This is a genomic window from Streptomyces sp. NPDC001135, assembly GCF_053598395.1.
Genome location: NZ_JBSFKD010000045.1, coordinates 1 through 57671 on the forward strand (window position 1 = coordinate 1; position 57671 = coordinate 57671).

Sequence of the window (57671 nt, forward strand, 5' to 3'; positions counted from 1 at the left end):
AGGCGGGCAAGCGGGTCGCCGAGCTGACACGCGCGCGTGTCGGTGACGAATGGCGGTACGAGGCACCACCCCGTCCCGGTCCCGCACGACCACACGCACCACCTCCATGAAACCCACGTCGACAACGACGTGTTAGCCGCTCGGAGGAGCAGCCGTGGCCGCCCATCCTGTTGACGAGAAACTCCCCGCCCTCAAAATGGCGACCAGCGGCCTGCAGCACGTGGCCGCCATGTACGCGGGAGTCGTCGCCCCGCCCCTGATCGTCGGCGCGGCCGCAGGCCTGTCCGGCGCCGACCTCACCTTCCTCACCGGAGCCTGTCTGTTCACCGCCGGGCTCGCCACCTTCCTGCAGACCCTCGGCTTCTGGAAGATCGGCGCCCGGCTGCCGTTCGTCAACGGCGTCACCTTCGCCGGCGTCGCCCCCATGACGGCGATCGTCGCCTCCGCCAAGGACACGTCCGACGCGCTGCCGGTCATCTTCGGCGCGGTCGTCGTCGCCGGCCTCCTCGGCTTCCTCGCCGCCCCCTTCTTCAGCAAGGCGATCCGCTTCTTCCCGCCCGTCGTCACCGGCTCGGTCATCACCCTGATCGGAGTCTCCCTGCTCCCCGTCGCGTTCGGCTGGGCCCAGGGCCCCGACCCCAGGGCGAGCGACTACGGTTCGACGACCTACCTCACCATCGCCGGCATCACCCTGGCCGTCGTCCTCGTCCTGCGCCGCTTCACCCGCGGTTTCGTCAAGCAGATCGCGGTCCTGCTCGGCCTGATCCTCGGCACGCTCATCGCGATACCCTTCGGCGTCACGGACTTCGGCCCCGTCGCCCACGCGGACGTCGTCGGCTTCCCGACCCCGTTCCACTTCGGCACCCCGCAGTTCCACATCGCGGCGATCCTGTCGATGTGCGTGGTCATGGTCGTCTCCATGACGGAGTCCACCGCCGACATGCTGGCGCTCGGCGAAGTCGTCGACCGCCCCGCCGACGAGAGGACCATCGCCGCCGGACTGCGGGCCGACACCCTCGGCTCCGCCCTGAGCCCCCTGTTCAACGGCTTCATGTGCAGCGCCTTCGCCCAGAACATCGGCCTCGTCGCGATGACGAGGATCCGCAGCCGCTACGTCGTCGCCGTGGGCGGCGGCTTCCTGGTCCTGATGGGCCTGTGCCCGATGGCCGCCTCCCTCATCGCGGTCGTCCCCCGCCCGGTCCTCGGCGGCGCCGGCATCGTCCTGTTCGGCTCGGTCGCCGCGAGCGGCATCCAGACCCTGGTCCGGGCCGGACTGGAGAAGGACAACAACATCCTGATCGTCGCCGTCTCCCTGGCGGTCGGCATCATCCCCATCACCGCACCGGGCTTCTACCACGCCTTCCCGGAGACGGCGAAGATCGTCCTGGACTCCGGTATCTCCACCGGCTGCGTCACCGCCGTCCTGCTCAACCTCGTGTTCAACCACATCGGCAAGGGCCGCGACGCCCAGGACGTCACCCATCCCATGGAGTCCGGGGAGGAGTTGGCACCGGCACACTGAACCGGCGGCGCAGGCAGGGCCGGGGGCACCCTGCCGGTGCTGACGGTCGTGGCCGTCGTGGCCCGGCCGACGGCCGGGCTCGCCGCGGCCCGCGACGCCGGGTGGCGGCGGAGCTGCTCGACGCGCAGGACCGCTGGGCCTACAGACCGAACAGGGCGAGGTCCGTCGTCAGTTCCCTGAACACCTCCCGCGGGTCCGGGACCAGCTTGCGCCGGTCGAGGTCGAGCAGGCCGCCCACCCCGCTGACCTCGGCCGCCAGCGTGCCGTCGGTCTTGCGTATCTCCTGCGCGATCCGGAACGTCCTGCCGCCGCCCCACGCGAACTCACAGGTCACGTCGACCTCGTCACCGGCGAGCAGTTCGCGCCGGAATCGGAGGGTCGTCTCCAGCGCCACCGGACCCACACCCCGCCCCACGAGCCGTGCCTGGCTGATGCCGGCCGCCTGCAGGAGCGACCAGCGGGCGTGCTCCGCGTAGTTGAGGTACACGGACTGGTTGAGGTGTCCTTGGGTGTCGGTCTCGTAGCCGCGGACGGTCACGCGCACGGAAAACGGTTCGCTCACGGGTTCCCCTTCTCGTGTACGACACACTGATCCGCCGATCCTCGCACGCCGCTCACACCCGGCGCGGCGAGGCGAGCAGATACCGCACCCGCGTTCGCGGTTCGGTGTACTCCCCGGCCTGCCAGCCCGCGCGTGCCAGCGTGGCCGTGCAGGCCGCGAGGGTCTCCGCGTCCGGCGCGTACACGGCGACCGCCTCCGGCTGCGGGGTCGCGCGGACCCGGTAGCCGTCCGTGTCCCCGTCCGCGGGACGGTGCCCTGCCGCCTCCAGAGCGAGCGCCGCCGCCCGCACCAGATGCGCGCGCTCCCAGCCGCACGGCCGGTCCACCGCGCCGTCGGGGTTGGTCATACGGCGCAGCTCCAGCAGCCCCTGCCAGGCGCTGTGCACCTCACGCCGACGCGCAGGACCGTCCGCGGGCGGCTCCTGCTCGCCACCGACCCGCGCCGCGAACACGCCCGCGGCCGGCGCGGGTTCCTGCGCCGCCTCGGGCACCGCCTCCCGTATCCGATGGCCCGCGGGGGTCAGGAAGTGCTCGTGCGGCGGCCGCGGATGCCGGAACGCCAGCCCCCGTGCGACCAGCGCCGCGAGTTGCACCTGCGTACCGCGCAGCCGCCCGGTCACCGGATCGGCGGCCTCGATCAGACGTCGCTGCGCGGCGGTCGGCGGTCGCGTCACGGCGCGCTCCTTCCGGTCCCGTCCCTGTTCCCGGCCGCCCGGCGGACGGCCCCTCGCGCAGCGTACGTCCCCGGTCCGACACCGCCCGGGGCCGCGGCACCGGCCCCCCGCTCCCGCTACTGCCCGGGCCGGATGTTCCACCCCGCCACCACCGGCCGCCCGTGCTCCGTGCCCAGGCGGCACAGTGCCCCCGTCGCGAGTTGGAACAGGGCCCCGCGCCCGGGCGAGAGGCCGAGGCGGCGGGCGGTCAGGACACGCAGGAAGTGGCCGTGGGCGATCAGGACGACGGCGCCGTCGGTGTCGGCGAGGGCGGCGTCGGCCCTGGCGAGCACCCGGTCGGCGCGCTCGCCGACCTGCTCCGGGGTCTCGCCGGGATGCTGCGGCGGCCCGGGCGCGACCCCGTCCGTGAACAGGAACCAGCCCGGCCGGCTCCGCTGGATGTCCACGGTGGTCACGCCCTCGTAGCCGCCGTAGTCCCACTCGCGCAGGTCGGCGTCGACCCGGGCGTCCGGGATCCCGATGAGCTCGGCGGTCTCCCGGGCCCGCTGCAGGGGGCTGACGAACGCGGCCCCGATCCGGTGCGAGCCGATCAGCGGCGCCAGCCGCCGCGCCTCCTGCCGCCCGTGCTCGGTGAGGGGCACGTCGGTCCAGCCGGTGTGGCGTCCGGACCGCGACCACTCGGTCTCACCGTGCCGGACGAGAAAGAGGTCACCCACGTCAGCGCCCTTCCCGCTCGCCTGTCAGCACGGTGTCACGGGAGCCGGCCGCCCGCAGGACGGACTCGGCCAGACGGCCGTTCTCCGGGGCGGCGCCCACCCCGGAGGGGAAGGAGAACCGGCGCCGGGTGTAGGCGTACGCGATGCCGTGCGCCGGGTCGGCGAAGCCCAGCGAGCCGGTCGCACCGCTGTGCCCGAAGGTGCCGGCGCCGAGGAACGGGTACAGCGCGGGGGTGTGCTCGAAGCCGCGCGCGAAGTGGTCCTCGCTGCCCACGACCAGGTCAGGGCCGCCCGGGGTGCGCAGCTCGCCGAACAGGGCCGCGGTCGCGGGCGTGAGCAGCGGCGACCTGCCGTCCACGGTGCTGATGGCGGCCGCGTACATCCCGGCGACCCCGCGCGCGTTGCCCACGCCGCCCGAGGACGTCGGCCCGAGCGCCTTCACCCGGGGGTGGTTGCCGAAGGCCACCAGGTCGGTCGGCGCCGGCCCGTGCGCGTTGAAGGCGATGCCCCGGATGCTGTCCGCAGCCGCCGCCCGCTCCTTCAGCAGCGCGGCCTCCTCCGGCGTCGGCACCAGCGGCTGCACGTCCACCCAGCGCTTCTCGGCCGCCGCGGGCAGCCCCAGGTAGTAGTCGAGTCCGTACGGCGCCCGGATCCGCTCCTCGTACAGCTCCTGGATGGACCGGCCGGTCACCCGGCGCACCACCTCGCCGGTGAGGGCGCCGATGACGAAGGCGTGGTAGCCCCAGGCGGTGCCCGGCTCCCACAGCGGCTTGCGCTGCGCCAGCCGGGCCGCGGTGATCCGGTCGTCGGCCAACTCCTCGATGGTGAAGGCCTGTTCCGCATCGCCGACGAGTCCGGCGCGGTGCTCCAGCAGTTCGCCCAGGGTCAGCCGGTCCTTGCCGTGTGCGCCGAACTCCGGCCAGTACGCGGCGACGTCCCGGTCGAGGTCGAGCACCCCGTCCTGCACCAGGAGCGCGACGACGAGGTGCGCGGCTCCCTTGGCGATGGAGTACAGGGTCGTCAGCGAGTCCCCGTCGATGCCGTCGCCGCCCCACAGGTCCACCACGCGCCGCCCGTGCCGGTACACCACGAGCTGTGCGCCCGGATCGTCCCGTTCCCCGGCGAGCACCGCCGCGAACTCCTCGCGGACACCCTCGAATCCCTCCGCCACCGTGCCGTGCACATCGATCGGCATGCGTCGTTCCCCCTGTTCGGTGATCACCAACGGGGATCGTCAACGACCCGTGGCCGCCGGGCATTCCCGGTGGCTCAGGTACCCGGCAGGACCAGGGTGTTCTCGGTGCCCAGGGCCTTGGCGCCGCTGTCGGCGTACAGCGTGGTCTCGCCGTCGGACCAGCGCACGACCAGGTCGTTGCCCGTGTGGTCGGAGGTGAGGTCGCCGGTGGTCATGACCTGGGCGTGCGGCCAGGTGCCGTTCGGGCCGCGCAGCCGGGACCGGGTGCCGAGCCCGCCGGCCGAGACACCGGTGTAGCTGTCGAGCGAGCCGTCGGACCAGCGCACGAGCAGGTCCGCGCCGGCCGTGCCCCGGAAGGCGCCGCCGCTCAGCAGTGCGGCCTTGGTCCAGGTGCCGTTCGCCGCGAGGAGCTGCTTGCCGGTGCCGAAGGACCCGGCGCGGACCCCGGTGTAGAGGACCAGACCGCCGTCCGAGCGGCGCGCCAGCACGTCGGTCGCGCCCGTGGCCCCGTGGAACTGCCCGGCGGTGAGCTGTACGACGTTCTGCCAGGCGGACTTGGGCTTCGCCATCTGCACCTCGCGGCCCACTCCGGAGGGGCCGAGGTCCGGGTACAGGGTGACCTCGCCGTCCGACCAGCGCACCAGCAGGCCCGGCCGGCCGCCGGTGAAGGTACCGCCGGTGATGTTCCGGGCGTGGGTCCAGGTGGAGTTGGCCTTCAGCAGCCGCGTCTCGGCACCGAACGCGCCGTTGCCGTCCCCGGGGTACAGGGTGACCCCGCCGTCGGACCAGACGACGAGCAGGTCGCCGAGGTGGTCGCCGGTGTAGTCCGCCGAGGCCATCAGCGTGGCCTTCTGCCAGTGGGCCGCGCCGCCCGGCAGCTGGAGCCCCTGGTAGGCGGGCAGGCCGGCGGGCGGATCCTGGTTCGCGACCGCGTCGGCGAGCAGGTTCGCGGCGTCGGCGCCGAACGCCGGGGCGTAGCTGATGTAGTCGACGTTCGCGTCGTTGCCGCCGCCGTTGTAGCCGCCGAGGTTGCCGATGACGTGGCCGGTGCCCGCGTCGTCCTGGTAGTCGGTGATCCACGGGCTGCCGGACACGCCGCCGTAGTAGCCGCCGCAGGTCATCGACATCTGCCGGTAGCCGGGGAGTTGCCGCGTCGGTACGGTGCACTTGACGGCGCGCCCGGCGCTGTTGTGCCCGTAGGAGGGGTAGCCGACGACGGTCACGTTCTTGTGGGTGTAGCCGTTCGCCCGGGTGAAGGTCAGCCCGCCGCCGACCGCGTCCTGCAGGCTCTGGCCGCGCTGGTTGGCCGAGACCCTGGCGAACGCGGTGTCCAGGTCCGAGGCGGGTTTCTTGGTGGTCGTGGACCCCTTGTCGGGCACGTACCGGGGGTCGGTGAAGACCCGCTGGATGTGGAAGATGCCGTACGGCTGCCGGTCGGGGCTCGCGCCCTTCACGAACCTGGGGACGAAGACGTAGTCGCCCTTCATGCTCAGCGCGCAGTGGGCGGCGGTGAGCACGATGTTCCGTGCCGCGGTGTCGATCACACTGCCCGTGCAGTGCCAGGTGGTGCCGCCCGGCCCGTCGGACCCGAAGAACGTCCCGACGACACGGGTCCCCTGGAAGAGGGTGCCCTGCGGCCGGCCCGTCGCCGCGGCCCCCGGCCCGGGCCTGTCCGGCTGTACCCGGTCCGCGTCCAGCGGCGCCGCGTCCGCCATCCGCTGCGCGGTCCAGAAGCGGGCGGCCTGCCGCGCCTCCTGCCCGGCGGGGGGCGCCGGCGACGCGGCGGCCTGGGCGGCCTGCGCGGGCGCGACCCCGCCCCCGAGGGCCGCGCCGCACACCATGGCGACGGTCGTCCGGCGTATGCGCGTCGAGGACGGTCTTCTGGATGAGAACAACGCTGCTCCCCCTGGTCTGCTGCGGGTCTGCTGGAACCCGACCCGGGGGGAACGGCGGCGCGGCGCCGGCCGGCACGAAGCCCCCCGGTTCGTGCGGGGCGATCTTCGCACAGGCGCGCGAATGCGCGAAACGGGCTACTGCCGGTACCCGCCGAGGAACCGCCCGATCCTGCCGATCGCCGCCTCCAGGTCCTCCGCGTGCGGCAGGGTGAGGATGCGGAAGTGGTCGGGCGAGGGCCAGTTGAAGCCGGTGCCCTGGACCACCTGGATCTTCTCGCGCAGCAGCAGGTCGAGGACGAACTTCTCGTCGTCGTGGATCGGGTGCACCTTCGGGTCGATGCGCGGGAACGCGTACAGCGCGCCCTTGGGCTTCACGCAGGACACACCGGGGATCTCGTTGAGCTTCTCCCAGGCCACGTTGCGCTGCTCGTACAACCGGCCGCCGGGCAGGGTCAGTTCGCGGATCGACTGGCGGCCCCCGAGCGCGGCCTGGACGGCGTACTGGGCGGGGGCGTTGGGGCACAGGCGCATGGAGGCCAGCATGGTCAGGCCTTCCAGGTAGTCCCTCGCGTGTTGCCTGGGCCCGGTCACGACCAGCCAGCCGGAGCGGAAGCCCGCCACCCGGTACGTCTTCGACAGGCCGCAGAAGGTGAGGACGACCAGGTCGGGGGCGAGGGCGGCGGCGGAGTGGTGGACCGCGTCGTCGTACAGGATCTGGTCGTAGATCTCGTCGGCGAACACCATCAGTCCGTGCCGGCGGGCCAGGTCGAGGATGCCCTCGACGACCTCCTTCGGGTACACCGCGCCCGTCGGGTTGTTCGGGTTGATGATGACCACGGCCTTCGTCCGGTCCGTGATCTTCGCGGCCATGTCGGCCAGGTCCGGGTTCCAGTCGGCCTGTTCGTCGCACAGGTAGTGGACCGCCTTGCCGCCGGCCAGGGTGGTCGCCGCCGTCCAGAGCGGGAAGTCCGGGGCGGGGATCAGGATTTCGTCGCCGTCCTCGACGAGGGCCGTCACGGCCATGGAGACCAGCTCCGAGACGCCGTTGCCCAGGAAGACGTCGTCCACGCCGACGTCGAGGCCGAGGCTCTGGTAGCGCTGGGCGACCGCGCGGCGGGCGGAGAGGATGCCGCGGGAGTCGGTGTAGCCGTGCGCCCGCGGCAGCATCCGGATCATGTCCTGGATGATCTCCTCCGGCGCCTCGAAACCGAAGGCGGCGGGGTTGCCGGTGTTCAGGCGCAGCACGCTGTGCCCGGCCTCCTCCAGCGCGTTGGCGTGCTCGATCACCGGGCCGCGGATCTCGTAGCAGACCTCGCTGAGCTTGTTCGACTGCCGGAACTCCATGCGCCCCTCCGGAAACTCGTGTTGCTTGGTTTTACCAAGTGGGAGCTTGGAAAGTCCAATGACATGTCTAGACTGCGGGTCATGTCACCTCGCCGAAGCAACGACCAGTACTGCTCCGCGGCCCGCGCCCTCGACCTCGTCGGGGACCGCTGGACCCTGCTGATCGTCCGGGAACTGCTGGCCGGCCCCCGCCGCTACACGGACCTGCACGCGGACCTGCCAGGCGTGAGCACGGACGTACTCGCCTCCCGGCTGAAGGACATGGAGCGCGACGGCCTCACCACCCGCCGCCGGCTCCCTCCGCCGGGCGTGGCCTATGTCTACGAACTCACCGGACGCGGTCGCGGGTTGCTCCCCGTGCTGCAGGCGCTGGGCGGCTGGGGCGAGGCCGAACTGGGGGAGCGGCGGCCGACCGACGCGGTCCGCGCCCACTGGTTCGCGCTGCCGCTGCTGCGGGCCCTGGAGGGGGAGGGGACCGTGGAAGTGCGTCTGCCGGAGGGGGAGTTCCATCTGCGCGTCGGCGCGGAGGAGGGCCCGGTGTACGGCGACGGGCCGGCACCGGGCGGGGCCGACGCCCGGCTGGTGCTGGACGCGGTGACCTGCGAGGCCGTGGCGCGGGGCGAGTTGACCCTGCCGGAGGCGGTACGGGCGGGCCGGGTGACGGTGACGGGGGACGGCACCCTCGCCAAGGCGTTGCGGGAGGCGTGACCCGGTCGCTCCGCCGCGGCCCTTCGGCGGAGAACGGAAGGCCCGCCGGCGGGCGGGCCTTCGAGCACGTCGGCTCACACGTTCGGCGGCACCCGGGACGGCCGGCCCGATCCCCGGGTCAGCGCGTACCCCCCGATACCGGCGAGAGCGGCGAGCACACCGCCGATCGCGGTCCACACCCACCGGTCGGACCACCAGCCGGAGGACCAGCCGTCGCCCGAGCCGAAGCTGGACAGCACCGCCGCCCTGGAACCGTCCCCGTCCGCGGCGGACTTGACGGCGATCCCGGGAACCAGCGGCTTGCCCAGCGAGCCGTCCACCGCCGCCGCGCCGCCGACGTCCTCGGAATCGGCACGGACGTCGACGCTCACCGGCTTGCCGAGGTCGGCGGAGCCGAGGTCCACGACCGTCAGCCGGATGTAGTACGTGCCCGGCAGCGGATCGTTCGCCCACGGCTCCGACCAGGACTGCACCGTCCGCAGCACACAGGCCAGTCCGACCGAGGACGCCCCCTGCTCGGCCGTACGGGTCGCCGCGCCGTACTGGCAGGCCTGGCGGCGCCGCAGTCCGTCGTACACGTCGATCTGCCAGGTCTGCGCCCCGTGCGCCGCCGGCAGCTTCACGCTCGCCTTGACGGTGGGCCGCTGCCCGGTGTCCGCGGGGAACGACCAGTACAGGTAGTCACCCGTCGAGCCGGACGCCGTGGCCTGCTGCCCCTGCCGGACCTCCGTCGCCGTACGGAACGAGGTGCCGGCCCGGGTGGGCGCCTTGCCGTCGGCGGAGGCGCCGGGGGACGGGGAGGAGTCGGCCGCGGCCGGTCCGGCCGCGAGCCCGAGCGCCAGCAGCGCCGCACCCATCACACGTGTGATCCGCATCAGTTCGTCCTCCAGACCGAGACCCGCCAGCGCGACAGCCATCCCCACAGCAGACCCGCCAGGAAGCCGGTCAGCACCAGCGCACCCAGCAGCCACCAGCCGCGGCCGAGACCGAAGGAGGCCACGTCGTGATGGCCGGACGGCCCGTCCACGACGTCGACGGTCAGCTCCAGTGGCAGACCCGGCGTGGTCTTGACCCCCGCCGCGGCCGAGAAGGAGTTGGTGACCTGCAGGCACACCGTCTCCGCGGGCGCGTTGTCGTCGTCGCTCTCGGGCTTCGGGTAGCGCAGACCCGTCGAGATCACGTCCGTACGGCCCGTGCCGGCGGCCTCGCCGCGCACGATCTCCCGCCCCCGCACGGTCACCGCCCGCAGCAGCACCCCGTGGTCCGGGTTCACCGCCCGGTCGTCGGCCACGCTCACCGAGGCGCGCAGCTCCTTGCCGGGGTCCACCGCGACCTTGTACCAGCGCTGCTGCCCGAACTCCTCACGGTCCGTGTACAGCCCGGACTTCAGCGTCGGTGCCTTCTCGCACTGCGCGGCACCCGCGGTGGCCACCGGCGTCACCACCGGATCGGCCGCGCGGTCCACCAACTGGCCGACCCGGTCGGACAGTTCCTCCCGGTGCCGGACGTCGGTGTAGGTGCCGCCGGTCGCGTCCGCGATGCAGCTGAGCTGGTCGCGGGTCTTGGCGTCCGGCACCAGGCCCAGGGTGTCGATGGTCAGCCCGATGCCCTTGGCGGCGATCTCACGGGCCACCTCGCACGGGTCGAGGGGCTGGCAGGTGTCCTCGCCGTCGCTGATCAGGACGATACGACGGGTCCCGTCGCCCCCGTCGAGGTCGTCCGCCGCCTTCAGCAGGGCGGGCCCGATCGGCGTCCAGCCGGTCGGCTGCAGCGTGGCCACCGCCGTCTTCGCGTCGGTCCGGTTCAGCGGGCCCACCGGGTAGAGCTGCGCGGTGTCCTTGCAGCCCTCCTTGCGGTCGTTGCCGCGGTAGTTGGCGCCCAGGGTGCGTATGCCGAGCCGGACCTCCTGCGGTGTCGCGTCCAGCACCTCGTCGAACGCCTGCTTCGCCGCGGCCATCCGCGAGCCGCCGTCGATGTCCCGCGTGCGCATCGAACCGCTGACGTCCAGCACGAGTTCGACCTTCGGGGCGGCCACCTGTGTCTCGTCGGCGACGGCTCCGCCGGGGAACGCGATCCCGGCCGCCAGGGCGGCGAGGAGAGCGCAGACTCCCGCCGCCAGCCGTTGTCTTGTGATCATCGCCGGATCTTATGGAGCGGACGGGCCGGGCTCCAAAACGAGTGGCGGAGGGGGCCGGCCCGGGCCGGACCGTCCGGCTCGCCGTCTTCAGCGACGTCCGGCGTCCGAGCTCATCGGGTTCGGCAGGGCCGTCCACTGGTCGCCCGGGGTGCTCGGGGACAGCCGCATCAGGGTCAACGCCTTCGCCGGCAGCGGGCCTTCGCACAGGGCGCGCAGGTCGGCGGTGTCCGGCAGGTCCGCTACGGCGGCGGACAGGGCCGCCCCCAGCGCCGCGCGGGAACCCGCCGTACCGGCCAGCGCGCCCGCCACCAGGGAGCCGAACAGCTTGCGGCGCAGGGCCGTCTCGTCGTCGGTGATCAGACGGCCGGTGAGCGCGGGCGGGGCGATGCCGTGCCGGGTCAGGCGGGCCGGGCTGATCCGGATGTCGGCCAGGTCGCGGTAGACCAGCCGCACGGGGGTGCCGTCGGCCGCCAGGATCACCAGCAGGTTCTGGCCGTGCGCCTCCAGGGCCACGCCGAGGTCGAGCAGGCGCAGCCCCACGGTCAGGGCCAGGCGGGCGAACGCGGCCGTCCAGGCGGGCACGTCGGGCAGACCGGTGGTGGCGAGCGCGGCCACCGGCAGGACCCGTTCGCCCGGGCGCGTGTACACCTCGGGCGACTCGCGCAGCAGCGCGGCGAGGTCGGGGGAGTGGGCCGAGACCGCGCCCAGCGTGCGTGTGAGGTGCAGCAGGCCGTCGGTGCGCGCCGCCAGCTCCGCGGCGAGGGCGGACAGCGGCGCGGCGGCCCGGACCGAGTACGCGGAGATGTCCCGCACCGAGGACGTCAGCCGGGCGCTCAGCGCGGTCTTCACATGGACGCCGTCCGGCAGCGCGAGCGTGCGCAGGGACAGCAGGGGACGTCCGGGGCGCCAGGGGTCGTACGACCGCTTCAGGACATGGGCGGCCTGCCACGGGTGCACCGGCACCAGCAGCCGCCCGCCGTCGCGCAGTTCCTCCGGCCAGTCACCGCTGACCAGGCACTCGGATGCCGGCACCGGTACCATCCCCAGCTCCACCACCGGCCGGTGCTCCGGGCCGTACGCCAGCTGGTCGGCCACCGAGAAACCGGGACGGGAGCGGCAGTTGGGATGGTACGGGTGCCCGTCCGTCACCCGCTGCTCCCACTCCCAGTCCCTCCCCCGCCCTCCGGCCGGGGGGACCCCCACCGGCCACTCCTTCGGGTGATCCGCGCCGGCCCGTGACAGTGCCAACGAGGCGACGCTGTCCGCCAGTTCGGCGGCGAACGCCGGGCCGTGCGGCACCGCGAGGGCGGTCAGCAGACCGGCCGGATCCACCTGGCCCTCCCGGTCCAGACGGACACCGGTGACGTACGCGCCGGTGGCGTACGGGTCCGCGGGCGGCCCGTACAGCGTCCGGCCGTCGGCGAGCCGCAGCGCCAGGCCGTGCGCGCCGTGCACCCGGCCGGTGATCCACGGCAGCGGCTCATGGGCCAGCGCCCGCCACAGCCGGGTCAGCACGGCCGCGCGGGCGCCCGGCAGTTCCGCGGTGTACCGGGGCAGCAGCGCCGGCCGCACGGCGGCCAGCTCCTCGGCGACCCGGGCCTCGGTGGCGGGGGGACGGTGCACGGTCGGCTCCTCGGTTGCACGCTGCACGCAGGACGATTGTCAGGGACGACAGACATACTGAGCGCGACGACCCCCGACGAAACGAACGGATCGCGTGGACCTCACACCCCCCACCGACGCCGTCGGCCACCGTGCCGACGCCTACGCGGCCGCGCCCGTGCTGAACTGCCTGCTGCGCGAGGTGGCCGAGCCGGACCCCGGTGACCCGAGGGTGCACCGGTTGCCGAGCGGGCGGCTGCTGCGGGTGCGTCCCGGCCGGCGCCCCACGGACCCCGAGGTGTGCGCGGCCGGGGTCTGGCACCGCGTCGGCCACACCGAACTGGTCAAACTGGTCACCGAGGAACTGCGCAGGCACACCGGGCTGGCGGGCGGTGACCTGCCCGCCGAGATGGTCGACAGCCGGGACGCGGTCGCCGCGCTGCTCACCGCCCGCGCCCGGGCGACGCCGCCCGCCGACCCCTATCTCCTGTCCGAGCAGTCCCTGATCACCGGTCACCCCAGCCACCCCGCCCCCAAGGCCCGCGGTGGCGGCCCGGTCGCGTCCTGGCTGCCGTACGCCCCCGAGGCGCACGCCCGTTTCCCGCTGGTGCTGCTCGGGGTGCGCGAGGACCAGGTGGCCGAGGAGGGCGACACCGGCGCCCTGGACGCGCTCGGTACGGCACCGCCCGGCTACCGGCTGCTGCCGGCCCACCCCTGGCAGCTGGAGCTGGCGGGCCGGGAGCTGGCGGAGGCCTTCGCCGACGGCCGCCTGGTCCGGCTCGGCGAAACCGCCTTCCCCACCTGGCCGACGGCGGCGGTCCGCACGGTGTACGAGCCGCGGCGCGACATGTTCCTGAAGTTCAGCCTGGACGTCCGCATCACCAACGACATCCGCCGGCTGTGGCGCCACGACCTGCGCAGACTGTGCCGCACCGACAGGGCCGCCGGGCACGCCTTCGCGGCGCTGGGTCCGCCCACGGCCTGGCTGAGCGACCGTGGCTACCGCACGGCCGCCTTCGCCTTCGAGGAGCTGGCCGTCCTCGTCCGGGACGGTCTGCGCGGCCACCTGCTGCCGGGCGCCACCCCGCTGCTCGCCGCCGGCCTCGCCGAGGGCTTCGACGGCAGCCCGCTGGCCGGTGCGGCCGACCCGGCGGCATGGTGGGAGGCGTATCTGCGCCAGGTCGTCCCGCCCGCCCTCACGGCCTTCGACGAGCACGGAGTCGTCCTCGAGGCCCACCTCCAGAACACCCTCGTCGCCGTGGACGCGGCCGGCACGCCCGTCCAGGCGCTGTTCCGGGACGCCGAGGGCGCCAAGCTGCTGACGGACGTGAGCAGGGCCGCGGGCTGGGAGCGGCTGGTCTACTGCCTGGTGGTGAACCACCTCGCCGAGATCGCCGCCGCCCTCGCCGAACACCACCCCGGGCTCGACCCCTGGCCCGCCGCCCGTGGCGAACTCGCCCGGCACCGCCTGCCCGAGATCCCCGCCCTGCTGGGCGCGCCCACCCTGCCCGGCAAGACCAACCTGCTGCTGCGCTGGACCGGCGCGGACGGCGCGGACGCCCGCTACCTGCCCCTGCCGAACCCGCTGGCGGCCCGCTGACCCCGTGTGCGGCTCACCGGGCCGTGCCGAAGTCCTGGGTCCAGTAGCTGCCCGGCTGCGCGAGACCGACGCCGATCTGCTGGAACGAGCAGTTGAGGATGTTGGCCCGGTGGCCGGGGCTGGACATCCAGCCCGCCATGACCTCGTCCGGGGTGCTGTAGCCGTAGGCGACGTTCTCGCCGTAGGCGCTCCAGGAGTAGCCGGCGGCCGTGATGCGGTCGCCCGGGGCGGACCCGTCGGACCCGGTGTGCGACATGTTCTGGTGGGCCGCCATGTCCGCGCTGTGGTCCTGCGCGGCCTTGGTCAGCGCCGGGTTCAGGGTCAGGGCCTGGCAACCGACCTTGGCGCGCTCGGCGTTGACGAGCTGCACGATGCGCGCGACGACCCCGGACGCCGTGGCGGTGGCCTTGGGTGTGCTCGGCGCGGCGGGGGCGGCGGTGGCCCTGGGAGTGCTCGGCGCGGCAGGGACGGCGGCGGTGGCCTGGGGAGTGCCGGGAGTGTGCGGAGCGCTGGGGGCAGTGGTCCTCGGGGGCCTGTGGACCGTGACCTTCTTGTGGGCGCCGGGGTGAGTGGTGGCCCGGGGCGCGGGCGACGCGGTGGCCCGCGGCGTGGGTGCGTGAGGGTGGCCGTTGCGGTGGTGATGCCCATGGGCGTGGTGCCATCGCGGCTGCGGCGTGCTCGTCGCGGCGGCGTCGGACGGGTCCGTCGTGCCGTACGGCCAGTCGGTGCAGGCCAGGGCGACGGACGGCACGCCCACCGTGCCGATGGTGACGGCGGCGATGACTATCCGCCGCAACTGCTGTGTCCTGCGGTGCTTGCCCATGCGTGAACCTCACTCGGTGATCGCCGGGCGCTCATTCTCAGGACGCCTTCACAAGGAGCGCAAAGGCCTCTCCTACTACCTGGGCTAGTAGCCGCAGGGGGCCCTTGCCAGGTGAGTGAGGAGATGCCGGGTTCGCGTTCGCGATGTTTGCTCTCACCTGTCGGCCCGTCAGGAGCACCTCGCCGGGCAGTAATCCGAGAAGGCTCGGGGCGGCGGGTGCGCCGCCCTCCGGAGAGTGGCACAGGACCATGGCAAGCCGGACAAATCCCATATGTCACCGTGGCCGTCTCTACTACCGGGCATGGTTAGTAGCCGTGTGGTGTGTGACAGACCTCACCCTGGGCGCCCCCGAGGCACGCAGCGCATACGCTGAACCACGTGCTGCGCGACGTGACTGCTGTTCGATACGTGACCCCGCTGCGGTCCGGCGGCTCCGTCCCCGGAGTCGTGGAGGCCGACGACCTCGGCACGTACGTCGTGAAGTTCACCGGCGCGGCACAGGGGCACAAGGCGCTGGTCGCCGAGGTGATCGTCGGCGAACTCGCCCGTGCCCTCGGTCTGCGCTTCCCCGAGCTGGTCCTCGTCCACTTCGACCCCGCCATCGCCGCGGGCGAACCGCACCAGGAGGTGCGGGAGCTGCACGGCGCGAGCGCGGGCGTGAACCTCGGCATGGACTATCTGCCGGGCGCCCGGGACCTCACCCCTCAGATCGCGAAGTCCTTCCCCGTGGACCCGCTGGAGGCGGGCCGGATCGTCTGGCTGGACGCGCTGACCGTCAACGTGGACCGCACGGTCCACAGCTCCAACCTCATGGTCTGGCCGACGCTCGGTACCGCACCGCCGCGCCTGTGGCTCATCGACCACGGCGCCGCCCTCGTCTTCCACCACCGCTGGGACACCACCACCCCGGGCAAGAGGTACGACTTCCGCCACCACGCCCTCGGCCACTACGGCCCCGACGTCCGCGCCGCGGACGCCGAACTCGCCCCACGGGTGACCGAGGAGCTGCTGCGCGGCATCGTCGCCGAGGTCCCGGACGCCTGGCTGGCCGAGGACGCCGGCTTCGCCACGCCCGACGACGTCCGCTCCGCCTACGTCGACCACCTCCTCGCCCGGGTCCGTCTCTCGCGGGAGTGGCTGCCCACGGACTTCCCGAGCCGTGACCAGGTCGCGGCCGAGGAGGCCGCCCGCGCCGAGAGGACGCAGGCGGCCCGCCCGGACTGGCTCAAGCGCGTCCCGGACCTGCACGGCGAGCCGGCGGCGGAACAGGACTGGTCCGTGCACCTGGGATGACGGGGAGGGCGGGGACGCCGCACGTCGTACGGGTCGCGGGCTCCCAGGGCCACCGGCCGTCAAGCCCCGCAGCCGCAGCCGCAGTCCCAGCCTCAGGCAGAGGCGCCGGGGGGCCCGCAGGAACGGGGTCCGGTCATCCGCTTCGGGCGCAGCAGGTCGAACCGGACCTCCTGCCACAAGGCGCGGAGCCCGGACGGGTCGTCGGCGGCCAGGTGGTCGCCGGGCACGGCCCAGGACCTGACCGGCGTGGACTCGGCGGTCACCGCCGGCCAGCCCGGGTCGCCGGTGGCCGCGAACCCCGCCCAGGACTCGAGCATGCGGTGGGACAGGGCGCGGTCGTGGTCGTCGGGGGCACCGCCGATGAGGAACCGGGCGCCGACGGCGTCCAGATTGCCGAAGGCGAAGGGGATGTCCGCGGTGTGCCAGGGCCGGGCTTCCGCGCGCCTGCGGCCGAAGCGGGCCAGGTACGCCCGGCCGCCGGCCCTCGTGTGGTGCTCGGCCAGACGGGCGGCGAACTCGCCGAACTTCGCGTCGCTGAAGACCGCGAGATAGCGGTCGAGCACGGGGGCGCCCGGCATCGACGCGCGGTAGCCGTCGAGCAGGTGGGCCGGGAGGTGCAGGGCCTCGGCGAAGTCCGTCAGCTCCGCCTCGGTGGTGACCTCCCGTAGGGCTCCCACCGTGTGGAGGAACCAGCACTCCTCCAGCGTGTGGCACACCAGCAGGTCCACCTCGCGCGCCGCCCCGGAGGCGAGCGCGACCAGCGGGTCCGCGGTCAGCACCTCGCCGTCGACGACGGGTTGGAAGATCACCGGGTCGAAGGCGTGGATCGCCGCCACAGGGTCGGCCCCGCAGTGCGCGGCGGTCTTGTCGGAGGCGGCCACCAGACCCTCGGGCGGCACCGACAGCAGTCCCCGCGCCGTCGGGGCCACCCCGGCCTGTGCTGCGATCCGCTCGGTGACCGCCATGGCGAGACCGACCGTGAAGAAGGCGTGGGGCGCGCTGTGGGCGACGGCCCGCCGGAACAGCCCCCGTGTCCCTTCCATGGCCATCAGGCAGAGCACCGAGCCCCCTCCGGAGGAGTGCCCGGCGACGGTGACGTTCCCGGGGTCGCCGCCGAAGGCGGCGATGTTCTCCCGGACCCAGCCGAGGGCGGCGGCCTGGTCCAGCAGCCCACGGTTGTCGGGAAGGCCGGGCACATGCCCGAAGCCCTCGAAGCCCACCCGGAAGTTGCAGCTGACCACGACCAACCCGGCGCGGGCCAGGGCCGTCCCGTCGAAGTCGGGCTGGGCGGAGGAGCCGAACGTGTAGGCGCCGCCATGGATCCAGAAGAACACCGGCAGCGCGCCGCCGTCCGCGCGCTCCGGCACCCACACGTTGACCGTGAGGACGTCTTCGTCCCCGGGGTGCCACACCGGCGCTCCGGGCAGCTCCGCCGACTGCGGGGCGACAGGGCCGAAGGCCGTGCACTCCCGGACCCCGCCCCAGGCCGGCGCCGGTTGCGGCTCCCGGAACCGGCGGGCGCCGAACGGCGCGGCCGCGTACGGGACACCGAGCACGGCCGTGACGCCGTCGCCGGCCCCTGTGCCCCGCACCCGGCCGCTCGAGGTCCGGAAAACCGTTTCGATCCCGCATGGTCGCTCGCTCATCGCGCGACAGTCTCGCTCACCGGCACGCGCCGACGCGACCGGAAAAGGGTGTCCCCTGACGGACCCCGCAAGCCCTCGAACGGGCTTGGCCTCGGTCGGCTTTCGGCCGCCGTGGCCGTTTCCGATGCCTTGACGTGGCTCCGCGAAGCATCCGTACGCTGCCGGAAACGGAGATCGACTCGGAGTGACGCGTGCACAGACCTCGCAGAACGAGCCTCGACCTCGTGTCACTGCTCCTCGGGCTCGTCTTCGGCGTCGGCACGAATCTCCTCACCGCCGATCCGGACAGGTGGTGGACTCCGCTGCGCGCGGTGAACCGCTACGCCGCCGTCTGGCTTCCGGCCGGTGTCGTCGCGGTGGTTGTCTGGGAGTGGGGACAGCGACGGCGGGAGCGGCGCCGTGTTCCCTGGACACGGCCCGACAGCCCCTACCCGGGCCTGGAGGCGTTCGCCGAGGACCGTACGGAGGTGTTCTTCGGCCGCGAGGACGAGGTCCGCGACGCGGTGCGCGTGCTGGCCGCCGCCCGTACGCCGGCCCAGCGGGTGCTCACCGTGGTGGGTCCGTCGGGCTGCGGGAAGTCGTCCTTCGTCGCCGCGGGTGTCCTGCCGGGGCTGAAACGACTGCGCTGGGCGGTCCTCGGCCCGGTCCGGCCCGGCTCCGGCCCCTTCGTCGCCCTGGCGCAGGCCCTCACCCCGCGCGGGCCCGGGCAGCGCGGTGACGCGGTCGCACGGCTCGCGCACCGGCTCCGGCGGGAGGCGGCGGACGGAGGCGATCTCACGGAGGTGTCGGCCGCGTTGCGAGCGGCCCAGGGGCCGTCCCCGCGGATCGTCCTCGCGATCGACCAGTTCGAGGACATCGTCCGCCTGGCCCCGGACACCGAACGCGAGCTGTTCCTTCGGACGCTGCGGGCGACGGTGCGCGCGCACCCACAGCTCCACGTCGTCCTCGCGCTGCCGTCCGGCTTCCTCCGCGATCCCGTACTGGAGCCTCACGGCGACCTTCTGCGCACCCGGTTTCCCCTGGGGACGCTGACCTCCCGGCAGATCCGACAGGTCATCACCGGCCCGGCGCGGGCCGCCGGAGCGGACATCGCCGAGGAGGTCGTGGACGATCTCGTCGTCGAGGCGACGGAGGGCGACGCCCTGCCCCAGCTCGGCCAACTTCTGCGCGACCTGTACGAGGCGGCGGGTGCGGACCACGTCATCGGCGGGGAACTGCTGGCCCGGACCGGCCCCTTGGCGCAGGCCATCGCCCGGTACGCGGAGGGCGCCCACGGACAGCTCGTGATCGAGCACCCCGCGCAGCGGGTGGAGGCGGTGCTCCTGAGGTTCGTCGCCTGGGACGAGCGTGGCTTCCTGCGGCAGTCCGTGCCCCGGGCCGCCCTGGACGCGTCCGCGCTGGCGGTGGTCGAGGATCTGCGCGCGGCCCGTCTCGTGACGGATCTCGACGACGGCACGGCCTTCGACCTCGTCCACGAGGCGCTGTTGCGGTACTGGCCCCGGCTGCGGGAGCTCGCGCGGCGGCACCAGGACCGGCTGCGCCGGATCACGGACCTCGAACGCCGGGCCGCGGCATGGGTGGCGAACGAGCGATCGGCGGACGACCTGCTGCACGGGCACCGGCTGGCCCAGGCGCGGGAACTCCTTGCCGACGGCGGTGCCTCCACCGCTCTGGCCGAACTGGTCGCCGTCTCGGCCCGGCGGGAGACGCAGGACGCCCGGGCGCGTGCCGACGACCTCGCCGAACGGGCGCAGCACGCCTATGCGTTGCAGGGCGACCGGAGCCTGGCGCTGGCGCTCGCCGCGGCCGCCGTACGGGAGGGCACCGTGACCGAGAAGGCCGTACTCACCCTGTGGGGCGTCGCCCTCGACCCGGTGGTCGAGACGTTCGGTCCCGGGCACCTCGGCCAGGTGATCGCGCTGGGCTGGGACCCGGACACCGGCCGGCTGCGGACCATCGGGACGGAGGGTGACCTGTGCACGTGGACCGCACACGGCGAGCCGGCCGGTCAGCGGCCCCTGGGACTGGGGGCGTTGCGGCGGGCCGGGTTCAGCGGGGGAGGCGGCGCGTACTGGGTGGACACCGAGGACGGGGTGCTGGCCGTGCGCCGCTTCGACGACCCGGACTTCTCGGTCACCACGCAGGCGGCGGACGTGTTCGGGGACCGGGCCCTGGACCTTTCCTTCGACGGCTGGCGGGCCGTCGCCCAACTGGTGGACCACGCGGTGCGCATCGTCGACCTCTCGCCCGCCGCCCGGGGCCGTCCCCCCGAAGAGCGGCGTTCCTTCGACGCGCCGCGTGCCACGGCGCTGTCGTGGTCGCCCGACGGCTCGCTCCTGGCGCTGCTCACCTGGCGTGAGCTCCAGGTCCTCACCGCTGCGGACGGCGTCCCGGTGTGGCGCCTTCCCCGGGGCGAGGACGAACTCCCCGGACTCACCGGCTGGTTCGCCTGGTCTCCGGACGGCCGCCGGGTGGCCCACACGGCGGGCCGGGCACTGCGGATCAGGGCGGCCGAGGACGGCGCCGTCCTGGACGAGTGGGACATCGGGCCGGAGGCGAACGGCGTCTTCTGGTCGCCCGACGGACAGCTGGTGGCCGCGGCCGTGCCCGACGCCGGACGGAACGCGGATGCGGTCATCACGGTGTGGCGGGTGGCCGACCACGCACTGGTGCGCCGGTTGCGCGTTCCCTGGGGCGGCGAGGAGATCGCCTGGCGCGCGGACAGCACGTGCTTCGCCTGGCGGTCGCGGTTCAGCGGTGTGTGGATCGGCGACCACGGTTCCTGGCGCCCCCGGGCCCTGCCGGGCGGTGCCCTGCGCAGCGTGTCGGGGCAGGCCGGTCAGGTGGCCGCCGTCTTCCACGCCGGCGACGCCGTCCACGTGACCGCGCCCGGCGCCCGGCCGAGGACGATCCCCGCCGACGGCGACGCACGGCCGCTCTCCGTCGCCTGGCAGCCCGGCGGGGACCGGCTGGCCGTCGCCTGTTCCGGCGGCCGGGTGGAGATCGTCGATCCGGCCTCCGGCCGGCGCACCGCCGTCCTGCGCACGGCCTACGGGGTCGTCGACCGGGTTGCGTGGTCCCCGGACGGTTCGCTCCTGGCGACGGTCGGCCATGACTTCCTGACGGTCGCGTACGGCACAGAGGTCTGGGATCCACGCGGCGGGCGACGGCTGGGCCGGGCCGAGGGCGCCGGGCGGGGCACCGGAGTCCTGGCGTGGAGCCCGGACGGGCGTCGTCTGGTGACCGCGGAGAAGGAGGGACCGCTGGTGGTCCTGGACGCCCGCACCGGGCGCCGGCTGCTCGACGTGCCCGTGGACAGCGGTACGGCCGTCGACGCCTGCTGGTCGCCCGACGGCGGCCGGCTCGCCTTCCTCGACGGCGGGTCGGCGGTACGCCTGTGCGACGCCGGAGACGGCAGGCCCCTGGCACGGTCCGCCGCCGCCTACGGGACGGCCCGCGTGCTGCGGTGGTCCCCCGACGGCCGGCTGCTCGCGACCGCGGGAGACGGCTGGGCCGCCTTCTGGGACGCGGACACGGCCGAGTGCCGGGCGGTCTCCGCCCTGGCCTGCCGTGTCCCGCTGGAGGCGCACTGGTCCGACGACGGCTGCTCCTTCGTCGTCAGGGGCGAGGACCACCGCGGCTACACGTGGTCCCTGCCCGGCGGGACCGACGTCCGGCAGTGCGACGCGCTCCTGGAGCGATCCGGGGTCGAGGTGCGCGAGCTGACCGCCGAGGAATGCCGTCGTTACGGCCTGCCCGAGTGACGGCCCCCGGCACGCCGTACGCACCGGGGGCCCCGAGGGGCGGGCTCAGCCCTTGAGCTGCTCGTACGCCGGCAGGGTGAGGAAGTCGGCGTAGTCGTCGTCCAGGGAGACGTGCAGCAGCAGGTCGTGCGCCTCCTGCCAGTGGCCGGCCGCGAACGCCTCCTCGCCGATCTCCTGGCGGATGCGGGACAGCTCCTCGGCGGCGACCTTGCGGGCCAGCTCCGGCGTGGCCAGGTCGCCGTTCTCGAACTTGACGCCCGCGTTGATCCACTGCCAGATCTGGGAGCGGGAGATCTCGGCGGTGGCCGCGTCCTCCATGAGGTTGAAGATGGCGACCGCGCCGAGCCCGCGCAGCCAGGCCTCGATGTAACGGATGCCGACCTGGACGGCGTTGACGAGACCGGCGTACGTCGGCTTCGCGTCCAGCGAGTCGATCGCGATCAGGTCGGCCGCCTCGACGTGCACGTCCTCGCGCAGCCGGTCCTTCTGGTTCGGCTTGTCACCGAGGACCTTGTCGAAGGACTCCATGGCGATCGGGACGAGGTCGGGGTGGGCGACCCAGGAGCCGTCGAAGCCGTCGTTCGCCTCGCGGTCCTTGTCGGCGCGGACCTTCTCGAAGGCGACCTTGTTGACCTCGGCGTCGCGGCGGGACGGGATGAACGCGGCCATGCCGCCGATGGCGTGCGCGCCGCGCTTGTGGCAGGTGCGGACGAGGAGTTCGGTGTACGCCCGCATGAACGGGGCGGTCATCGTGACCGCGTTGCGGTCCGGCAGGACGAACCTGGCTCCGCCGTCGCGGAAGTTCTTGACGATGGAGAACAGGTAGTCCCAGCGGCCGGCGTTCAACCCCGCGGCGTGGTCGCGGAGTTCGTAGAGGATCTCCTCCATCTCGTACGCGGCCGTGATCGTCTCGATCAGGACGGTGGCGCGGACGGTGCCCTGCGGGATGCCGACGTAGTCCTGCGCGAAGACGAACACGTCGTTCCACAGCCGGGCCTCCAGGTGCGACTCGGTCTTCGGCAGGTAGAAGTACGGGCCCTTGCCGAGGTCCAGCAGCCGCTGGGCGTTGTGGAAGAAGTACAGGCCGAAGTCGACGAGGGCACCGGGGACGGCCCGGCCGTCGGTGTCGACCAGGTGCCGCTCGTTCAGGTGCCAGCCGCGCGGGCGCATGACGACCGTGGCCAGCTCCTCGTTCGGCCGCAGGGCGTACGACTTCCCGGACCCCGGGTCGGTGAAGTCGATGCTGCGGGTGTAGGCGTCGATCAGGTTGACCTGGCCGAGGACCACGTTCTCCCAGGTGGGCGCGGAGGCGTCCTCGAAGTCGGCGAGCCAGACCTTCGCGCCCGAGTTGAGCGCGTTGACGGTCATCTTGCGGTCGGTGGGGCCGGTGATCTCGACGCGCCGGTCGTTCAGGGCGGCCGGGGCCGGGGCGACCTTCCAGGAGTCGTCCGCGCGGATCGCGGCCGTCTCGGGGAGGAAGTCGAGCGTGGAGGTGCGGGCGATCTCGGCGCGGCGCTCGGCCCGGCGGGCGAGGAGTTCGTCACGGCGCGGGGTGAACCGCCGGTGCAGCTCCGCCACGAAGGCGAGCGCCGCGTCCGTGAGGACCTCTTCCTGCCGGGGCAGGGGCTCGGCGTCGACGATGGCCAGCGGGGACGGCGCTGGTGCGGACATGAGCTGTCACTTCCTTCAGCGGTGGCACCGGGTGCCTAGTGGCACGAATAGGGCGAACAGCGCCCGCTGTGCGGTCAGGCGCTTCTGAACAGTGGATAGTAGTTTCCTCATTGTGGAACTTCAATGGTTTGTTGATGTCGAGATTCTCTGGGTCGAGGCAAGGTGGCGCCCAGTGCCACCCCCTTCACTCAAGGTGGCGCAGGTCGGCCTCGGTGTCGATGTCGTACGGCTCGGCCACGTCCGCGCACTCGACGAGCCGGACGTGCCCCGCGTGCTCCTTCAGGTAGGCGCGGGCCCCCCGGTCCCCGGTGGCCGTCGCCGCGATGCCGGGCCAGTGGGCCGCGCCGAAGAGCACCGGATGCCCCCGCGTGCCGTCGTAGGCGGCCGAGACCAGCGACTTGTCGTCCTCGTACGCGCCGAGCACCCGCCCCACGGCCGCCGGTCCGATACCCGGCTGGTCGACGAGGCTCACCAGGGCCGCGTGCGCCCCCGTACCGGCGAGCGACGCCAGCCCGGCCCGCAGCGAGGAACCCATGCCCTCGGCCCAGTCCGGGTTGTCCACGAGTACGCAGCCGGTCAGGTCGGCGCGCGCCCGTACGTCCTCGGCGCGGGCGCCCAGGACGACGTGCACACGGGCGCACCCGGCCGCGCGCAGCACCCCGGCCGCGTGCTCGACCAGGGGGCGCCCCCGGTGCTCCAGCAGCGCCTTGGGGCGCCCGCCGAGCCGTCTGCCCCCGCCGGCGGCGAGCAGCAGCCCGGCGACCTCCTCGTGATGCCTGTCCGTCATGCGTCCTGCATACCCGACGCGACCGGCGACGGCCCGTTTCCCTTGGGCTGAATTTCGGTCCGCGCGGTGGCGCTCCCGGACGCGGTGGCGTTTACTGACCCGCGCACGACGGCGTGTGAGGGGGAGGGCTGTGTTGCGGAGCTTGGGGCAGAGGCCAGTGACCGGCAGTGGCGAGGATCCGAGGGTGGCGGAACTGCGGACCGCGGTGTCCCGGCTGCGCCGCGAACTCGCCGCGCTCCCCTCCGAGTTCCCCGACCGCGCCATAGCGGAGGACGAACTGGCGGCCCTCGCGGCGATGGCCATGGGCGGCCGCCCGGAGATCCCCCGCCTGCGCAGCTCCCTGTTACTGATCGCCGGCGCGATCGGCTCGGTCAGCGCCCTGGCCCGGGGCCTGACCGGGGTCCGGGAGGCAGTGGACCTCTTCGGGGAGCCGGCGCAGCGGGACCGGGGATGCCGGCCCAGGGGCGCGGGGAACTGCGCGAACGGCCACGACGCACCCGCAGCCGCCGACGGTGAATGACTCCGCGAACTCCTACGCGCCGGAACTGGCCAATGCCTGGGACAGCTCGAGGGCGATCTCCTGCAACACCGGCACGATCTTGTCCGTCGCCGCCTCCGTCACCCGCCCCGCCGGCCCCGAGATCGAGATCGCGGCCGCCGTGGGGGAGTCCGGTACGGACACCGCGAGGCACCGCACTCCTATCTCCTGCTCGTTGTCGTCCACGGCGTACCCCAGCTGCCGCACGTCCTCCAGCGCCGCCAGGAAGCCCTCCGGGGTGGTGATGGTCTTCTCGGTCGCGGCCGGCATCCCGGTCCGGGACAGCAGCGCCCGCACCTCGTCGTCCGGCACCCCGGCGAGGAGCGCCTTGCCGACCCCGGTGGAGTGCGGCAGCACCCGCCGCCCCACCTCGGTGAACATCCGCATCGAATGCTTCGACGGCACCTGTGCCACGTACACGATCTCGTCGCCGTCCAGCAGCGCCATGTTCGCGGTCTCCCCGGTCTCCTCGACCAGCCGCGCGAGGTACGGCCGCGCCCACGTGCCAAGCAGCCGGGACGCCGACTCGCCGAGCCGGATCAGGCGCGGGCCGAGCGCGTACCGCCGGTTCGGCTGCTGGCGGACGTAGCCGCAGGCGACCAGCGTGCGCATCAGCCGGTGGATGGTGGGCAGGGGCAGCCCGCTGGTCGCGGACAGCTCGCTGAGGCCGACCTCGCCGCCGGCGTCCGCCATGCGCTCCAGCAGGTCGAAGGCGCGCTCCAGGGACTGGACCCCGCCCGCGGCGGAGGGCTTGGCGGAGTCGTTGGTGCTGGCGCTGGACGTCGGCACGGCGCGTTCCTTTCGGGGCTGACAGGAGGGCAGAAGCCTACCCGGCGGCCGGTTGACTCCCTGCTTGTACGTAGCTACGTTCTGCTTGCTGGAATTCTAATTCCGCTTTGTGGAAACGTCCAGAGTTCGTGCCGACCGGGCGCTGCCCAGAAGTGTGCCCCTTGACGGCGGGGAAGTGGGAGTGAAGACTCCTTCAACAGAACGTTGAAATCCGTTACGTGGGTGTAAATCCCGTTTCCTGGGCGTAAAACGGCGGTACAGAGAGGGGTTCGGGTGTCCGACGCTGAACTGGTCCTGCGCTCGACGCGCGTCATCACTCCCGAAGGGACGCGGGCCGCCGCGGTCACCGTGTCCGCCGGGAAGATCACGGCCGTCCTGCCGTACGAGACCGGGGTCCCGGCCGGCGCGCGACTGGAGGACCTCGGCGACCACGTCCTGCTGCCCGGCCTGGTCGACACCCACGTACACGTCAACGACCCCGGCCGCACCGAGTGGGAGGGCTTCTGGACCGCCACGCGCGCGGCGGCGGCCGGCGGCATCACCACGCTGATCGACATGCCGCTCAACTCCCTCCCGCCCACCACGACCGTCGAGAACCTGCGGGTCAAGCAGCAGGTGGCCGCCGACAAGGCGCACATCGACGTCGGCTTCTGGGGCGGCGCCCTGCCGGACAACGTCAAGGACCTGCGCCCGCTGCACGACGCCGGTGTCTTCGGCTTCAAGGCGTTCCTGTCCCCGTCCGGCGTGGACGAGTTCCCGCACCTCGACCAGGACCGGCTGGCCCGGTCGCTGGCGGAGATCGCCGGCTTCGGCGGCCTGCTGATCGTGCACGCCGAGGACCCGCACCACCTCGCCGCCGCCCCGCAGCACGGCGGCCCCAAGTACGCCGACTTCCTCGCCTCCCGCCCGCGCGACGCCGAGGACACGGCCGTCGCGAGCCTCGTCGCGCAGGCCCGCCGCCTGAACGCGCGCGTGCACGTCCTGCACCTGTCCTCCGGCGACGCGCTGCCGCTGATCCGCGCCGCCCGTGCCGAGGGCGTCCGGATCACCGTGGAGACCTGCCCGCACTACCTCACCCTCACCGCCGAGGAAGTCCCGGACGGCGCCAGCGAGTTCAAGTGCTGCCCGCCCATCCGCGAGGCCGCCAACCAGGACCTGCTCTGGGAGGCGCTGGCCGACGGCACCATCGACTGCGTCGTCACCGACCACTCGCCCTCCACCGCCGACCTGAAGACCGCCGACTTCGCCACCGCCTGGGGCGGCATCTCCGGCCTCCAGCTCAGCCTGTCCGCCGTATGGACCGAGGCCCGCAGGCGCGGTCACGGCCTGGAGGACGTCGTGCGCTGGATGTCCGCACGGACGGCCGCACTGGCCGGCCTGGAGGCCGCCAAGGGCGCGATCGCGCCCGGCCTCGACGCCGACTTCGCCGTCCTCGCCCCGGACGAGACCTTCACCGTCGACCCGGCCGGTCTGCAGCACCGCAACCGGGTCACCGCGTACGCCGGCAAGACCCTGTACGGCGTCGTGAAGTCCACCTGGCTGCGCGGTGAACGCATCGTCGCGGACGGCGAGTTCACCGAGCCGAGGGGCACGCTGCTCAGCCGCCCCCGGTAAGCCCCCGCACCCGCCACCCGGCCGGCTCCAGAAAGGACCCCCTGATCACCGTGACGGCGATACCCACCTTCACCGGCGACGCGAACCCCTACGGAGGCGGCGACCCGTACGCGGACTACCGCACCGCCGACTTCCCCTTCACCCAGTACGCCAACCTCGCCGACCGGCAGCTCGGCGCCGGTGTCGTCGCCGCCAACGACGAGTTCTTCGCCCAGCGCGAGAACCTGCTGGTGCCCGAGCCGGCCGAGTTCGACCCCGAGCACTTCGGGCACAAGGGCAAGATCATGGACGGCTGGGAGACCCGCCGCCGGCGCGGCGCCAGCGCCGAACACCCCTGGCCGACCGCCGAGGACCACGACTGGGCGCTGGTCCGCCTCGGCGCGCCGGGTGTGATCCGCGGGATCGTCGTCGACACCGCCCACTTCCGCGGCAACTACCCGCAGGCGGTCTCGGTCGAGGCCACGTCCGTACCCGGCGCGCCGTCCCCTCAGGAGCTGCTGGGCGACGACGTGAAGTGGACGACGATCGTCCCGCGCACCGCCGTCGGCGGCCACGCGGCGAACGGCTTCGAGGTCAGCGTCGAGCAGTGCTTCACCCATCTGCGCGTCAACCAGCACCCCGACGGCGGCATCGCGCGCCTGCGCGTGTACGGCGAGGTGGTGCCCGATCCGCAGTGGCTGTCCGTTCTGGGCACCTTCGACGTGGTCGCCCTGGAGAACGGCGGACGGGTCGAGGACGCCTCCAACCTCTTCTACTCCCCGGCCACCAACACCATCCAGCCGGGCCGCTCCCGCAAGATGGACGACGGCTGGGAGACCCGCCGCCGCCGTGACCAGGGCAACGACTGGATCCGCTACCAGCTCGTTGCCCAGTCCCAGATCCGCGCGATCGAGATCGACACGGCCTACCTGAAGGGCAACAGCGCGGGCTGGGCCTCGGTGTCCGTGAAGGACGGCGAGAACGGCGACTGGACGGAGATCGTTCCGCGCACCCGCCTCCAGCCCGACACCAACCACCGCTTCGTGCTCCCGGAGCCTGCCGTCGGCACGCACGCGCGGATCGACATCTTCCCCGACGGCGGCATCTCCCGCCTGCGCCTGTTCGGCTCCCTGACCGAGCGGGGCGCGACGGCCCTCGCCGCCCGGCACCAGGAACTGGGCGGCTGACCCACCCTCTGCGCGCGGGGCGCCCCGGCCCGGACAGCACCGGGGCGCCCCGCGTGTCACCCGCCGTGTCACCCGTACGGACCCGGCTCCCTGGAACTTACGGGTCCGTCTCCCGCGTTCTTCCCCACGTGACCCTTCAGCAAGAGATCGTCGGCAACGCCATGCAGATGGCGGTCGTCAACCTGCAGCCCGGCCAGACCGTGTACTGCGAGGCCGGGAAGTTCCTGTTCAAGACCACGAACGTGACCATGGAGACGCGGCTGACCGGACCCTCCGGAAACGGCGGGCAGCAGGCACAGGGCGGCTCGGGCGGCGGCATGGGCGGCCTGCTGCGCCAGGCCATGGGCACCGCCATGCAGGTCGGTCAGCGCATGCTCGCGGGCGAGTCCCTGGCCTTCCAGTACTTCACCTCCCAGGGCGGTGAGGGCACGGTCGGCTTCGCCGGTGTGCTCCCCGGCGAGATGCGCGCCCTGGAACTCGACGGCACGCGCGCGTGGTTCGCCGAGAAGGACGCCTTCGTGGCCGCCGAGTCCACCGTCGACTTCGGCATCGCCTTCGCCGGCGGCCGCACCGGCATGAGCGGCGGAGAGGGCTTCATCCTGGAGAAGTTCACCGGGTACGGCACGGTGATCATCGCCGGCGCGGGCAACTTCATCGACCTCAACCCCGCGGACTTCGGCGGCCGCATCGAGGTGGACACCGGCTGCGTGGTGGCCTTCGAGGAGGGTATCCAGTACGGCGTCACGCGCGTCGGCGGCCTCAACCGCCAGGGCATCATGAACGCCGTGTTCGGCGGCGAGGGCCTGTCCCTGGCCACCCTGGAGGGCAACGGCCGGGTGATCCTGCAGTCCCTCACCATCGAGAGCCTCGCCAACGCCCTGAAGAAGGCCCAGGGCGGCGACAAGCAGGGTCCGACCGGTGGACTGTTCTCGACCCACACCGGCTGAACCGATGAGTTCCGGGCGCGTGCGGGGTCTGAGCCGATGACACGGACCCCGCACCCGGAAAGAAGGCACCCGCCATGGGCAAGCTCGTCTCCACGATCTTCGTCACCCTCGACGGCGTCTACCAGGCCCCCGGCGGCCCCCAGGAGGACCCCCGGGGCGGCTTCGAGCACGGCGGCTGGAGCTTCACGTACGGCGACGACGACTTCGGCCGGTTCGTCACCGAGGTCTTCGACCACGCGGGCGCGTTCCTGCTCGGCCGCCGTACGTACGAGATCTTCGCGTCCTACTGGCCGAAGGTGACCGACCCCGCCCACCCGATCGCCGCCAAACTGAACGCCCTGCCGAAGTACGTCCCCTCGTCCACCCTCACCGACCCCGGCTGGTCCGGCACCACCGTGATCGGCGGCGACCTCGCCAAGGAGGTCACCGCCCTCAAGGAGCGCACCGACGGCGAGCTCCAGGTGCACGGCAGCGGCGCCCTGGTCCGCTCCCTGCTCGACCTCGGACTGGTCGACACCCTCCACCTGCTCACCTTCCCCGTGGTCCTCGGCACCGGCCTCCGCCTGTTCGCCGAGGGTGCCGTACCGACCGCCTTCACGCACACCGCCGGACGCGTCACCGCCGCCGGTGTCTCCCTCCAGTCCTACGACCTGGCCGGCCGGCCGCGGTACGGCTCCTACGACCTCCCGGAAAACGCCTAGTCCCAAGATCGCCCCGCCGGTACGGTGATCGCGCCCCGTGGGAGCCGCCGACGTCTCCGCACCCCCTCCGGAGACCGGGAGAGCCGCACCCATGTCGTCGATCGCCGTACCGGGAGCCACCGTCGCGCCCCGCCACGCCTGGCACACCGACCTGCCGGTGCTGCTCGTCGCGGTCTGCTGGGGCGCCAGCTATCTCGCGGCCAAGGACATCACCACCGCCCGTACGGTGCCGGCCGTCCTGGTGCTGCGCTTCGCGCTCGCCCTGCCCGTCCTGTTCGTCGCCGCACGCCGCGCCCTGCGCGCGCTGACCGCCGCCCAGTGGCGCGGCGCGGCCCTGCTGGGAGTGATCCTCAGCGGGATCTTCCTGCTGGAGACCTACGGGGTGGTGCACACCTCGGCGACCAACGCGGGGCTCGTCATCAGTCTCACCATGGTCTTCACCCCGCTCGCCGAGGCCGCCGGCACCCGCACCCGGCCCACCCCCGGCTTCCTCGGCGCGGCGCTGCTGTCCGTGCTCGGCGTGGTCCTGCTGACCCAGGGCGGCGGCTTCACCCGGCCGAGCACCGGCGACCTGCTGATGCTGCTCGCCGCGCTGGCCCGCACGCTGCACGTGCTCGCCATGTCCCGGATCAGGGCCGTCCAGGGTGCCGGCGCGCTGCCGCTCACCACGGTCCAGCTCGGCGCGTCCGTCGCCGTGTTCGCCCTCCTGTCCGCCGTCTCCGGCGGGCCCGCGCCCTGGACGGCCGCGGCGGACTTCGGCCCGCGGGACTGGGCGGGGCTGGTGTTCCTGTCGGTGCTGTGCACGGTGTTCGCCTTCTTCGTCCAGATGTGGGCGGTCCGCCGTACCTCCCCGTCCCGGGTCGGTCTGCTGCTCGGCACCGAGCCCCTGTGGGCCGCCGCCGTCGGTATCGCGCTCGGCGGGGAACGGCTCGGGGCGCCGGGGCTCGTCGGGGGCGCGCTGGTGCTTGTGGGGACGGCGTGGGGACGCCGGGCGGCAGGTTAACTTCACGAAAACTCATCGGACTTGACAGGAAAATCTTCAACTTTGTCGTTGACATGCCAACGTCTACGCGCGTCATCATGACGGCATGAGATTCCCCCCACGCGCCACTCGTGCCGGCGCCGCAGCCGCACTCCTGTCCGCCCTCCTCGTGGGCGGCACCGTCTCCGCCACCACGGCGGTCGCCGCCCCCAGGACGGCCGTCGCCGCCGCGTCGGTCGGCAGCATCTGCTACGGCGACCTGCCCTCGCAGGCCCACCACACCCTGGACCTGATCGACCAGGGCGGGCCCTTCCCCTACTCGCAGGACGGCACCGTCTTCACGAACAAGGAAGGCGTCCTGCCCAGCCAGCAGTCCGGCTACTACCACGAGTACACGGTGGTCACCCCGGGCTCCCCGACGCGCGGTGCCCGGCGCGTCGTCACCGGCGAGGAGTCCCAGGAGGACTACTACACCTCCGACCACTACGCCACGTTCGACCTGATCGACTTCGGCTGCTGAACCGAACGGTCACGTCCGGGCCGACGGTGTGACCGGGGCTTCCCGGACGTGTTCACGGCCACGACGCCCGCCCCGCGGCCATGCCCCCGCGCATCCGCCACGGGGCGGGCGTCGTGGCGCCGCACGGCCGCCCCACCCCGGTGTCACACCGCCGAAAGTCCACAAGCGTGCGACTTTGGTCGGCGATCCCGTGTACGGCACGGCCCGGCGGCCGATCACTGCGTAGATTTGCCGACCGTGAGCAAGGACGAGGCGATACGGGTGACACAGGGGTTCGCGGGCCGCCGCTGGCTGTTCCCCTCGGCCCTGGTGTACGAACTGGACCCGGACGCCCGCGCGTCCGGCCGGCGGCCGCGGCGCACCGCGCGCGACTGGGTCGTCGACTTCTCCTGCTTCCTGCTGGCCGCCGTCATGGCTGTGGCGGCGGCCCAGTCCGTGCCCGACGAACCCGGCCTGCCGCACTCCCTCGCCGCCCTCGACCAGGCGCTCGGCGCCGTCGCCTGCGCGGCGGTCTGGGTGCGGCGCCGGTGGCCGGTCGGGCTCGCCGCCGCGATGGTCCCGGTCGACCTGCTGTCGAACACCTCGGGCGGCGTGGCGATGGTCGCCCTGTTCACGCTCGCCGTGCACCGCCCCTTCCGCTACGTGGCCTGGATCGGCGGCGTCGACCTCGCGCTGATCCCGCTCTTCTCCTGGCTGCGGCCCGACCCCGACCTGTCCTACGCCGGAACCGTCGTCTTCACCACGCTGCTCACCGTGTCGGTCATCGGCTGGGGCATGTTCGTCCGCTCCAAGCGGATGCTGATGCTGAGCCTCAGGGACCGGGCCCACCGGGCGGAGACCGAGGCACGGCTGCGCGCCGAGCAGGCCCAGCGCCTGGCCCGCGAGGCCATCGCCCGCGAGATGCACGACGTCCTCGCCCACCGGCTCACCCTGCTCAGCGTGCACGCGGGCGCCCTGGAGTTCCGGCCGGACGCGCCGCGCGAGGAGATCACCCGGGCCGCCGGAGTGATCCGGGAGAGCGCCCACGAGGCGCTGCAGGATCTGCGGGAGATCATCGGGGTGCTGCGGGCCGGCGAGTCCGAGGAGACGGCCGGCGAGCGGCGCCCGACGCTGGCCGCGCTGGACGCCCTCGTCGCCGAGTGCCGCGAGGCGGGCATGAAGGTCACCCTGGACCACCGCGTCGCCGATCCGGCCGCCGTCCCCGCCTCCGTCGGCCGCACCGCCTACCGCATCGCCCAGGAGGCCCTGACCAACGCCCGCAAGCACGCCCCCGGCGCCGAGGTCACCCTGAGTCTCGCCGGCACGCCCGGCGACGGCCTCACCCTCGCCGTCACCAACCCGCCGCCCACCACCGAGCCCGCCCCGGTCCCCGGCTCCGGCCAGGGCCTGATCGGCCTCACCGAACGCGCGAGCCTGACCGGCGGCCGGCTGGAGCACGGCAGCACGGCCGACGGGGGGTTCGCGGTACGGGCCTGGCTGCCGTGGGCCCACACCGGGCCGACGGCCTGACGATGCCGTCGTACCCCGGCAGGGCCCCCGCCCGCCACCCGCACCGTGATTACGTAAGGTCCATGACACCGATCAGACTCCTCCTCGTCGACGACGACCCGCTCGTACGCGCCGGACTGGCCCTGATGATCGGCGGGGCCGGGGACATCGAGATCGTCGGGGAGGCCGCGGACGGCGCCCAGGCCGAGGAACTCGTCGTGCGCACCCGGCCGGACGTCGTCCTCATGGACCTGCGGATGCCGTCGGTGGACGGGCTCACCGCCACCGAGCGGCTGCGCGCACGGGCCGACGCCCCGCAGGTCGTGGTGCTCACCACCTTCCACGCCGACGAACAGGTACTGCACGCCCTGCGCGCCGGCGCCGCCGGATTCGTCCTGAAGGACACCCCGCCCGCCGAGATCGTCGACGCGGTGCGCCGGGTCGCGGCCGGCGACCCCGTCCTGTCGCCCGCCGTCACCCGGCAGCTGATGCGGCACGCGGCCGGCGGCGCCGCCGACGCACGCCAGGCACGCGCCCGCGCGCGGCTCGCCGCCCTCAACGACCGAGAACGCGAGGTCGCCGTCGCCGTCGGCCGCGGCCTCGCCAACGCCCGGATCGCCACCGAACTGTTCATGAGCGTGGCCACCGTCAAGACACACGTCTCCCGCATCCTCGCCAAACTCGGCCTCGACAACCGTGTGCAGATCGCGCTGCTCGCCTATGACGCCGGACTCCTCGAGGAGGACGGGCACTAAGCCCGTGCGCCGCCCGTTGTCCCTGTACCGGGAGGCACCCGGTGAGCCTCGGGGGAGTCCGGAAGGGGAGCGATGGACAGGCAACAGGTGGTCGATCTGAGGGAGTTCGGGGACGCCCTGCGCACGGACCCTCATCCGGTGTACGCCCGGCTGCGCGAGCAGGGCCCCGTCCACCGCGTCCGGCTGCCGGACTGGGAGGACCCGGCCTGGCTGGTCGTCGGGTACGAGGAGGCGCGGACCGCCCTCGCCGACACCCGGCTGGCCAAGGACACCGCCAAGATCGGCGTGACCGTCATGGACCAGGAGATGATCGGCCAGCACCTGCTGGCCACCGATCCGCCCCAGCACACCCGCCTGCGCGGCCTGGTCACGCGCGCGTTCACGATGCGCCGGGTGGAACAGCTGCGCCCGCGGATCCAGCAGATCACCGACGAACTGCTGGACGAGATGCTCCCGGCCGGCCGCGCCGACCTCATCGCCTCCCTCGCCTACCCGCTGCCCATCACCGTCATCTGTGAACTCCTCGGCGTCCCGGACATGGATCGCGAGGAGTTCCGCAAGACGTCCACGGAGGTGGTCGCGCCGACCAACGAGCAGACGGCGTACGACGCGGTCGTCAGCCTCGGCGCGTACCTCACCGAGCTGATCGAGGACAAGCGCCGCTCCGGCTCCGCCGACGACCTGCTCAGCGATCTGATCCGCACCACCGCCGAGGACGGCGACCGGCTCTCCGCGCAGGAACTGCGCGGCATGGCCTTCCTGCTGCTGATCGCCGGCCACGAGACCACCGTCAACCTCATCGGCAACGGCGTCCACGCCCTCCTGACCCACCCCGGCCAACTCGCCGCCCTGCGCGCCGACATGAGCCTCCTGGACGGCGCCGTCGAGGAGATGCTGCGCTACGAGGGCCCGGTGCACAGCGCCACCTACCGGTTCGCCGCCGAGCCCCTGGAGATCGCCGGTACGGCCATCGAGCGGGGCGCGCATGTGGTGATCAGCCTGACCGCCGCCCAGCGCGACGGCGAGCGCTACGACGACCCGCACCGCTTCGACATCCGCCGCGACACCCGCGGCCACCTCGCCTTCGGCCACGGCATCCACTACTGCCTGGGCGCACCCCTGGCCCGCCTGGAGGGCCGCACGGCCATCGGCACCCTCCTCCGCCGCGCCCCCGGCCTCGCCCTGGACGGCGACCCGGGCGAGTGGCTCCCGGGCCTGCTGATGAGAGGCGTACGCAGCCTGCCGGTGCGCTGGTAGTTCCCCAGGGCCGACACCCTGCCCGGCCGAGCCGCCGGTGCCGGCGGCTCGGCGGGAAGTCGTGGTCGTACCGGTGTGGCTGTGGGCAGTCGTGCCGCCGGGGCGGCACGGGTGGGCGCGGCGGCACCCTCGGCGCCGGTGAGCGGCCCGGCCCCCGGTCGGCCCCGGCCGACGGTCCGCCGGAGCCGCCGCCCGCCGTACCGCAGCCGTACCGACCCCGCTACGACGCCCGCACCCGGTCCGGGATGTCGGTGAGGGGCACCGGGCGCCGCTCCCGTCGGGAGACCTCGCAGGCCTCGGCGATCCGCAGGGCCTGCAGCGCCTCGTGGCCGTCGCACGGGTTGGTGCGCTCGCCGCGGATCACGTCCACGAAGGCGTTCAGTTCCGCCTCGTACGCGGGCCCGAACCGCTCCAGGAACCCCGTCCACGGCTTGTCCGCGGGCGGCGGCCCGGTCGGTTCGGTGGAGGCGAGCGGCGTACGGTCGTCCAGGCCCACCACGACCGTGTCCCGTTCCCCGGCCAGTTCCATGCGCACGTCGTAGCCCGCGCCGTTCAGCCGGGTCGCCGTCGCCGTGGCGAGCGTGCCGTCGTCCAGCGTGAGCAGCACCGCGCCCGTACCGACGTCACCGGCCTCGCGGAACAGCGGGAGACCGCCGTCGGAGCCGGTGGCGTACACCTCGGCCACCTCACGGCCCGTCACCCAGCGCAGCACGTCGAAGTCGTGGATCAGCGTGTCCCGGAACAGCCCGCCGGACAGCGGCAGCCACTCGGGCGGGGGAGGGGACTGGTCGCAGGTCATCGCGCGCACGGTGTGCAGCCGGCCGAGCCGTCCTGAGCCCACGGCCTCGCGGGCACCGGCGTATCCCGCGTCGAAGCGCCGCTGGAACCCCATCTGCAGGACCGTTCCGGCCGTCTCCACCTCGGCGAGCGCCTGCAGGGTGCCCGGCAGGTCGAGCGCGATCGGCTTCTCGCAGAAGACCGGCAGCCCCGACCGGGCCGCCCGGCCGATCAGTTCGGCATGGGCCGGCGTCGCCGTGGTGATCACCACCGCGTCCACGCCCCATGTGAAGATCTCGTCCACGCCCGGCGCCGCCGTCTCGCCCAGCCGGTGCGCCAGCGCCTGCGCCCGCACCGGATCCGCGTCCGTGAGGATCAGCGAACCGACCTCGCGGTGACGGCTGAGCGTTCTCGCGTGAAGGGTGCCGATGCGGCCCGTACCGATGACCCCGATGCGCATGGGAACAAAGTGAGGGCGGACCCCGTACCCTGTCAATGCGTATGTCCGGACAATCGGACTACACAACTTCCCGTCAACCGATCACGGGACTACGCTCGAGCCCGTGCCGAAACCAGATGTGGACCCGACCGTGTCGCTCGACCTCCGTGTGGACCGTAGCTCCCCGGTGCCGTTGTACTTCCAGCTCTCCCAGCAGCTGGAGGCCGCCATCGAGCACGGCAGCCTCACCCCCGGCAGCCTGCTGGGCAACGAGATCGAGCTGGCCGCACGGCTCGGCCTGTCCCGGCCGACCGTCCGCCAGGCCATCCAGTCCCTCGTCGACAAGGGGCTCCTCGTGCGCCGCCGCGGTGTCGGTACGCAGGTGGTGCACAGCCAGGTCAAGCGCCCGCTGGAGCTGAGCAGCCTCTACGACGACCTGGAGGCGGCCGGTCAGCGCCCCGCGACCAGGGTGCTGGTCAACACCGTCCTGCCGGCCTCCGCCGCCGTCGCCGCCGCGCTCGGCATCCCCGAGGGCAGCGACGTGCATCGCGTCGAGCGGCTGCGCCTCGCGCACGGCGAGCCGATGGCGTACCTGGTCAACCACCTCCCGCCCGGCCTGCTCGACCTGGACACCGGCCAGCTGGAGGCCACCGGCCTGTACCGGCTGATGCGCTCCGCGGGGATCACCCTGCACAGCGCCCGCCAGTCCATCGGGGCGCGCGGGGCCACGGCCGCCGAGGCCGAGCGGCTCGGCGAGGCCGAGGGGGCCCCGCTGCTCACCATGCAGCGCACCACCTTCGACGACACCGGCCGCGCGGTCGAGTTCGGCGACCACACCTACCGTCCGACGCGCTACTCCTTCGAGTTCCAGCTGCTCGTCCGGCCCTGACGGGGTAGTGCCGAGGCAAGCCCAAAAGCCGCCAGTTCTTGATCTCGAAGCGCGGACGTTTCGGTGGATCGCGTCTGCCGCCACGGACTGGGCACCGTCGGAACGCCGACGGACGACGTCTGGCTCATGCTGCGGCGTAGGCGGCGAGTGAAGGCTCCAACAGGCGGAAGGCGCTGTCCGCCTCAGCGATGACGGTGGCGGAGATCCTGGCGTTGTCCTGGCCGGTGAGGGTGAGTTCCTGGATGCGCTGGAACAGGGTGCGGTGCACGGCACCGAGCAGGGCGGCGGCGGTGCGGGGGGTGATGTCGCCGCGCGGTGTGCCGGTGGCGTCGGCCAAGGCGTCGGCCAAGGCGGCCTCTCGCAGGTCGTGCAGGTCGCGCAGTCGAGCGGAGAGGGTGGGGCTGTCGGCGATCATGCGGGCGAAGTCGGGGCCGGAGAACCCGGCGACCGGGTCGGCGTCCGCGGCCGCGTCGGTGAAGGCGCGACGCAGGGCCGACAGGGCCGACTCGCCGGCCTGACGGCCGGTCACCGTACCGGCCAGGGAGGCGATGAAGGCGTCCTGGTGGTCCAGAGCCAGATCCTCCTTGCGCGGGAAGTAGTTGGTCACGGTCTTCTTCGCCACCCGCGCGGCGGCAGCGATCTCGGCAATGGTGGTCCGCTCGAAACCCTGGGCGAGGAACAAGCCGGTGGCGACGTCGGAGATGAGCTGCCGGGTCTCCTGCTTCTTGGATTCCCGCAGGCCGGTAGGGGGTGCGGACGAGGTGGCGGCAGTAGTCATGGAGCAATTTTACCCTCGTAGCATTTTTATGTTGACGCCCTCAGGGGGCGAGTCTAAATTTATGTCCGTCGTAAGTTTCCTATGGGGCGACGAACGGATGCGCCCATGCTCGAGTCCCGTCCTGTCGCCCTTCGGATCGCACCCGTCAAGATCGGCCCGGCCCTGACCGGGCGGGACAACCGCGCCCCGGCTCCACTCACCCGGCACCCGTACCTCCGTCTCCCGGAAACCACTGAGGAGAATCCCCTTGCAGATCACTGCGTCCACCGTCTCGCTCACCGTCGACGACGTCGCCGCGTCCCAGCGGTTCTTCACCGCCCACCTCGGCTACGTCGAGCAGGCCGCTGCCGAGGGATTCGCCTCCCTGTCGCGCGGTGACGCCGCGATGGACATCGTCCTGCTCGCACGTGGCATTGCAGTGCTGCCGGCCGACCAGCGTGATCAGCACGCCTCCGGCCTGATCCTCGCCTTCACCACCACCGGCATCGAGATCGAGGAGAAGCGGCTGCGCGCCGAGGGTGTCGAGATCACCATGCCGCTGCGCGAGGAGCCCTGGGGCGAGCGCCTTTTCCAGGTCACCGACCCCAACGGCGTGATCGTCCAGTTCGTCGAGTGGGTCACCCCGTCCGCCCCCGAGAACGCCTGAGGTCCCACCGCGTCAGGCCACATCCGGGCCATGCCCCGGCAACGCCCGGCCCGGACCGTGTGCGCCGTCGACATCCCGCAACCCCGCCGTGGGTGAGTACACCTCCTACGACGCCCCGTACGGCGCCGCGGAATTCGAGCACCGCAACGTCCTCTACGGCCACGGGTCAGAGCGCCTCGTCATCGGCAAGTACGGCGCGATCGCCTCGTCGGCGGCAACCCGGCCAGACCGATCCGGCAGCGCTTCGACGACGCCGGTATCGAGCGGCTGCTGCGCGCCGCGTGGTGGGACTGGCCCGCCGAGCTGGTCACCGCACACGCCCGCACCATCGTGGCCGGAACCCCGGTCGGCATCGAACGCATCGCCACCGAGCACGGATTGGGAAAGCCCCATTGAGTCATGTGATCCAGGTATCCGTCGAAGAGCACGCGGTGGCCGACAGCGCGGCCGGACCCTACGCCCTCACCACGGGACCGGACGGCGCGCTGTGGTTCACCCTCGTCCACAGCGGCCGGATCGGCCGGCTCGTCCCCGGCGGGGAGCCGACGAGCCACCGGCTCGACCCCACCTGCGGGCCGACCGTCATCACACCCGGGCCCGACGGCGCGCTGTGGTTCACCGAGTACCGGGCGGACCGGATCGGGCGGATCACCACAGACGGCATCATCGACGAATTCGGCGTGCCCACCCCCGGCTGCGGACCGTTCGGCATCGCGGCGGGACCCGACGGTGCGCTGTGGTTCACCAAGACCGCCGCCGACCGTATCGGCCGTATCACCGTCGACGGCCACATCACCGAGTTCCCGCTCCCGGTCACGGGTGCGTTCCCCTCCGCGATCACCGCCGGTGACGACGGGATGTGGTTCACCCTCAACCAGGCGAACGCCATCGGGCGGATCGACATGGACGGTGCGGTCACCCTCCATCCCCTGTCGACGGAGGCGGCAGCACCGGTGGGGATCGCCGCAGGCCGCGACGGAGCGCTGTGGTTCACCGAGATCGCCGCCGGGCAGATCGGACGGATCACTCCCGACGGGCAGATCACCGAGTTCCCGCTGCCCGGCCGCACCGCCCGACCGCACGCCGTCACCGTCGACGATGACGGCACCGCATGGTTCACCGAATGGGGCGGCAACCGCGTCGGCACGATCACCCCCGACGGCTCAGTCACCGTCCACGACCTGCCCACCCCCCACTCCGAACCACACGGCATCACCGTCGGTCCCGACGGCGCCCTGTGGACCGCGCTGGAGATCGGCGTACTCGCCCGCATCGCTCCAGCGGACAGCACCGCCTGACCAGGCTGCCCCCTCACACCCCGTCAGAAGTGGTCGCCCGTACGGTGGCCGGGGAGGAACCCAGCACCGACGACCTTCGGCCGAACGGGTGACGGCGGCGACCACGCAGGGCACCGAGATCAAGAACTGGCGGCTTTCGGGCTTACCCCGGCGCTACCCCCTGACGGCACCCAGCGGTTCGTCGCAATGTCCGGACAAGCGGACGGGTGGGTGCTCCCTGCTGTGTCACGAGTGTTACCCGTGTTCGATACTGGAGCGTTTGGGGCTGCCGAGGCGATCGGCAGTCCCTCTCGTCCGTCGGAGCAACAACACAGCAAGAAGGGGCACTGCCTCGTGGCACGGTTTCGGACCTGGGCGGTCATCGCGCTGACAGGGGCACTGTCGTTGTCCCTGGGGGCGTGCAGCAGCACCGGAGGCAAGCGGGCCGAGGACGCCCGCAAGGCCGCCGCGGCCCAGGGGAGGGCGGCGGTGAACACCCCGCGCTGGACCTTCGCGATGATCACCCACTCGGGAGACGGCGACACCTTCTGGGACATCGTGCAGAGCGGCGCCAAGCAGGCCGCCGTCAAGGACAACATCGACTTCCTGTACTCGCACGACGACGAGGCCCAGCAGCAGGCGCAGCTGGTGGACGCGGCGGTCGACAAGAAGGTCGACGGCATCATCGTCACCCTCGCGAAGCCGGACGCCATGAAGGCCGCCGTGGCCCGCGCCGAGAAGGCCGGCATACCGGTGATCACGGTGAACTCCGGCTCCGAGGAGTCCAAGGCCTTCGGCGCCCTCACCCACATCGGCCAGGACGAGACGATCGCCGGCGAGGCCGTCGGCGACGAACTGAACAGGCGCGGGAAGAAGAAGGCCCTGTGCGTGCTGCACGAGCAGGGCAACGTCGGCCACGAACAGCGCTGCGACGGCATCGCCAAGACCTTCCGCGGCACGCTGCAGAAGCTCTACGTCAACGGCACCAACATGCCCGACGTCCAGTCCGCCGTCGAGGCCAAGCTGCAGGCCGACGGCTCCATCGACGCCGTCGTCACCCTCGGAGCCCCGTACGCCGACACCGCCGTGAAGGCGAAGGGCGACGCCGGCAGCAAGGCGGAGATCGACACCTTCGACCTCAACGCCAAGGTCGCGGCCTCGCTGAAGGGCGGCACCCTCGGCTTCGCCGTGGACCAGCAGCCGTACCTCCAGGGCTACGAGGCGGTCGACCTGCTGTGGGCCTACAAGTACAACGGCGACGTCCTCGGCGGCGGCAAGCCGGTCCTGACCGGCCCGCAGATCATCACCAAGGACCAGGCCTCCGCGCTGGCCGAGTACACCGAGCGGGGCACCCGATGACCGCGACCACCGAACCGGCCGGTGCGGAACAGGCGACCGGCGAGACGGCCGACGAAAGGATTCTGCGGACCTCGCCGCTGCGGAAGCTGCTCTCCCGCCCGGAACTGGGCTCGGTCGTCGGCGCGCTCGCCGTCTTCGTCTTCTTCGCCGGCGCCGCCGACGGATTCCTGCGCGCCTCCAGCCTCAGCACCGTCCTGTACGCCTCCTCGACCATCGGCATCATGGCCGTACCCGTGGCGCTGCTGATGATCGGCGGCGAGTTCGACCTGTCGGCCGGTGTCCTGGTGACGTCCTCCGCGCTGATCTCCTCGATGTTCAGCTACCAGATGACGGCGAACACCTGGGTCGGCGTCGGTGTCTCGCTCCTGGTCACCCTGGCCGTCGGCGCCTTCAACGGCTTCATGCTGACCCGCACCAAGCTGCCCAGCTTCATCGTCACGCTGGGCACCTTCCTGATGCTGACCGGCATCAACCTGGGCTTCACCAAGCTGATCGACGGCACGGTGTCGACGAAGACCATCGGGGACATGGAGGGCTTCCCCTCCGCCCACGCGGTCTTCGCCTCGACGCTCACGATCGGCGGGGTCGACGTCAAGGTCACGATCCTGTGGTGGCTCGGCCTCGTGGCGGTGGCCTCCTGGATCCTGCTGCGCACCCGTGCCGGCAACTGGATCTTCGCCGTCGGCGGCAACCAGGACGCGGCCCGCGCGGTCGGCGTCCCGGTCGCCAGGACCAAGATCGGCCTCTACATGGGCGTGGCGTTCGGCGCCTGGATCTCCGGCCAGCACCTGCTCTTCTCCTTCGACGCCGTCCAGTCCGGCGAGGGCGTCGGCAACGAGCTGATCTACATCATCGCGGCCGTGATCGGCGGCTGCCTGATCACCGGTGGCTACGGCAGCGCGATCGGCTCCGCCGTGGGCGCCCTCCTGTTCGGCATGACCAGCAAGGGCATCGTCTTCGCCGAGTGGAATCCCGACTGGTTCAAGTTCTTCCTCGGAGCGATGCTGCTCCTCGCGACCCTGCTCAACGCCTGGGTCAAGAAGCGCGCGGAGGTCAACAAGTGACACTGGTCGAGCTGGCCGACGTCAGCAAGCACTACGGCACCGTCCGCGCCCTCGAAGGCGTTTCGCTGGAGGTCCACCCCGGCGAGATCACCTGCGTCCTCGGCGACAACGGAGCCGGCAAGTCCACCCTGATCAAGATCGTCGCGGGTCTGCACCGGCACGACGGCGGCACCCTGAGCATCGAGGGCGAGGAAACGACCCTCTCCTCGCCGCGCGAGGCCCTGGACCGCGGCATCGCCACGGTCTACCAGGACCTGGCGGTGGTCCCCCTCATGCCGGTCTGGCGCAATTTCTTCCTCGGCTCCGAGCCCCGTAAGGGCAAGGGCCCCTTCAAGCGCCTGGACACCGACCTCATGCGCCGCACCACCCGCGAGGCACTGCTGCGGATGGGCATCGACCTGAGGGACGTCGACCAGCCCATCGGCACCCTCTCCGGCGGCGAACGCCAGTGCGTGGCGATCGCCCGCGCGGTCCACTTCGGGGCGAAGGTCCTGGTTCTGGACGAGCCGACGGCGGCACTGGGGGTGAAGCAGTCCGGTGTGGTCCTGAAATATGTGGCCGCGGCACGCGACGAGGGCCTGGGCGTTGTCTTGATCACCCACAACCCGCACCACGCGTACCTGGTGGGGGACAGGTTCGTGCTGCTGCGGAGGGGCACGATGGTGGGGAATTACACACGGGACGAGATCACGCTGGACGAGCTGACCCAGCAGATGGCGGGAGGGTCCGACCTGGACGCTCTACGCCATGAACTGCAGCGTGGTTGAGGGGCGCGGCGAACTGCGCGACAAGCCACACCGCACCCGCGGTCGGCGACGCTCGCGCACCCCCCTCTCCTGTCCCGTACGCAACCCGTACCGGCGGTGAGGCAGAATCGACGAACGATGAGCACCTACCGCGACCTCACCGCCCCCATCGGCTCCCGCCGAGCTCCCGTCCTGCGCACCGTGGGCACCAGGGAACGCCGGTCACACCTGACCGCCCCCCGGGTCCCCACCGTCGGCATCGACATCGGCGGCACCAAGGTCATGGCGGGCGTCGTGGACGCCGACGGCAACATCCTGGAGAAGCTCCGCACGGAGACCCCGGACAAGTCCAAGAGCCCCAAGGTCGTCGAGGACACCATCGCCGAACTGGTCCTGGACCTGTCCGACCGGCACGACGTGCACGCGGTCGGCATCGGCGCCGCCGGCTGGGTCGACGCGGACCGCAACCGCGTGCTGTTCGCCCCCCACCTGTCGTGGCGCAACGAACCGCTGCGCGACCGCCTGAGCGGGCGCCTCTCCGTGCCGGTCCTCGTGGACAACGACGCCAACACCGCGGCCTGGGCGGAGTGGCGCTTCGGCGCCGGGCGCGGCGAGGACCACCTCGTCATGATCACCCTCGGCACCGGTATCGGCGGCGCCATCCTGGAGGACGGCCAGGTCAAGCGGGGCAAGTTCGGCGTCGCCGGTGAGTTCGGCCATATGCAGGTCGTCCCCGGGGGGCACCGCTGCCCGTGCGGCAACCGCGGCTGCTGGGAGCAGTACAGCTCCGGCAACGCGCTCGTCCGCGAGGCCAAGGAGCTGGCGGCGGCCGACTCGCCGGTGGCCTACGGGATCATCGAGCACGTCAAGGGCAACATCGACGACATCACCGGCCCGATGATCACCGAGCTGGCCCGCGAGGGCGACGCCATGTGCGTGGAGCTGCTCCAGGACATCGGCCAGTGGCTCGGCGTCGGCATCGCCAACCTGGCCGCCGCCCTCGACCCGTCCTGCTTCGTCATCGGCGGCGGCGTCTCGGCCGCCGACGACCTGCTCATCGGCCCGGCCCGGGACGCCTTCAAGCGCCACCTCACCGGCCGCGGCTACCGCCCCGAGGCCCGCATCACCCGCGCCCAGCTCGGCCCGGAGGCCGGCATGGTCGGCGCCGCCGACCTGGCCCGGCTGGTCGCCCGCCGGTTCCGCCGGGCCAAGCGCCGCCGGGTGGAACGGTACGAGCGCTACGAGCGGTACGCCCAGGCCCGCCGCGACCGGGACACCGCATGAGCGCGTCGCTGCCCCGCCAGGCCGCCGCGCCGGACCAGCCGCACCGCCTTGCCGAGACCTCCCGGCACAAGGCCAGGCGCCGCGTGCTCACCCTGCTGATCATCGGCCTGCTGATCGGCGTGCCCGCGCGCTACCTGGTGATCTCCGCCAACCTGAGCCGCGACAGCGGCAAGGACAAGGAGGCGAAGTACTCGGCGACCGGCCTGACCCCGGGCTGGCCGTCGAAGGTGCAGATCCGCCTCTACCAGGTGCCCGTCCCGCACCCGGCCGACCAGATCGCCTCCTACGAGACGAACAACTGGAAGACCAGCCGGCTCTACACGCAGTTCCGCACCAACTCCGCCGGCCTGGACAGCTTCCTGCAGACCATGGGCACACGCCGGGACCGGCTGAAGAAGGGCGACATCGCCATCGGCACCCGCGACCAGAAGGTCAGCGGCTGGCACTTCACCGGAACCGGCCCCTGGTGGGGACTGACCCACGGGCAGAAGAACCCGGCGCCGACCCAGGACGTGGTCGTGAACCTGTCCGACCCGAAGAACCCGATGGTCTACGTCGTCTCGCGCACGGTGCCGTGAGTACCGGCCCCGGCCGGTCCCCGGGGCCGATTGTCAGACCCCGCCCGTAGAGTCGAAGACGTCTGATCCGACACACGGGCGGGAGGTGGCAGGACGTATGAGCGGTGGCACGGCCGCGGTGGCCGAGCGCACGGGAGGTACCGGCCCGGCCGGGGACCCGGTCCCGGTGCGCCTCGCCTCCGTCTACCTGCCCGCACCCCTTCCGCGCGAGGGCCGCATCGCCTTCTGGGACCCCGACGGCGGCCGGGTCGAGGGCGACACCGCCGACCTCACGGTCGTACGACGCCATGGTGCCGGTGTGCGCCGCCGGCAGGTGCCCGCGCTGTCCCTGCCGCTCACCGAGGCCCTGCCGGTGCTGGTCCGGGCCCGCCGCGACCCGGCCGCGCATCCGGCCACGGCCTGCTGGGGCGCCGCCGCCCTGCACGCGCTGCGGCTGGTCGCGCGCGGCCGCCTGCTGCCCGGCCTGACCCCGGAGGGGCACGACGCCTGGCGGGCCGGCCCGCTGGAACCCGACGACATCGCCCACGCCCGCGCGATCGCCGCGGCCCTTCCCCCCGAGGGCCACGCGGTCCCCCTCCCGGACCCCGGCCCGCTGCGGCTGCCCGAGCCGGAGGCCCTGGTCCGCCACTTCCTGGACGCGGTCGCCGACACCCTGCCCCGCACCCCGGCCGCCCCGTTCACCTGCGGCCGGCCCTTCGCCGCCCGGGAGCCGGTGGCGCTGCCGCAGGCCCATGAGTGGGCGGCCGAGGTCGCCGCAGGCATGGACGCGGGCGTGCGGATCTCGCTGCGCCTGGACCTGTCGGCGTACGACGTCTTCGACGCCGCCGCGACACCGGCTCGGAGTGCCGGGCGGGCGACCGACCTGAGGAACGCCGGCGCCGCCGTCGTGCAGGTGCACAGCCTCGCCGACCCCACCCTGGTGGCCGACGCGGCGGCGCTGTGGGCGGGGGAGGCCGACACGGCGTTCGGGCCCCGTGCGCGTGTGGACGCCGCCCTCGCCGTGCGGCGCGCCGCACGCGTGTGGCCGCCCCTGGACCGGCTCGCCGAACAGGAAGCGCCCGACGTCCTCGCCCTGTCGGAGGACGAACTCGGCGAACTGCTCGGCGTGGCGGCCCCCCGGCTGGCCGCCGCCGGGGTCGCCGTGCACTGGCCGCGGGACCTCGCCCGCGACCTCACGGCCACCGCCGTGGTCCGCCCCGCGCCCGGCTCGGCGACCGACGGCACCGGCTTCTTCGAGAGCGAGGACCTGCTCCGGTTCCGCTGGCAGCTGGCCCTGGGAGGCGACCCGCTCAGCGAGGCCGAGATGGACTCCCTCGCCGAGACCCACCGTCCGGTCGTACGGCTGCGGGACCGCTGGGTGCTGGTCGACCCGGCCCTCGTCCGCAAGGCCCGCAAGCGCGAACTGGGCCTGCTCGACCCGGTCGACGCGCTGTCCGTCGCGCTCACCGGCACCGCCGACGTCGACGGCGAGACCGTCGAGGCCGTCCCGGTCGGCGCCCTGGCCACCCTCCGCGACCGGCTCACCGCGGGCCTGCGCCCCGCCGACCCGCCCGCGGGCCTCGCCGCCACCCTCCGTGACTACCAACTGCGCGGTCTGGCCTGGCTGGACCTCATGACCTCCCTCGGCCTGGGCGGCTGCCTCGCCGACGACATGGGCCTCGGCAAGACCGTCACCCTCATCGCCCTGCACCTGAAGCGCGCCCGCCCCGAACCGACCCTCGTGGTCTGCCCGGCCTCCCTGCTCGGCAACTGGCAGCGGGAGATCACCCGGTTCGCGCCCGGCGTGCCCGTCCGCCGCTTCCACGGCCCCGACCGCACCCTGGACGGACTGGAGAGCGGCTTCGTCCTCACCACGTACGGCACCATGCGCTCCACCGCGGCCCGCCTGGCCGAACAGCCCTGGGGCATGGTCGTCGCCGACGAGGCCCAGCACGTGAAGAACCCGTACTCCGCGACCGCCAAGGCTCTGCGCACCATCCCGGCCCCCGCGCGCGTGGCGCTGACCGGCACCCCGGTCGAGAACAACCTCTCCGAACTGTGGGCCCTGCTCGACTGGACCACCCCCGGACTCCTCGGCCCCCTGAAGTCCTTCCGCGCCCGGCACGCGCGAGCGGTGGAGAACGGCGAGGACGAGGAGGCGGTCGAGCGCCTGGCCCGCCTGGTAAGGCCGTTCCTCCTGCGCCGCAAGAAGTCCGACCCCGGCATCGTCCCCGAACTCCCGCCCAAGACCGAGACGGACCACCCGGTGCCCCTCACCCGCGAACAGGCCGCGCTGTACGAGGCGGTGGTGCGCGAATCCATGCTGGCCATCGAGACGGCCGAGGGCATCGCCCGCCGGGGTCTGGTCCTGAAGCTGCTGGGCGCGCTGAAGCAGATCTGCGACCACCCGGCGCTGTACCTGAAGGAGGAGGCGCACGTCGGCCGGCCGGCCGCCCGCTCCGGCAAACTAGCCCTGCTGGACGAGCTGTTGGACACCCTGCTCGCCGAGGACGGCTCGGCGCTCGTCTTCACCCAGTACGTCGGCATGGCCCGCCTCATCACCGCCCACCTGTCCGCCCGCGCGATCCCCGTCGACCTCCTGCACGGCGGCACCCCGGTCCCGGAGCGCGAGCGCATGGTCGACCGCTTCCAGAACGGCGAGACCCCGGTCCTCGTGCTGTCCCTGAAGGCGGCGGGCACCGGCCTGAACCTCACCCGCGCGGGCCATGTCGTCCACTTCGACCGCTGGTGGAACCCGGCCGTCGAGGAACAGGCCACCGACCGCGCGTACCGCATCGGCCAGACCCAGCCCGTCCAGGTCCACCGCCTGGTCACCGAGGGCACGGTCGAGGACCGCATCGCCGAGATGCTCGCCGCCAAGCGTGCCCTGGCCGACGCCGTCCTCGGCTCCGGCGAGGCGGCCCTCACCGAACTGACCGACCGCGAGCTGTCCGACCTCGTCTCCCTGCGGAGGACCGCATGACAGCCCCCGCCCCCCGCCCCGGCGACGCCGCCCGCCGCGCCCTGCGGGCAGCACGGGAACGGGCCGAGGCCGAGCGCGCGGAGCGGGCCGCGACGGCACCGGGCGCGTCGTCGGCGGCAGTTCAGGACGGGCTGTGCGCGACTGAGGGACCGGGGCAGGCCGATCCGGGTGCGCCCGGGGGAGGGGGGCGACTCGGTCCGGGCGCCTCGGAGGGACCGGTCCAGCGCGGGTCGGGTGCGGCAGAGGGGGCGGCGGTGGAACTGGGTGAGAGGGGGCCTGAGGACGCGGTTGAGCGTGAGGAGAGGGCGTCCCAGAGGTCGGTTCCGCGTGCGTCCGAGGTGACCGGCGTGCGGCTTCGACGAGTCGAGGAGGCACCGGAGGGGACCGGTGATCGACCGGTAGGTGTTTCCGGGGCCGCCGGTGATCGTGCGGCGGGTGGTTCTGTGGCGGGCGTGGGGCGTGCGGCCGGTGGTTCTGGGGCGGTCGGTGAGCGTGCGGTGGGTGGTTCTGGGGCGGTCGGTGAGCGTGCGGTGGGTGGTTCTGGGGCGGGTGTGGTTGGTGCGGCCGGTGGTTCTGTGGCCGCTGGTGATCATGCGGCCTGTGGTTCTGGGGCGGTCGGTGAGCGTGCGGCCGGTGGTTTCGGGGCGGACGTGGAGCGTGCGGCGGGTGGTTCTGGTGCGGGTGTGGACCGTGCTGTCAGTGGCTCTGGGACAGCCGGTGATCGTGCGGCCGGTGGTTTCGGGGCTGCCGGTGATTGCGAGGTGGTCGTTGAGCGTGCCGTGGGCGGCTCCGAGGCAACCGTCCTCGGCGCGGTGGAGGCAGCGGATGCGCCGGCCGGGGTGGCGCCGGCAGGCTCCGCGGCCACCGGACCGAGGCCCGGCGACGCGGCCCGCGCGGCGCTCCGGGCCGCGGTGTCCGCGCGGCGGGGCGAACGCGAAACTCCGACGGCCGCCGTGCCCCCGAGCCGGGGAGACGAGGAGGCGCAGCCGGCCGCCGCTTCCCCCACCGCCGCCTCGGCACCGGCCGGCGCCGGCAGCCCGGGTCGGGACGACGCCCCGGACCGTGCCGGGGCGGTGCCGCGGGCCCGTTCCGAAGACCCGGCGGGCGGGCGCCCCGGCGACGTCGCTCGCGAGGCGCTGCGCGCGGCCCGGCAGGAGGCGCTGCGTGCGGGGGCGGACGAGGCCGCCCGACGCGGGACGCGGGTGGCGGAGCCGCGTACCGGATCCGTGTCCGGGCCGGACGCCGCCTCCCGGACCTCCCGGCTCAAGGCCGCCCAGGACATGCGGCATTACCTGGCGAACGCCTTCCGGATGCCCACGTGGTCCGAGACCCCGGAGGAGACGAACACCGCCGGAGCAGGAACCGGCGCCACCACCGACGGCGCGGAGCCGCGCCCGGAGCTCCCCCCGGCCGCGTCCCCGGACACGCCGTCCGCCACCTCCGCCGAGCCGCTGCCCACGCCCACCGAGCCGGCCACCCCGCACGCGCCCCCTGAGACGGCCGTCCCGCACCCCACCGTCCCCAGCCGCTCCGCCCCCGCATCCCCCCACATGCCGTCCACCATGGCCACCCCCCACCGCGACACCGAACTCCGCCGCACCTTCGCGGCGTTCGCGCCCCGCGAGCCGGGGGACGAGGAGGCGTCGTTCGCAGCGACCTGGTGGGGGAACGCCTGGGTCGAGGCGCTGGAGCGGGGTGCGCTGGATCCCAAGCGGCTGGCCCGCGGACGCGGGTACGCGGACCAGGGCCACGTGGACGCGATCACCGTCACCCCGGGGCTCGTACTGGCGTACGTGCGCGGGAGCCGCCCCCGGCCGTACCGGGTCCAGGTGCGGGTCCGCACCCTGGAGGACGAGGACTGGGCGCGGTTCCTGGACGCTGCCGCCGACCGGCCGGGCCACATCGCCGCCCTGCTCGACAAGGAGCTGCCCCACTCGCTCGCCGACTGTGGGGTCCCCTTGCTGCCCGGCCCCGGTGACCTCGTCCCGCGCTGCAGCTGCCCTGACTCCGGGCACCCCTGCAAGCACGCTGCGGCGCTCTGCTACCAGACGGCACGGCTGCTCGACGCCGACCCGTTCGTGCTGCTCCTGCTGCGCGGCCGGGGCGAGAAGAACCTGCTCGACGCGCTGTCCCGGCGCAGTGCGGCCCGCGCGGCCCGCGCCGCCCGGGAGAGGCAGTCCCTGCCCGGCGTACGGGCCACCGATGCCCTGGCCCCGCGAGCGCTCCCGCCGCTGCCACCGCCGTTGCCGGCACCCCCGCACCCCGAGCAGCCACCGGCGTATCCGGCGGCGGCCGGCGGTCCGGACCCCTTCGCGCTGGACCAGCTGGCGACCGACGCCGCCGCCCGCGCCCATGCGCTGCTCGGCACCGGACGCGACCCGGTGGGCGAGCTGACCCTGTGGCAGGACGCGGTGCGTCTGGCCGCCGCCCGCCCCGGTTCCGGCCTCACCGCGACCACCCGCACCCTGTACGCCGCGCTCGCCACGGCCGCGGGCCGTACCCCGGCCGACCTTGCGCGGGCCGTCGCCGCCTGGCGCCAGGGCGGGCCGGCGGGGCTGGCCGTACTGGAGGAGCCGTGGGATCCGCCGGCCGGCCGCTTCGACCGGGCCCGCCCGTTGCTGCTCGCCGCCGACCTGCCGGCGTTCCGTCCCTGGCGCAACCGCCTCACCCACCCGCGCGCCCATGTCCAGCTCCGCCTGGGCCACGACGGCCTGTGGTACGCCTACGAGTCGGAGCCCGGCCGGGACGACTGGTGGCCCCGGGGCACCCCGGACCTCGACCCCGTGGGAGCCCTGACGGGTCTCGGCACACCGGACGCCACCTGACCGGGGACCGGACCCGGCACGGCCGGATTCCGCCAGGCGCCCGGGGGGTCCGCCGCCTTGCCAAAACGGATCTTGTTCGTGAATGATCACGCCCGGCGGGGCGTGCTGAGCTGACGGTGGTCCGTGGTCCGTCTCACTGCCGCACACCCGCCTCACCGTGTGGCGACCGCTTTCATCAGCAGGAATTTCAGGGGGGAACCATGTCTGCTCAGGATGCCATGGGCACATCAAGAATGTCGGACGTGCGGGCGGCACAGGAAGAACGCCCGCAGCCGCCCGCCCGGTCCCGGGGCAGCGCCCTGGGTGGCTGGATCCTCACCATCGCGCTGAACGTGGCGGCACCGATCCTCACGTACAACGCCCTGCGTGATCACGGGTGGAGCGAGTTCGCCGCACTGCTGGCAAGCGGTGCCTGGCCGGTGCTCGACAGCGCCGTGCACCTCGCGTGGCGGCGCCGCCTCGACGAGTTCGCCGTCGTGACCCTGGTGTTCCTGGTCATCACGGCTGTCGTCTCACTCGTCGGCCCCCACTCGGCCGGGGCCCTCCTGGTCAAGGACTCGGCCGTTACCGGGCTCTTCGGCCTGCTGTGCCTGGCGACGCTGCCGGCGCCGCGACCGCTCATGTTCTACTTCGGCCGCAAGTTCGCCACCGACGGCACCGCCGCGAGTACCGCGTGGTGGAACGGCCTGTGGCAGTTCGAAGGGTTTCGCAGGACCACGCGGACGATGACGACGGTCTGGGGCGTGGCCTACTGCCTCGAGGCGGTGGTCCGCGTCGCGCTGGCCTTCGTGCTGAGCACGGACACCATGGTGACCCTCAGCCCGGTCCTGATCTACGGCGTCCTCGGCAGCCTCATCCTGTGGACGGTCACGTACGGCAAGCGGGCCCGGCGCAGAGGCGAGGAGCGCGCCGCCGCGGCCGCCGCCCAGGGCTGAGACCTGAGCCCTGTCGTCACACTCCCGTCTGCCCCGCGGCGCCATGCACGCTCCCCCACTGCCTCAAGGGCGTGGGAGGTGCCCCCACTCGCCGCACCGGGCGCGGACCCAAGTACATACGCGGGTCAGCACCCGGCACGGCGAGAGCACGCACCTGACGCCGCAGGGCCGCCCTCCGGGCGACGACGGGAGTGTGACGACAGGCCCTAGGCGTCCGTCAGCCGGGCCTCCTCCAGGTCCAGCGCGCGCTGCAGTCTGCGGCGGGTGGTGTCGCTGATGGCGTGGGCGTCGTAGAGCCGCTGGAGTTCCCCCGTCTCGACGACGATCAGGTCGCGCCGCAGCTGGCGGTAGACCAGGTCGGCGGACTCGGTGGCCGTGCCGTCGGTGCCGTCGCTCTCGGCGAGGCGGTCGCGGGCGTCGTCGAGGCGGGCGGTCAGACCGCGGCGCAGCCGGTCCAGAACGACGTCGGGTACGGCCTCCAGCTCCGCGAGCTCCTCCAGGCGCGCGAGGCCGGCGTGGGCGAGGTGGGAGCGGGCCCGGGCCTCCTCGCGCGCGGTGTGGGCGGGCTCCAGGGCGATGCCGGAGGCGCGCACGACCGGGGCGAGGGTGAAGCCCTGCCCGACCAGGGTGACGACGACGACCGAGGTGGTCAGGACCAGCACCAGCGGGCGGTCGGCGAGCGGGGTGCCGTTCCTGGCCACCTCGGGGATGGACAGGGCGGCGGCGAGCGGCATCACCCCGCGGGTGCCGGCCCAGGTGAGCACCATCGGCAGCCGCCAGTTCATCCGGCTGAAGCCGCCCTTGTGCTGCACCACCGCGGACAGCGGCGCCAGCCACAGCAGGCGTACGGCGATGAGCGTGGCGGCGACCGCGAGGGCGTACAGCGGCCACGACCGGTCGCCGTGGGCCAGGGCCCGCACCTGTGCGGGCAGCGCCAGCCCTATGAGGCTGAACACCACGCTTTCCAGCAGGAACACCACCGTGCCGTACACGGCGTGCAGCTGGAGCCGGATGCGGGCGTTGGTGAGCCGGTCCCCCCGGCCGCCCAGGATCACCCCGGCGACCACGCACGAGGTGACGCCGGAGGTGTGCGCGGCCTCCGCCAGCAGATAGGCGGCGTACGGGGTGGTCAGCGCGATCACCGTCTCCAGCACCGGGTCCTCGGTGCGGCGCCGGATCAGGGTGATCACCGCGGCCACCGCGGCCCCGATCACCGTGCCACCGCCGGCCAGCAGCAGGAACTGGCCGCCCGCCGCGCCCCAGTGCGCCGCCGTCGACGCCACCGCGACACCGGCCGCGACCCGGACCAGCACCAGCGAGGTCGCGTCGTTGAACAGGCTCTCCGCCTGCACCAGGACCTGTACCCGGGGCGGCAGGGCGAGCCGGCGGCCGAGCGCGGTGACCGCCACCGGGTCGGTGCTGGCCAGCACGGCCCCGAGGACGAACGCCATCCGCCACGACAGGGGAGTCAGGAACGCCGCCACCGCTCCTACGGCGGCGGCCGAGGCCAGGACCAGACCGATCGCGAGGATACCGACCGGTTTCCACACGGCCCGCAACTCCCGCCACGGCATGTCCTCGGCGCTCGCGTACAGCAGGGGCGGCAGCACCACGAGCCCGATGATCTGCGGGCTGATCTGTATCTGCGGGGTGCCCGGCAGCAGCGCCACGGCCAGGCCGGCGACCACCAGGAGGGAGGGGGCGGGGATGCGCCAGCGCCGCGCGAAGGTGGCGACCACCGTGGCGAGGACCACGAGGGCGAGAACCGTACCGACGCTGCGCATGCCGTTCCCTGGAAATGCCGAAGGGACTGCGGAAGCCACCCCGGCCTCCGGCCGACCAGACTTCCCGGCACACCTGCTCCCACCCTATAGGGCGGGTCCGCGTCAAAACAGTGTCAAGGTCGTCCGGGCCGGCGCCACGGTGCCGGACCGATCGACCGACCGGGACGCCGGCGGTACGTCGGGCATCCCGGCGGCCCCCGCACTCGTCCCGCTCCGCACGATCCTGCCGCACACGAACGCCGGCCCGGTCCTCGGCGGAGCGGTCGCCGCCCGACCCGCCGCCCGGAGTTCACGACGGTGACCGACGCGGCGGACGCCGTGGCCGATCCCGTCCGCGGCGTACGAGACCAGCACCCGGGCCGCGTCGTCACGCCCGGCGTAGTCCCGGCCGGTTGATACGGCTGTGTCGGACGTGCCCGTCAAGGCCCCGTCAAGATCCGCAGGTTGGCCGCGAAGATGCCGCAAGGAAGAACCGGACGCGGTCGGAATCGGTCAGAACCTGAGTGCATCCGCGCACACTTCAGCTCTCGTGCGCGGCCGGAGAAAGCCGGAGAGATCCGGAGAGAGAAGGAGCGCCCGCCCATGTCCGTCCTGACCGCCGAGCCGGATGCCGTCCCCGCCGGCGAGGAGCCCCCCGATACCGGCGAACGCCACCGCCTGACCGCCCTCACGGGCCTCGCGGCGCTGTCGCTGGACGCGATGGCGTCGGTGGCGTACGGCCCGGAGGCCATCGTCCTCGTCCTGGCCGGCGCGGGCGCCCACGGCCTCGGCTTCACACTGCCGGTGACGCTGGCCATCGCCGCCCTGCTGGCCGTGCTGGTGGCGTCGTACCGGCAGGTGATCGCGGCCTTCCCGGACGGCGGGGGCTCCTACGCCGTGGCGAAGACGCATCTGGGCGCGCGGACGAGCCTCGTGGCCGCCGCCTCGCTGGTGCTGGACTACGTCCTCAACGTCGCGGTCGCCGTGACGGCGGGCGTGGCGGCCCTGACCTCCGCCTTCCCCGCCCTGTACGACGACCGGCTGTGGCTGTGCCTGGCGGTGCTCGCGCTGATCACCGGCGTCAACCTGCGCGGGATCGTGGAGTCGGCGAAGGCGTTCATCGTGCCGACGGCCGTGTTCGTCGGCTCGGTCCTCGTCCTCATCGCCGTCGGCCTGTTCCGTGCGCGTCCGGTCAGTACGGTGACGGCGGCCGGGCACGCCTCGGCCGTCGCGGACAACGCCTCCGCCGTGGGCGCGCTGCTCCTGCTGAAGGCCTTCGCCTCCGGGTGTGCCGCACTGACCGGCGTGGAGGCCATCGCGAACGCGGTTCCGTCCTTCCGGGTGCCGCGGGTGCGCCGGGCCCAGCGCGCGGAGGTCGCCCTCGGTGCCGTACTCGGTGTGATGCTGATCGGCCTGTCGGTGCTGATCGGCCGCTTCCACCTGCAGCCGGTCGAGGGCGTCACGGTTCTCGCGCAGCTCGCGGACGCCTCGCTCGGCCACAACGGGGCGTTCTACGTCATCCAGTTCGCGACCATGATCCTGCTGGCGCTGTCGGCGAACACCTCCTTCGGCGGGCTGCCGGTCCTGCTGAAGCTGCTCGCCCGCGACAACTACGCCCCGCATGTCTTCGCCCTGAAGGCCGACCGTCAGGTCCACCGACACGGCGTCCTCGCGCTCGCCGTGGTCTCGGCCGCGCTCCTGGTCTTCTCCGGCGGTGACACCAACACCCTGGTGCCGATGTTCGCCGTCGGTGTCTTCGTCGGCTTCACGATCGCCCAGGTGGGCATGGTGCGGCACTGGCGCAGGGAACACCTGGCGGGCGGACGGGACCAAGGCCGGACGGGCGGGCGGGAACAGCGCAGCGGGAGCCGGCGCGGGAAGGTGCTGCTGAACGGTTTCGGCGCGCTGCTCACCGGTGTCGCGGCCGTGGTCGTCACCGCGAGCAAGTTCGAGGAGGGCGCCTGGCTGATCGTGATCGCGCTGCCTGTGCTGGTGGCCGCCTTCGAGACCGTGCACCGCGCCTACGGCCGGATCGGCGAGCGGCTCGGCCTCGGCCGGATACCGAAGGCCCCGCACCGCGAGCGCTCGCTGGTGATCGTCCCGGTGTCGTCCCTGTCCCGGCTGACGTCGGAGGCGCTGAGCGCGGCCGGCTCGCTCGGTGACGAGGTGCGGGCCGTGACCGTGGGCTACCCGGATCCCGAGGACCGGGCCCACCTGTGCGCCCTGGAACGGGCCTGGGCGGAGTGGGACCCGGGGGTGGAGCTGGTGCGGCTGACCTCCGAGCGGCGCAGTCTCGGTCGTCCGATCGCCGCCTACGTCCGTGGGGTGGCCGCCGCCGAGCCGGGCACGCGGGTCACCGTGCTGATCCCGGAGACCGAGCCGGAGCGGCTGTGGCAGCGGCTGCTGCAGAACCAGCGGGGTGCCGTCGTCGCGCATGCCGTGCGGCGGGAGACGGACGCGGTGATCTGCCGGCTGCGCTTCCGGCTGCCGTGAGCCGTAAGGGTCCCGTCAAGGCCGTACGGGCCGCCGTAAGAGAGCCGTCAACGGCGGTGGGATCCGGCCGGACAGGCGGTTTCCTCGAACCGTCCGTTTCAACCGAACCTCACTCCAGGAGTTCGCGATGGCCGATCTGGCCTTCGTCGTCGCCGTGCTGGCGGGTTTCGCGCTGGTGGCCCTTGTCGCCCGGGGGGTGACGAAGCTGTGACCGCCGAGAACGTCGTCGGTCTGGTCGTGGCCGTCGCCCTGCTGGGCTATCTCGTCCTCGCCCTGATCTTCCCGGAGAGGTTCTGAGCACAGACATGAGTCCAGAAGTTGCAGGCCTTCTCCAGTTGCTCGCCCTGATAGGCGCACTGGCGCTCGCCTACATCCCGCTTGGCACCTACATGGCCAAGGTCTATGCCTCGAAGGAGCATCTGCGGGTCGAGAAGTGGATCTACCGGGCCATCGGTGCCGACCCCGACGCCGAGATGACCTGGCCCGCGTATCTGCGCGGGGTGCTGGCCTTCTCGGCGGTCGGCGTCCTCTTCCTCTACCTGCTGCAGCGGCTGCAGGGTGTGCTGCCCGGCTCGCTCGGCTTCTCCTCGGTCGATCCGGCGCAGTCGTTCAACACGGCCGTCTCGTTCGTGACCAACACCAACTGGCAGTCGTACTACGGCGAGCAGACCATCGGGCATGTCGTCCAGGTCGCCGGTCTGGCCGTGCAGAACTTCGTCTCCGCCGCGGTGGGTATCGCCGTCGCGGTGGCGTTGGTGCGTGGGTTCGCGCGCTCGCGCACCGGTGAACTGGGCAACTTCTGGGCCGATTTGGTCCGGGGAACGCTGCGGATCCTGGTGCCGGGCGCCGCGATCGCCGCGGTGGTGCTGGTGGCGTGCGGTGCGATCCAGAACTTCTCCGGGATCCACGAGGTCGGCCAGTTCATGGGCGGCTCGCAGCAGTGGAACGGCGGTGCGGTCGCCTCGACGGAGGCCGTCAAGGAGCTGGGCACCAACGGCGGCGGCATCTTCAACGCCAACTCCGCCCACCCGTTCGAGAACCCGACCCCCTTCACCAACCTGTTCGAGATCTTCCTGATCCTGGTGATCCCGTTCTCGCTGACCCGCACGTTCGGCGTGATGGTCGGCAACGTGAGGCAGGGGTACGCGATCCTCGCCACGATGTTCACCATCTGGCTGGGCTTCACCGCCTTGATGATGTGGACCGAGTTCGCCCACCACGGCCCGGCGCTCCAGGCCGCGGGCGGTGCGATGGAGGGCAAGGAGGTCCGCTTCGGCGTCGGCTCCTCGTCGATCTTTGCGACCTCGACCACGCTGACCTCGACCGGTGCGGTGGACTCCTTCCACTCCTCCTTCACCGGCCTCGGCGGCGGTATCGCCATGCTCGGCATGATGCTGGGCGAGATCGCGCCCGGCGGCACCGGTTCCGGCCTGTACGGCATGCTGGTCATGGCCGTGATCGCGGTGTTCATCGCCGGTCTGATGGTGGGCCGTACGCCCGAGTACCTGGGCAAGAAGATCGGCGGGCGGGAGATGAAGCTGGCCGCCTGCTACATCCTGGTCACCCCGGCGCTGGTGCTGGTGTTCACGGCGGCCTCGATGGCCCTGCCGACCCCGCCGCACTCGATGCTCAACTCCGGTGCGCACGGGTTCTCCGAGGTGCTGTACGCCTTCACCTCGGCGTCGAACAACAACGGTTCGGCCTTCGCCGGTCTGAACGCGAACACCGACTGGTTCAACACCATGACCGGGCTCGCGATGCTGCTGGGCCGCTTCCTGCCGATGGTGTTCGTGCTGGCCCTGGCCGGCTCGCTGGCCGAGCAGACGCCGGTGCCGGTGACCGCGGGCACCCTGCGCACCGAGAAGCCGCTGTTCACCGGCCTGCTGGTGGGCGCGATCCTGATCATCACCGGTCTGACCTACTTCCCGGCCCTGGCACTGGGTCCGCTGGCCGAGGGGCTGGCGTCATGACGACCGACATCGAGAAGCAAGAGGACTCCATGTCCACCCCCACCCTTGCGCCCCACCGGGACGCGCCCACCGGGCACAAGCCTGCCGAGGGCCGTGTCGGAGCGGGCCTGTTCGACCCCAAGGCGCTGGTCAAGTCCCTGCCGGACGCCTTCCGCAAGCTCGACCCGCGGGTGATGGTCAAGTCGCCCGTG

48 protein-coding genes (1 of these 48 running past the window's edge) are annotated in these 57671 nt (G+C 72.9%); 30 read left to right on the plus strand and 18 right to left on the minus strand.

Translation table 11 applies throughout. From position 1 onward, the window contains the following. Positions 1-154 precede the first annotated feature (154 nt). Positions 155-1522, plus strand: coding sequence for a nucleobase:cation symporter-2 family protein (locus tag ACWC94_RS37350; RefSeq protein WP_450801740.1), 1368 nt, complete (start codon positions 155-157; stop codon positions 1520-1522). A gap of 139 nt (positions 1523-1661) precedes the next feature. On the opposite strand, the gene ACWC94_RS37355 is transcribed toward ACWC94_RS37350, so the two are convergent. The 6 genes from ACWC94_RS37355 to ACWC94_RS37380 form a co-directional block, all read right to left on the minus strand. Then, the gene (locus ACWC94_RS37355; RefSeq protein WP_450801741.1) at positions 1662-2084 is read right to left on the minus strand and encodes an acyl-CoA thioesterase; all 423 of its coding nucleotides are present in this window, start codon (positions 2082-2084) and stop codon (positions 1662-1664) included. 52 nt (positions 2085-2136) lie between these two features. Then, a complete protein-coding gene (locus ACWC94_RS37360; RefSeq protein ID WP_450801742.1) occupies positions 2137-2757 on the minus strand; it encodes a hypothetical protein in 621 nt (206 codons plus the stop codon). Between the two features lie 116 nt (positions 2758-2873). Then, positions 2874-3473 (minus strand): histidine phosphatase family protein, encoded by a 600-nt coding sequence (locus ACWC94_RS37365; protein WP_450801743.1) that lies wholly within the window; start codon positions 3471-3473, stop codon positions 2874-2876. A 1-nt stretch (position 3474) separates the two neighbouring features. Beyond that, the gene (locus ACWC94_RS37370) at positions 3475-4668 is read right to left on the minus strand and encodes a serine hydrolase domain-containing protein (RefSeq protein ID WP_450801744.1); all 1194 of its coding nucleotides are present in this window, start codon (positions 4666-4668) and stop codon (positions 3475-3477) included. A 74-nt stretch (positions 4669-4742) separates the two neighbouring features. Continuing rightward, on the minus strand, positions 4743-6563 hold the full coding sequence (locus ACWC94_RS37375; RefSeq protein WP_450801745.1) for a trypsin-like serine peptidase: 1821 nt from the start codon (positions 6561-6563) through the stop codon (positions 4743-4745). A 135-nt stretch (positions 6564-6698) separates the two neighbouring features. Continuing rightward, positions 6699-7907, minus strand: a complete 1209-nt coding sequence (locus tag ACWC94_RS37380) for a pyridoxal phosphate-dependent aminotransferase (protein WP_450801746.1) — start codon at positions 7905-7907, stop codon at positions 6699-6701. A gap of 81 nt (positions 7908-7988) precedes the next feature. Here ACWC94_RS37380 and ACWC94_RS37385 point away from each other — a divergent pair, with 81 nt between their 5' ends. Continuing rightward, positions 7989-8615 carry a winged helix-turn-helix transcriptional regulator gene (locus ACWC94_RS37385; RefSeq protein WP_450801747.1) on the plus strand — a complete coding sequence of 209 codons (627 nt, stop codon included), beginning with the start codon at positions 7989-7991 and terminating at the stop codon, positions 8613-8615. Between the two features lie 74 nt (positions 8616-8689). On the opposite strand, the gene ACWC94_RS37390 is transcribed toward ACWC94_RS37385, so the two are convergent. The 3 genes from ACWC94_RS37390 to ACWC94_RS37400 form a co-directional block, all read right to left on the minus strand. Continuing rightward, positions 8690-9490, minus strand: a complete 801-nt coding sequence (locus tag ACWC94_RS37390) for a hypothetical protein (protein WP_450801790.1) — start codon at positions 9488-9490, stop codon at positions 8690-8692. Beyond that, entirely contained in the window at positions 9490-10752 is a 1263-nt protein-coding gene (locus ACWC94_RS37395; protein WP_450801748.1) for a VWA domain-containing protein, read from the minus strand. Before ACWC94_RS37395 ends, ACWC94_RS37390 begins: the two co-directional genes overlap by 1 nt. Positions 10753-10839: 87 nt before the next feature. Then, a complete protein-coding gene (locus tag ACWC94_RS37400; protein ID WP_450801749.1) occupies positions 10840-12375 on the minus strand; it encodes an IucA/IucC family protein in 1536 nt (511 codons plus the stop codon). Between the two features lie 94 nt (positions 12376-12469). Here ACWC94_RS37400 and ACWC94_RS37405 point away from each other — a divergent pair, with 94 nt between their 5' ends. Beyond that, positions 12470-13954, plus strand: a complete 1485-nt coding sequence (locus tag ACWC94_RS37405) for an IucA/IucC family protein (protein ID WP_450801750.1) — start codon at positions 12470-12472, stop codon at positions 13952-13954. A gap of 13 nt (positions 13955-13967) precedes the next feature. On the opposite strand, the gene ACWC94_RS37410 is transcribed toward ACWC94_RS37405, so the two are convergent. Then, a complete protein-coding gene (locus ACWC94_RS37410) occupies positions 13968-14777 on the minus strand; it encodes a CAP domain-containing protein (protein WP_450801751.1) in 810 nt (269 codons plus the stop codon). A gap of 378 nt (positions 14778-15155) precedes the next feature. On the opposite strand from ACWC94_RS37410, the gene ACWC94_RS37415 reads away from it, so the two are divergent. Beyond that, positions 15156-16070, plus strand: a complete 915-nt coding sequence (locus ACWC94_RS37415) for a HipA family kinase (protein ID WP_450801752.1) — start codon at positions 15156-15158, stop codon at positions 16068-16070. A 92-nt stretch (positions 16071-16162) separates the two neighbouring features. Here ACWC94_RS37415 and ACWC94_RS37420 read toward each other — a convergent pair whose 3' ends face one another. Next, the gene (locus ACWC94_RS37420) at positions 16163-17716 is read right to left on the minus strand and encodes a carboxylesterase/lipase family protein (protein WP_450801753.1); all 1554 of its coding nucleotides are present in this window, start codon (positions 17714-17716) and stop codon (positions 16163-16165) included. 224 nt (positions 17717-17940) lie between these two features. On the opposite strand from ACWC94_RS37420, the gene ACWC94_RS37425 reads away from it, so the two are divergent. After that, complete coding sequence (locus ACWC94_RS37425; protein WP_450801754.1) at positions 17941-21480, plus strand: nSTAND1 domain-containing NTPase; 3540 nt, start codon at positions 17941-17943, stop codon at positions 21478-21480. Between the two features lie 45 nt (positions 21481-21525). Here ACWC94_RS37425 and aceB read toward each other — a convergent pair whose 3' ends face one another. Together aceB and ACWC94_RS37435 are read right to left on the minus strand one after the other, a co-directional pair. After that, positions 21526-23151, minus strand: a complete 1626-nt coding sequence (gene aceB, locus ACWC94_RS37430) for a malate synthase A (RefSeq protein WP_450801755.1) — start codon at positions 23149-23151, stop codon at positions 21526-21528. 184 nt (positions 23152-23335) lie between these two features. Further along, on the minus strand, positions 23336-23938 hold the full coding sequence (locus ACWC94_RS37435; protein ID WP_450801756.1) for a nucleotidyltransferase family protein: 603 nt from the start codon (positions 23936-23938) through the stop codon (positions 23336-23338). A 130-nt stretch (positions 23939-24068) separates the two neighbouring features. Here ACWC94_RS37435 and ACWC94_RS37440 point away from each other — a divergent pair, with 130 nt between their 5' ends. After that, the gene (locus ACWC94_RS37440; RefSeq protein ID WP_450801757.1) at positions 24069-24458 is read left to right on the plus strand and encodes a DUF5955 family protein; all 390 of its coding nucleotides are present in this window, start codon (positions 24069-24071) and stop codon (positions 24456-24458) included. A 12-nt stretch (positions 24459-24470) separates the two neighbouring features. Here the strand turns inward: ACWC94_RS37440 and ACWC94_RS37445 are convergent, their stop codons facing one another. Next, positions 24471-25265, minus strand: coding sequence for an IclR family transcriptional regulator (locus tag ACWC94_RS37445; RefSeq protein ID WP_450801758.1), 795 nt, complete (start codon positions 25263-25265; stop codon positions 24471-24473). Positions 25266-25538: 273 nt separating this feature from the next. Between ACWC94_RS37445 and allB the strand changes: the two genes are divergently transcribed. The 9 genes from allB (at position 25539) to ACWC94_RS37490 (ending at position 34695) form a co-directional block, all read left to right on the plus strand. Next, a complete protein-coding gene (gene allB / locus ACWC94_RS37450; protein WP_450801759.1) occupies positions 25539-26879 on the plus strand; it encodes an allantoinase AllB in 1341 nt (446 codons plus the stop codon). A gap of 50 nt (positions 26880-26929) precedes the next feature. After that, entirely contained in the window at positions 26930-28045 is a 1116-nt protein-coding gene (gene alc / locus ACWC94_RS37455; protein ID WP_450801760.1) for an allantoicase, read from the plus strand. A gap of 128 nt (positions 28046-28173) precedes the next feature. Then, positions 28174-28992 carry an AIM24 family protein gene (locus ACWC94_RS37460; RefSeq protein ID WP_450801761.1) on the plus strand — a complete coding sequence of 273 codons (819 nt, stop codon included), beginning with the start codon at positions 28174-28176 and terminating at the stop codon, positions 28990-28992. Positions 28993-29066: 74 nt separating this feature from the next. Further along, on the plus strand, positions 29067-29693 hold the full coding sequence (locus ACWC94_RS37465; protein WP_450801762.1) for a dihydrofolate reductase family protein: 627 nt from the start codon (positions 29067-29069) through the stop codon (positions 29691-29693). Between the two features lie 91 nt (positions 29694-29784). Further along, positions 29785-30696: a DMT family transporter gene (locus tag ACWC94_RS37470; protein WP_450801763.1), complete on the plus strand. Its 912-nt coding sequence runs from the start codon at positions 29785-29787 to the stop codon at positions 30694-30696. 85 nt (positions 30697-30781) lie between these two features. Next, a complete protein-coding gene (locus ACWC94_RS37475; protein ID WP_450801764.1) occupies positions 30782-31195 on the plus strand; it encodes a ribonuclease domain-containing protein in 414 nt (137 codons plus the stop codon). Positions 31196-31432: 237 nt separating this feature from the next. Further along, a complete protein-coding gene (locus ACWC94_RS37480) occupies positions 31433-32704 on the plus strand; it encodes a sensor histidine kinase (RefSeq protein WP_450801765.1) in 1272 nt (423 codons plus the stop codon). Between the two features lie 62 nt (positions 32705-32766). Continuing rightward, positions 32767-33438, plus strand: a complete 672-nt coding sequence (locus tag ACWC94_RS37485; protein ID WP_450801766.1) for a response regulator — start codon at positions 32767-32769, stop codon at positions 33436-33438. 72 nt (positions 33439-33510) lie between these two features. After that, the gene (locus ACWC94_RS37490) at positions 33511-34695 is read left to right on the plus strand and encodes a cytochrome P450 family protein (RefSeq protein WP_450801767.1); all 1185 of its coding nucleotides are present in this window, start codon (positions 33511-33513) and stop codon (positions 34693-34695) included. A 220-nt stretch (positions 34696-34915) separates the two neighbouring features. Here ACWC94_RS37490 and ACWC94_RS37495 read toward each other — a convergent pair whose 3' ends face one another. Further along, entirely contained in the window at positions 34916-35932 is a 1017-nt protein-coding gene (locus ACWC94_RS37495) for a Gfo/Idh/MocA family protein (RefSeq protein ID WP_450801768.1), read from the minus strand. A 130-nt stretch (positions 35933-36062) separates the two neighbouring features. Between ACWC94_RS37495 and ACWC94_RS37500 the strand changes: the two genes are divergently transcribed. After that, a complete protein-coding gene (locus ACWC94_RS37500) occupies positions 36063-36800 on the plus strand; it encodes a GntR family transcriptional regulator (protein WP_450801791.1) in 738 nt (245 codons plus the stop codon). A 124-nt stretch (positions 36801-36924) separates the two neighbouring features. On the opposite strand, the gene ACWC94_RS37505 is transcribed toward ACWC94_RS37500, so the two are convergent. Further along, a complete protein-coding gene (locus ACWC94_RS37505; protein WP_450801769.1) occupies positions 36925-37578 on the minus strand; it encodes a TetR/AcrR family transcriptional regulator in 654 nt (217 codons plus the stop codon). A 247-nt stretch (positions 37579-37825) separates the two neighbouring features. Between ACWC94_RS37505 and ACWC94_RS37510 the strand changes: the two genes are divergently transcribed. Beyond that, a complete protein-coding gene (locus tag ACWC94_RS37510; protein ID WP_450801770.1) occupies positions 37826-38224 on the plus strand; it encodes a VOC family protein in 399 nt (132 codons plus the stop codon). A gap of 153 nt (positions 38225-38377) precedes the next feature. Here ACWC94_RS37510 and ACWC94_RS37515 read toward each other — a convergent pair whose 3' ends face one another. Then, entirely contained in the window at positions 38378-38617 is a 240-nt protein-coding gene (locus tag ACWC94_RS37515) for a hypothetical protein (RefSeq protein WP_450801771.1), read from the minus strand. 8 nt (positions 38618-38625) lie between these two features. Here ACWC94_RS37515 and ACWC94_RS37520 point away from each other — a divergent pair, with 8 nt between their 5' ends. From ACWC94_RS37520 to ACWC94_RS37560, 9 genes are all read left to right on the plus strand, one after another. Beyond that, positions 38626-39522 (plus strand): Vgb family protein, encoded by an 897-nt coding sequence (locus tag ACWC94_RS37520; RefSeq protein WP_450801772.1) that lies wholly within the window; start codon positions 38626-38628, stop codon positions 39520-39522. 333 nt (positions 39523-39855) lie between these two features. Further along, complete coding sequence (locus ACWC94_RS37525) at positions 39856-40860, plus strand: sugar ABC transporter substrate-binding protein (protein WP_450801773.1); 1005 nt, start codon at positions 39856-39858, stop codon at positions 40858-40860. After that, positions 40857-41924, plus strand: a complete 1068-nt coding sequence (locus tag ACWC94_RS37530) for an ABC transporter permease (protein ID WP_450801774.1) — start codon at positions 40857-40859, stop codon at positions 41922-41924. Before ACWC94_RS37525 ends, ACWC94_RS37530 begins: the two co-directional genes overlap by 4 nt. Further along, entirely contained in the window at positions 41921-42691 is a 771-nt protein-coding gene (locus tag ACWC94_RS37535) for an ATP-binding cassette domain-containing protein (RefSeq protein ID WP_450801775.1), read from the plus strand. The genes ACWC94_RS37530 and ACWC94_RS37535 overlap by 4 nt, the downstream gene beginning before the upstream one ends. A gap of 117 nt (positions 42692-42808) precedes the next feature. Then, positions 42809-43954 (plus strand): ROK family glucokinase, encoded by a 1146-nt coding sequence (locus ACWC94_RS37540; RefSeq protein ID WP_450801776.1) that lies wholly within the window; start codon positions 42809-42811, stop codon positions 43952-43954. After that, complete coding sequence (locus ACWC94_RS37545) at positions 43951-44532, plus strand: sugar kinase (protein ID WP_450801777.1); 582 nt, start codon at positions 43951-43953, stop codon at positions 44530-44532. Before ACWC94_RS37540 ends, ACWC94_RS37545 begins: the two co-directional genes overlap by 4 nt. A gap of 97 nt (positions 44533-44629) precedes the next feature. Continuing rightward, positions 44630-47494, plus strand: coding sequence for an SNF2-related protein (locus tag ACWC94_RS37550; RefSeq protein WP_450801778.1), 2865 nt, complete (start codon positions 44630-44632; stop codon positions 47492-47494). A gap of 761 nt (positions 47495-48255) precedes the next feature. Next, on the plus strand, positions 48256-50319 hold the full coding sequence (locus tag ACWC94_RS37555; RefSeq protein WP_450801779.1) for an SWIM zinc finger family protein: 2064 nt from the start codon (positions 48256-48258) through the stop codon (positions 50317-50319). A gap of 200 nt (positions 50320-50519) precedes the next feature. Further along, complete coding sequence (locus tag ACWC94_RS37560; protein WP_450801780.1) at positions 50520-51254, plus strand: VC0807 family protein; 735 nt, start codon at positions 50520-50522, stop codon at positions 51252-51254. A gap of 206 nt (positions 51255-51460) precedes the next feature. Here the strand turns inward: ACWC94_RS37560 and ACWC94_RS37565 are convergent, their stop codons facing one another. Continuing rightward, positions 51461-53038 (minus strand): Na+/H+ antiporter, encoded by a 1578-nt coding sequence (locus ACWC94_RS37565; RefSeq protein ID WP_450801781.1) that lies wholly within the window; start codon positions 53036-53038, stop codon positions 51461-51463. A gap of 582 nt (positions 53039-53620) precedes the next feature. Here ACWC94_RS37565 and ACWC94_RS37570 point away from each other — a divergent pair. From ACWC94_RS37570 to kdpB, 4 genes are all read left to right on the plus strand, one after another. Further along, complete coding sequence (locus ACWC94_RS37570; RefSeq protein ID WP_450801782.1) at positions 53621-55510, plus strand: APC family permease; 1890 nt, start codon at positions 53621-53623, stop codon at positions 55508-55510. Positions 55511-55717: 207 nt separating this feature from the next. Further along, positions 55718-55807, plus strand: a complete 90-nt coding sequence (gene kdpF / locus ACWC94_RS37575) for a K(+)-transporting ATPase subunit F (protein WP_009326374.1) — start codon at positions 55718-55720, stop codon at positions 55805-55807. An 8-nt stretch (positions 55808-55815) separates the two neighbouring features. Beyond that, positions 55816-57480 carry a potassium-transporting ATPase subunit KdpA gene (kdpA, locus tag ACWC94_RS37580; protein WP_450801783.1) on the plus strand — a complete coding sequence of 555 codons (1665 nt, stop codon included), beginning with the start codon at positions 55816-55818 and terminating at the stop codon, positions 57478-57480. Beyond that, positions 57477-57671, plus strand: partial view of a potassium-transporting ATPase subunit KdpB gene (kdpB, locus tag ACWC94_RS37585; protein ID WP_450801784.1) — the 5' portion only. It continues 1938 nt past the right edge of the window; the window shows 195 of its 2133 coding nt (coding positions 1-195); the start codon lies at positions 57477-57479; its stop codon lies off the right edge, out of view. Before kdpA ends, kdpB begins: the two co-directional genes overlap by 4 nt.

Bases quoted from the DNA above. Each gene is read 5' to 3' on its own strand.
- ACWC94_RS37370 (WP_450801744.1), bottom strand. From the start codon at position 4,668: ATGCCGATCGATGTGCACGGCACGGTGGCGGAGGGATTCGAGGGTGTC.
- ACWC94_RS37380 (WP_450801746.1), bottom strand. From the start codon at position 7,907: ATGGAGTTCCGGCAGTCGAACAAGCTCAGCGAGGTCTGCTACGAGATC.
- ACWC94_RS37385 (WP_450801747.1), top strand. From the start codon at position 7,989: ATGTCACCTCGCCGAAGCAACGACCAGTACTGCTCCGCGGCCCGCGCC.
- ACWC94_RS37390 (WP_450801790.1), bottom strand. From the start codon at position 9,490: ATGCGGATCACACGTGTGATGGGTGCGGCGCTGCTGGCGCTCGGGCTC.
- ACWC94_RS37395 (WP_450801748.1), bottom strand. From the start codon at position 10,752: ATGATCACAAGACAACGGCTGGCGGCGGGAGTCTGCGCTCTCCTCGCC.
- ACWC94_RS37410 (WP_450801751.1), bottom strand. From the start codon at position 14,777: ATGGGCAAGCACCGCAGGACACAGCAGTTGCGGCGGATAGTCATCGCC.
- ACWC94_RS37420 (WP_450801753.1), bottom strand. From the start codon at position 17,716: ATGAGCGAGCGACCATGCGGGATCGAAACGGTTTTCCGGACCTCGAGC.
- aceB (WP_450801755.1), bottom strand. From the start codon at position 23,151: ATGTCCGCACCAGCGCCGTCCCCGCTGGCCATCGTCGACGCCGAGCCC.
- ACWC94_RS37435 (WP_450801756.1), bottom strand. From the start codon at position 23,938: ATGACGGACAGGCATCACGAGGAGGTCGCCGGGCTGCTGCTCGCCGCC.
- ACWC94_RS37465 (WP_450801762.1), top strand. From the start codon at position 29,067: ATGGGCAAGCTCGTCTCCACGATCTTCGTCACCCTCGACGGCGTCTAC.
- ACWC94_RS37470 (WP_450801763.1), top strand. From the start codon at position 29,785: ATGTCGTCGATCGCCGTACCGGGAGCCACCGTCGCGCCCCGCCACGCC.
- ACWC94_RS37475 (WP_450801764.1), top strand. From the start codon at position 30,782: ATGAGATTCCCCCCACGCGCCACTCGTGCCGGCGCCGCAGCCGCACTC.
- ACWC94_RS37485 (WP_450801766.1), top strand. From the start codon at position 32,767: ATGACACCGATCAGACTCCTCCTCGTCGACGACGACCCGCTCGTACGC.
- ACWC94_RS37490 (WP_450801767.1), top strand. From the start codon at position 33,511: ATGGACAGGCAACAGGTGGTCGATCTGAGGGAGTTCGGGGACGCCCTG.
- ACWC94_RS37495 (WP_450801768.1), bottom strand. From the start codon at position 35,932: ATGCGCATCGGGGTCATCGGTACGGGCCGCATCGGCACCCTTCACGCG.
- ACWC94_RS37505 (WP_450801769.1), bottom strand. From the start codon at position 37,578: ATGACTACTGCCGCCACCTCGTCCGCACCCCCTACCGGCCTGCGGGAA.
- ACWC94_RS37515 (WP_450801771.1), bottom strand. From the start codon at position 38,617: ATGGGGCTTTCCCAATCCGTGCTCGGTGGCGATGCGTTCGATGCCGAC.
- ACWC94_RS37530 (WP_450801774.1), top strand. From the start codon at position 40,857: ATGACCGCGACCACCGAACCGGCCGGTGCGGAACAGGCGACCGGCGAG.
- ACWC94_RS37540 (WP_450801776.1), top strand. From the start codon at position 42,809: ATGAGCACCTACCGCGACCTCACCGCCCCCATCGGCTCCCGCCGAGCT.
- ACWC94_RS37545 (WP_450801777.1), top strand. From the start codon at position 43,951: ATGAGCGCGTCGCTGCCCCGCCAGGCCGCCGCGCCGGACCAGCCGCAC.
- ACWC94_RS37550 (WP_450801778.1), top strand. From the start codon at position 44,630: ATGAGCGGTGGCACGGCCGCGGTGGCCGAGCGCACGGGAGGTACCGGC.
- ACWC94_RS37560 (WP_450801780.1), top strand. From the start codon at position 50,520: ATGTCTGCTCAGGATGCCATGGGCACATCAAGAATGTCGGACGTGCGG.
- ACWC94_RS37565 (WP_450801781.1), bottom strand. From the start codon at position 53,038: ATGCGCAGCGTCGGTACGGTTCTCGCCCTCGTGGTCCTCGCCACGGTG.
- ACWC94_RS37570 (WP_450801782.1), top strand. From the start codon at position 53,621: ATGTCCGTCCTGACCGCCGAGCCGGATGCCGTCCCCGCCGGCGAGGAG.
- kdpA (WP_450801783.1), top strand. From the start codon at position 55,816: ATGAGTCCAGAAGTTGCAGGCCTTCTCCAGTTGCTCGCCCTGATAGGC.